Raw genomic sequence first — 54,317 nt, forward strand, 5'->3', positions numbered from 1 at the left:
GTGGATCGGTGTGCTGCGGGTCGCCGCGGTGATCGGTTCGGTGCTCGCCGTAGGAACCATCGCCATGACATTGGGCGCCGATTTCGATACCGCGTCCACGATTGCGCTGTCGATCACGCACCTCACGCTGGTCCCGGCTCTCGTCATCGCCACGGAGGGGCTGCGCCGCAAGCTGATCGATGGGTGATACGTACGAACGAGAAGGGTCTGCGTCCAGGGGAGGCGGGCCCTTCCTGCCGTCGAAGAGTCGACGGCGGCGCCGTTGCCGAGGTGCTCCTCATGTCCGAGCATCGCGGGAGCGACCACCGACGCCACCGGGTTTATCGCGTGCGGTGACGGGTCAGCTCCGGCCATCGAACTCTCACCCCGCAAATACCGTGCCGAGGCGATCCGGGAACACGGCGAATACGTGATTCAGCTGGCCGGGTGACATCATCCGGTCCAGCGTGGCGGTGACGCAGCCCGCGATGAACGGCACATCGCCCACCGAGATTCCGGCGCGTTCCGCGAACTCCTTCCGATTCTAATCACCCACCCACCGGCGGTTCCCGCAGATGGGGGGCCTGCCGGAGGGGTTGATTGCGGCTTCGGTGAGATCCGCGAGTCGCTGGGCGGTGTCGAAGTGCGGGGTGAGGCGGGTCTTGGTCATGGCGAAGGAGAGGCCGGTGACGGTGTCGGCATAGACGTAGCTGCCGCCACCACCGACCCAGCCGAACGCGGTCGGCGATTCATCCGGCCGCGTACCGAGGCGGCCGAGTGGATAGCCCAGGGCCAGTCGTGCGGGGTTGCCGAAGACCTGGTCGGTGCCCTCGAAGGCCGCGGCGGTGACCTCGGCGAGCTGGTGTGCGCCGATGAGCCGGCCGTCGAGGAGCGCGGCATTCGCGGCGGCGATTCCCCGCGCGGTGAAGGTGCCGACCGAAGGGATATCCGCTTGCAGGATGTCGTGACTGTTGCCCATGGCCGCGGTCGGTTGCATTTCCCAGGGCGCGAGAACGGCATCGCTATCGGGCGGGGCGACCGGATACGGGGCGGCGTCTTCGAGTCGTGCCAGCCGGGGCAGGTCGGTTCGGGGCACACCGAAGTACAGGTCGCCGTCGAGGCTCAGGGGTGCGGCGATCCATTCGTGGAGGAGTTGCCGCATCGGTTTGCCGGTGGCCCGGCGCGCGATCTCGCCGACGAGGAAGCCGAAGGTGAACGAGTGATACCCGGTCGCGGTGCCGGGCCGCCAGAGTGGTTCGGCGGCGGCGATGGCGGTGCAGGTCCGTGGCCAGTCGGTCAGGTCGGCGGGGCCGATATCGCGGGGCATCGCCGGTACGCCGGTGGTGTGCGTGAGCACGTGTCGCAGCGTCGCGGACTCTTTACCGTGGGCACCGAACTCCGGCCACAGATCGACCACGGGGGTGTCGTATCCGACGGCGCCCGTTCCGACGAGCAGGTGCGCGATGAGCGACGTCATGGTCTTGCCGGCGGAGAAGCTGAAGAACGGTGTCTCCGGTGTCACCCGGCGCCCGGTCGTGGTGTCGGCGATCCCGGCGACGGCGTCGACAACAAGTGCGCCGTGCCGGTACACGGCAACCTGCAGGCCGGTTTCGGCGCCCGTAGCGACGAATTCATCTATGGTGCTTTGGAGCTGGTGCTGCAATGCGGGCATTGTTGTCACCGGCTCGGCCACGTGTAGCGAGTCTGGCTGGAGGCCGGTAACTTGCCGAACGCGAATCCGACAGTCGGCGCGACTCGATACAGCCGTACGCCACCGGCGATGACCGCCTCACCCAATCGATACCAGGTGCCTTCGGGATCGGTCAGATGCGTTCCGTACTTCCGCTCGAAGTCCCGGGCGGCCCGGATACGTTCGGAGCGCTCGTCCACGACGGATGCGACACCCTCGATAGCAACATCCACACCGGTCAAAGCGTTCGTTCCGGTTGTCAGCACACAGTGCGGATTGTGCTCGAGATTGAGCGCCTTACGCTCCTGACCACCCGTGGTGAAGCACATACCGCCCAGACTCCACGCCGCCAGTAACGGCGTCACATGTGGTCGCCCGTCCGGGCGCACTGTGGAAAGCCAGAACACCTCCGCCGCCCCGAGGATCGCCGACGCCGACGCCCACGGCGTCGCCCGCGCGTCCGGAGACGAGAACGGTCCCAGCTCGACATCCGGTTCACTGTCCGGCATGTCACCTCCTCACGGCCGACAAAGTCTGCCCGGCTGGCCGGCACCGGTTCGAACGGTGGCAGCAAGCCGACCTCCACGCCCTCCAGCAAGTTGGCGCGGCTACTCAGAGATGACGTGAACTCGCCGGGAAAATCATCGGTCAGCGCGGGCACCAGCTGTCACCGGCACGCCGGCCATGCGCGGAATTCCGCGGGTGGCCACCGGACCGGAGTTGCCGGCGGAATTCGGCACGTGAGCGCTGCCGGTCGAGGAGATGGCCACGTCGGCCGGAGCGAGTACCGGACCCACCATCTCCGTCTCACCGAATGGCAGAGTTTCGCTGTCTCACGGTGCGTCGGCCTCCGGCGGCGTCACCTCGATCCCGCTGCCGCGGCGCACTGTGTTGTAGATGGGGCACGTGGCGACGAAGTTGTCCACCAGTGCCCAGCCGTCCGCGTCGCCGACAGTCTCGATCCCGATCTCCAGCAGGGTGCTGCGATAGCGTGGACAGACCGCCCAGCGGCGGTACCAGCGCCCGCGACCGCGGCGCGGAACCGGCAACCGCCGGTATCTGCCCCGGGCACCCGGCCTCAGTACAGTGACTTCGTATGACCGATACCGGGCCCGAGATCACCGCCGACCCAGTCCAGGTCACTGCTGCTCCGGGATGGTTTACCGCGGCCATCGCGGAGTTACCCGAACATCGTGAGGTCGAGGTCGCCGGGGGTGCGATTCATCTGCGTTGCTGGGGCCGGGCCGGGACTCCCGGTGTGGTTCTGGTGCACGGCGGGTCGGCACATTCGGGCTGGTGGGACCACATCGCTCCGCTGCTGGCGACGACGTATCGCGTGGTGGCGCTGGATTTATCCGGCCACGGTGACAGCGTCGTGCGATCCCGATACCCGATCGACGGCTGGGCCGACGAGGTAATGGCAGCCGCGGAGGCCGGGAGGATCGCGGGGCGGCCGTATATCGTCGGGCACAGTATGGGCGGAAGGGTGACCGCTGTAGTGGGGGCCCGGTATCGGGAATCGGTCGCGGGCCTGATTATCATCGATTCACCGTTCCGTGAGCCGTCCGGAGAATCCGTCGTCGGGCAGCTTCGCCGCAAGCCGAAGACCTACCCGGCCAAAGACGAGATCTGCGGCCGATTCCGCACGGTGCCGGAACAGGCCGTCCTGCTCCCGTATGTAGCGGAGCATGTGGCCGAGGAATCAGTGCGGAACACCGGCGATGGCTGGGTCTGGAAGTTCGATCCCCAGATGTTGCGCAAGCGTCTCGAACAAGGGCGTATTCCACCTCTCGGCGAGCTCCGGGCGGTGGCGGCCCCCGTGCTCTACATCCGATGCGAGCTCGGGTTGGTGGACCGGGAGCGGGCGCTGGAGATAGCGGGATTGTTCGGACGTCCCGCTACGGTTGTCGAATTGGCCGGCGCCGGCCATCATCCGATGATGGATCAGCCCCTTCCGCTCGTCGCGACCTTACGTACAGCCCTTGCCCAGTGGGATTCCCTGTATGGGAGTGCTGCGGGTGCTTCCGATCGCGACACTGTGCCGGCCCCGGTGGCGATTTCACCGGCTTCTCGGTTGCACCCATCTGCGAATCGCGTCGATGGCGGTTTCAGGTGAGGTGTTGAAGCAGTACTTCACCCCCGGCGAGAGTTCGTTGACCACATTCACCACGCGCTCGAACAGCAGCGTGTGCTCGACGGGCACCCGTATCCCGGCGCCGATCATCACGACCGCGAAGGGCGAATCGGCAGCGCAGCCGCGCAGAGCGGTTTCCGCCGCACCAGGATCGGCCGGTAGCAGACACGACACCACATCGAAGCCCGCATCGTGCAACGCGCGATCACCCGCGGCGATCCTTGCCGTGAGTGTCTGCTCGTCCAGACCTGGTATCCGGCTGAAGTCGAGTGCGCTGGGGTGTAACCCGATCGACAATACGGTCGTCGTCCCGCTGGTTTCGTTCATTGTGTCTGTGGCCTCCTGTTTCGAAATCCAGATGGATCCGGCGGTGACCACGGTGACCAGCAGCACAAGGCCCGTCACCAACAGCCCGGTTCGCGGACCCGGTCGCCTGCCGGAGCGACTATCGGTCACCACGGTGTGCGGCCGTTGCGGTCGAAGAAACCACCGGTGGGACCGGTGGGCTCGATCTCGGCCAGTTCGACAATGGCGTCTGTCCCCTCGGTGACTGTCTGGAATCCGGTGTGGTCTGTGAGGTCGGTGGCCGTGTAACCCGGGTCGACGGCGTTGATCCGGATGTGGGGGAGGGCGAGAGCGTACTGGCTGGTGATCATGTTGAGGGCAGCTTTCGACGCCGGGTACCCGAGTGTGGGCGGCACAAGGCCGGCCGTGGCGGGGTCGGTCATAGTCGCGATAGATCCCATTCCGCTGGACACCATGACGATCCGCGGATTCTCGCCGGCCTGCAGGAGCGGCAGAAAAGCGTTCGTCACCCGGATCGTGCCGAGGACGTTGGTTTCGAACACCACCCCGACCTCGGCGGCCGGTGTCTCGGCCGGCGGGGTAGCCGGTGCGCCGACACCCGCATTGTTGACGAGGACGTCCAGATGCCGGGTGCGACTACTCACGAGCTCGACGGCTTCCTGAACTGATTCGTCGCTGGTGATGTCCATCGGTACGAATTCCGCCTCCAGGCCCTCGGCGGCCAGTTCTCGTACCGCCGCGGTGCCACGGGCGGTGTCTCGCGCGGCCAGGAACACCCGCCGGCCCATGGTCGCGAACCGTCGAACGGCTTCGCGCCCGAGTCCTTTGTTCGCGCCGGTCACCAGAACCGTCGTCGCGATCGCTGTAGTTGTCATACCCGCAGCATCGCGGTCTTCGCACCGGGTCGCCAGGACCGCTCACCCATGGGACCGGCAGTACCATTCCCGCGGCCGGAAACCCCGGGCAGGATGGAACAATGAACAGAGCCGAACTCGCGTCCGTGCTGCGTACCGCGCGCTCCCGGATCAAGCCGGAGGATGTCGGTCTGCCGTCGGGACGGCGGCGGCAGGTTCCCGGGCTCCGGCGCGAAGAGGTCGCACAGCTGGCGGGGCTCAGTGTCGACTACATCGTCCGGCTCGAACAAGGACGAGGCCCGAAACCGTCCGCGCACGTACTCGGCGCGCTGACCCGTGCTCTGCGTGTCAACGACGAAGACCGTGATCTGGTGTTCCGGCTCAGCGGCTGCGAACCGCCGCACGAGGGATACGTTCCGATGCTGGTGAGTTCCAGCGTGCTCCGGATGATGGACCGGATCCCCGGTCGCCCGATGCTGGTGCTCTCCGCGAAATCGGATGTGCTGGTATGGAATCCACTCGCCGCCGCGCTGTTCGGCGATTTCTCCGAATTGCCGCCGGTGCGCCGCAACCTGATCTGGCAGCAATTCCTCGGGGACGGCCTCGACCGGGTTGTGCGAGCGCCGGCGGAGGAAATGGATTCTGCCGCTCACTGCGTCGGTTGCCTCCGCACGGCGCAGGCCCGGTATCCCGAAGATCCGGATCTTGAACGTCTCATCGCCGAATTACGCACCGGCAGTGCACGGTTCGATGATCTGTGGCGCGCTGGGCGGTCCGGTTCGATCCGCGCCACGACCGCGACGATCGACCACCCCGAGTTCGGGCTGCTCACCCTCGACTGCGACACCTTGCTGGTGCCGGACACCGACCAGACTTTCGTCATCTACTCGGCCCCGCCGGATACTCCCGAAGCCACCGCGATGGACCTCATGCGTATCACCGGGATCGAACGATTCAGCTACTGAGCGTCCACTGCCGGTGCGGTACCGGGTGCCGGTGCGGGAGACGCACGGTGGGGTCAGCGAAGACGCCAGGACTCGACGAGTAGTGCCCGTCTAAAGGCTCGGCTGAACGAGTAGACCGAGGTGTAGCCGACCGAGCGGGCGATGGCATCGAGTGTGTCGTCGGTGTCCCGTAAGCGAATTGCGGCCGGATCCATCCGCCATCGCGTCAGGTAGTCGGCGGGCGCGGCACCGGTCACGGCGCGGAACCGCCGCGTCAGTGTGCTGCGGGAGATCGTCAGTTGCCGCCGTGGTCGGCCCTGTTTCCACCCTGGCCGTCGGAGCCACCTGAAATCCCGTGGTAGCGAATCCAGCCTGCCCGGTATGGTGCAACACCGGCGAGACGATCCGGTGAATTGAGTGTGGAGAGGTGCACGGTGGTTCAGATCGAGGAGACACCGACCACTCTGCTGTGGCGCCCGACCGGGCCGGAAGAGTTGGAACTCGTCCGGCAGTCCGGCTGGCGTGCTTGGCCACCCCGGCTTCCCGAGCAGCCGATCTTCTACCCCGTACTCAACGAGGAGTACGCGATAAAGATTGCCCGGGACTGGAACGTCCCGCACAGCGGAGTCGGCTACGTGACCCGCTTTCGAGTCGACTCGGAATTCGTCCAGCGTTACCCGGTCCAGCAAGCCGGCGGAAGAACCATCCTGGAGTTGTGGGTTCCGGCCGAGGAACTCGACGATTTCAATGCTCACCTGGTCGGTCCGATCGAGGTCGTGCACGAATTCAGGTGACCACCCAGCCAGGTGTTGATATCCGCGAGTGCGGCCCGCGCCATCGGGGTCGGGTGGCCGGTGAAACCGTGCGGTGAGCCGGGGTAGACACGGAGGTCGACGTCCGTTCCGGATGCCGACAGCCGAGCGGCCATGGCCAGGTTGTCGTGGAGCACGATATCCGCGTCGCCGACGACCATGAGGATCGGCGGCAGGCCGCGGAGCTCGGCGTAGATCGGGGAGATATCGGGGTCCGTACGGTCGGGCGCCGATCCGGCGTAGGCCTCGAGGAAGTACTCATCGGCGATCAGGCGTCCGGCCGGTGTCTGTGCGCTCAGGTCATAGGTGCCGAATTGCAGTACGGCGCATTCGAACTCGTGGATGCCCCGGTCGCGCAGGCGCAACAGCGTCGTCGTCGCGAGTGTCGCGCCGGCCGAGAATCCACCGATGGCGAGCTTCGCGGTGTGGAAGCGGTGCGCGGCGTGTTCGACGAGCCAGCGCGCGGCTGTTTCACAGTCGTCGGGGGCGGCCGGCCACGGATGTTCGGGCGCCAGCCGGTAATCCACGCTCACCACCGCGACGCCGAGTTCGTCCGTGAGCCGGCGATTGCGCAGATCGCTGCCCGCGGCCGACCCCAGGTAGAAGCCACCGCCGTGGATTTCGAGGAATACACCGTTCGCAGGCCGGTCCACGGGGGTGTGGATGCGCAACGCGACGCTGCGTCCGTCCACGGTGACGACTTCTTCGACAGCCGGCGGATCCACCGGGGCAGGATCGGGGGTACCGGCCCGGACTGCGCCGAGCTCTGCCGGACCGTTCGGTCCACGTCCGGCCGGGCGGTTTTCGTAGAAGGTGTACGACTCGGCGACGAATTGCCACAGACGAGGGTCGATCAGGTGGGTCAGCCCGAGTTGCATGGACACCCAGGGTACGGACTCAGTTCAGCGTCGCGGTGAAACCCGGCACCGCGCACAGATCTCCGGTCCACCGGCGCTACCTCGGGACAGGTGATCGGTACAGTGACTTCGTATGACCGCCGCCGAGGCCGAGATCACCGCAGACCTGGTCCGCGACCTGCTGCAGGAGCAACAACCAGACCTCGCGGGGCTGACCATCCGCGAGGTGGCGGGCGGCTGGGGCAACCAGATGTGGCGCCTCGGGGACGAGTTGGCGGTACGCATGCAGCGTATGGACCCCACCCCGGAGCTCCAGCTGAAGGAGCGACGGTGGCTGCCTGTGCTGGCCCCGCGCCTGCCGCTACCGGTGCCGACTCCCGTGCGATTCGGGGAGCCGTCCGAGCGCTTCCCCAAGCACTGGACCGTAATGACGTGGGTGCCCGGCGAACCGCTGGACCACGGCACGATCAGCCGCGGCGCACATGCGGCCGACACTCTGGCGGGTTTCCTCCGGGCGCTTCATGTGGCGGCGCCCGCCGAAGCGCCGATCGCTACGGACCGCGGCGCCCACCCCCGGGACTGTGCGGACGGGTTCGAGAACTTCTTCCAGGCCGTCGCTCCTGACGATATCGCTGCCGACATCCGGGCCGTCTGGAACGACGCCGTCGAAGCCGACGCGTGGGAGGGCCCACCGGTGTGGGTGCACGGCGACCTCCATCCCGCGAACGTCGTCGTCTCGGACGGGACGCTTTCGGGCATCGTCGACTTCGGTGACCTGTTCGCCGGCGATCCGGCGTGGGACCTCGCCGCCGCATGGGTGCTGCTGCCCGCGGGCACGGCCGCACGGTTCTTCGACATGTACGCGCGAGCAGACGAGGCGGCGATCCGGCGCGCCCGCGGGCTGGCCGCTATGAAGAGCCTGTTCCTGATGCTCATGGGACAGAACGGAGATCGGCGCCTCCCCGGCGGGAAACCACACTGGGGACCTGCGGGCCGGGCAGCACTCGAGCGTGTTCTGAAGGGCATGTGACGCACGAAGAGTTCGTAGCCGACACATCTTGCACCTCACGCTACGTCAGGGTTTACCGTCGGGCCGATGACGATCACTGTTCTCGACTCCTACTCGACTATGAAGCAAATCCTGCAGGTGCCGGTGACCGATCGGGAAGGCATGCTGCGGGCGATGCTCGAACCGACGACCGGGATGTACCGGTACTTCCCGGGAGAGGTCGACCTGGTGGCGTTCCACCGGCAGTCGGCCGGGTTCCCGCTCGACCGCGACGAACAGCGTTGCCTCGACGCCCTCGAAACGCTCGCGGCGGCCGATGCCTGGACGCGCATGCAGCGGGCGTTCGACGACGCGGCGGACGTATTGCTCGGCGCGACACCGGGATTCCGGGCGCCGGACATCACCGTGCTCCTTGTACTCGGCGATCCGGGCGATGCCAACTTCAGGGGCCCGAGCCTGGGCGTCACCGGCTTCGGCGGTATCTCCGGCTACATCACGATCACCTTGTGGCCCTACCCGGAGAACGTGGAGCGTCTGGAATGCACCGCGGTGCACGAACTCCACCACAACCTGCGCTACAGCCCCGGCGGTGTGGTGTGGGATCCGATGACGGTCACCGTCGGTGAGCATGTGGTGGGCGAGGGTTTGGCCGACGCCTTCGCCCGCGAACTCTATGGTGACGACCTCGGCTACGCCCGCCTCGGCGTGCCGACCCTGCACGACGACGAGTCGTTCATGAAAGTTGTTTCCGGGCTGGGTATCACCGGAATGCAGAACTTCACGGCCTGGGTACTCGGCGACTCCATCGCCGAGCACCTGGGCGTGACCCCGGTGGGATTGCCGACGGGAGCAGGGTATTCCGCCGGCAACAGATTGGTCGACGCCTACCTCGCGGCGACGGGTAAGTCCGCGGCCCAGGCTCTGCACACCGACAGCGCGGAAGTAATCGCCACCGCGCTCGCAGCGAGGTCTGGTCAGAAGTCGCCCGAGTAGTCCTGGCTGATCCAGCGGTCGGGGCGGATGGTGAACAGAACCGATTGGCTGCCGTCCATCTGATCGGCGAACGCGCGTCCGGCTTCGGGACCGAGATAGCGGACGGCGATGGCTTCCCGCGCTTCACGAGGAGACGGGGTCTGGGCATCGACGACGGTGCCTTCGACGATGACGTATTGATACGGCAGCTCTTCGCGCTGAACGACCAAGGTCACCGCGCCGGCTTCCTGGATGAGCCTGGCCTTGCGCCGGTTCGCGCCGGTGTTGATCCTGATATCGCCGCCCGGGGTGTAGTCGTACCAGATCGGGACCGAGGCAGGCGGCCGTCCATCGGTCGCCGCGACCGACAGCACCGCAATATGCTTGCCCGCGAGGAATTCATGGCGGCCGGCTTCGGTGAAGGGTTTCGGCATACAGCATGTAACCGGCCGGTCGGTGGTTCTCTTCCCACTGGACAACGACTGTCAGTGGGTGGGGGAGCCCGGTGGACCATCGACCAGTGAGGGCGCCCCGGTCGCGATTATCGGGCGATATCTCGTGTGGCGTCGCGATGAGTTTCGCCCTCCGGTGCAGTCTGATCTGTATGGGCAGACTCATCTATGGCTTCAACGTATCGGTGGACGGGTACATCGCCGACGCGCAAGGCAATATCGACTGGAGCGATCCGAGCGAAGAACTGCACCAGTACTGGAACGACTTCGAGCGGGAGACGGCCCTGTCGTTCTACGGGCGGCGGCTCTACGAACTGATGTCCACATACTGGCCGACCGCTGACAAAGCCCCGGACGCCACCCCCATGATCGTCGACTACGCCCGCGTCTGGCGCGATATGCCCAAGGTGGTGTTCTCACGGACCTTGGAATCGGTCGACTGGAACTCCCGCCTGGAACGTGGCGACCCGGTCGAGGTGGTGCGGAAGCTGAAAGCCGAAACCGACGGCAGGCTGGAGGTGGCCGGCGCGACGCTGGCCGCGCCGATCGTGCGGGCCGGGCTGGTGGACGAGTTCCGGCTCGTGGTCGCGCCCACTGCCGTGGGCGGCGGCACCCCGTTCTTCCCGGCGCTGCCGTCATGGATCTCGCTGCGACTGTTGGAGAACCGCACCTTCCCGGGCGGTACGGTCCTGCTGCGCTACGAGGCGAAACGCGACTGATACCGATGAGTTTGTGGTTCCCGGCCGGTCGAAGCTCGTGACACCCTAGGAAAGGACACCGCAATGTCGGAGCTTCTCGTCGACTTCATCACCTCTCTCGACGGCTACGCATCGGGTGAGGGATGGCCCGGGTTCTGGGGCCTCGAGGGTCCGGAGTACCTCGCGTGGCTCGGCGAGCAGCCCGAGGTCACCCACCTGATGGGAGCGAACACCTACCGCTTGATGTCGGGCTTCGCCGCCGGCGAGGTCCCGGGTGGCCAAGACGAGTTCAGGCCCGAAGAAGAGGCGTCCGTCGATGAACTCACGCAAGCGTCCAAGGTGGTGTTCTCCTCCTCGCTCGAGGAGCCACTGGGGTGGGCCAACTCCACGCTGGTCCGCGATGACGCCGTCGGGGCGGTTCGCGCCATGAAGTCGAGTGGCTCGGGGCTCCTCAGCACGATCGGCAGCCTCAGCCTGAGCCGGTCCCTGCTACGAGCCGGACTCGTCGACCGCTTCCGGGTCGTGATGTTCCCGGTGATCACCGGGGCCACGGGCGCGGAACGCATCTACGACGGCTACCCGGACGTCGCCCTAGAGATGATCGAACACCGCACCTTCGACGGCCGCATCCAGCTGGTCGAGTACAAGCCCCGCGTGCTCGAGCACCCGCCGCTCGGCACCCCTGAGTGACGTCGCCCCGTCTGCCGGTCGGTCGCCTGTTGCCCCGGCGCAAGCGCAAGTCGAAGGCCGTCGAGACCGGACCGTTGTGCCAGTGCGCCACGGTCGGCATCGGCTCGCCATCGAAACCGATGCGGGCCAGGTAGGCGTCCGGGTCCGGTTCGTCGCCGCCCCAGCAGTACGACGGATCCGTCGCAGTATTCATGGATTTGTCGATTTCTTATCGCTTCTGCCGCGGGATTACCGGCCGGGCCAGATGTGGTCCGGCATTCGGCGTAACAGGCTGCGCTGGGTGCTGCTGATTCGGCGGGTTCAGGAATCGCCGGTAGGTTTGCTGGTGGCCCGGTCCCGGTCCAGTCGGTCGCCGAAGTGCTCGAGCAGGCGACGGAGTTCGCCGATGAAGCGCTGATAGTCGGCGTCGTCGTAGTCCGGAAGAAGCCGGGCCTCGTTTGCCAGGTGGAGTTGGAAGACTCGGTCGATCACGTCTATGCCGTGTGTCGTCAGGCGTACCCGGACGGAGCGTCGATCGTGGGGGTTGCGAACGCGTTCGACAAGGCCTTTGGCTTCCATCCGGTCGATGCGATTGGTGACTGTGCCGGAGGTGATCATGGCGGATTCGTGCAGGGCTCCGGGGGTCAGTTCGTAGGGTGCGCCGGAGCGGCGCAGGGTGGTGAGCACATCGAATTCCCACGTCTCCAGGCCGTGTTCGGCGTAGAAGTCCTTCAGTGCACGGCTGAGGATGTGTGACAGTCGCTGCACTCGCCCCACAATCGCCACCGGCCACAGCTCCTCGGCGAGCTCTGGTGCTTCCCGGCGCCAAAGATCCATGATCACGTCAACGGTGTCGGCCACGTCGCCCCTTTGCCTTGATATCAAAATACTTGACATCAACAATATTGCTCTGCTTGTATCTCGATGTCAAGATTTTTGGATGAAGGTGGCCGGCGGCTCGGCCGCACGTCCGAACCTGTCCTTCGGCATTTCGTGCCATACCGAGACGAAGGCGTCCCCCGAAAGGAACTCGACTATGACGACGACATCCGCTGGCGAACTGCCGACCCCGGTCACTGTGCTCGGCCTCGGCAATATGGGATCCGCGATCGCGCAGGTCTTCCTGGATCGCGGTCACCCCACCACAGTGTGGAACCGCAGTTCCGCCAAGACAGGACCCTTGGCCGAGGCGGGAGCGGTGGCGGCACCGACGGCTGCCGCGGCAGTCGAGGCGAGTCCCTTGATTGTGCTATGTGTCCTCGACTACGAAGCGGTGGAGGACGTGCTGGCGGAGGTCGGGTCTGCGATCTCGGGCCGAGTGCTGGTGAATGTCACCAGCGGCTCCCCGAGCCGGGCCCGCGCCGTGCAGCGATGGGCGGATGAGCGCGGCGCGCAATACCTGGACGGAGGAGTGATGGGGGATCCGCCCGACCTGGGTTCGGAACATGTGATGTTTCCCTTCAGCGGCTCCCGTGCGGCATTCGATGCACACGAGCAAACACTTCGGGAGTTGGGAACTCCCACCTATTACGGTGCCGATGCCGGGCTGGCGTCGGTCGAATTCATGGCCCAGGTGGCGGTCGCCTATGAACTGCTCATCGGCTTCCTGCACACGCTCCGGCTGGTGCAGAAGGAAGGAGTCGACCCAGCAGAGTTCGCCGCGCGCATGGCCGGATCCCTCGCGGCCTACCCGCCCCTGCTGACAGCCATCGGTGCGGCCGTCCGTGACGGTGCGTACCCGCCGGACCTCGGACCGTTGTCAGTGCAGTCCGCGCTGATGGGCGACCTCGTCGAGCACCGGATATCCCACGGAGTGGACACGGTGCGGATGCGTGAGGTGAAGGAGCTGATGGAGCAGCGCGTCGCCGATGGCCACGGTGACGAGGGCTTCTCCAGTCTGTTCGAACTACTGGGCAAGCGACGGTGAGCGGCGCCTGCTCGCGGTTGGCCGGGTGAGGTCGGCCGGCACGAAACCCGGGCATACCGAGGTCACCTTGATATCGGAGGCGCTCAGTTTCTTCGACAGGGGCGATCGTGACGGCGTCGAGTCCGCTTTCGAGCTCTGGTAAGCAGGTGAACGACAAGGTCACCATTCAGCCGATTGGGATAGTGGACTCGCGAATCGGAAAGGCGGCGTCGGATCATGGCAGAAGACCTGACCGTGTCTCGGACGCTGGTGATACCCGCATCCGAGTTACGCGAGCGGTTCTCACGCTCGTCCGGCCCGGGCGGGCAGCACGTCAACACCACAGACAGCCGGGTCGAGCTGTCGTTCGACCTCGCCAACTCGCCCTCCGTGCCGGAGTGGCTGCGCACCCGGATGCTCGATCGCCTGGCCACCCGCCTGGTCGACGGGGTGCTCACGATCGCCGCTTCGGAGCACCGCGCACAGCTGCAGAACCGCGCAGCCGCCCGCGAACGCCTGGCCTCTTTACTGCGTGACGCCGCTGCCGCCCCTCCACCCGTTCGCCGCGCCACCAAGCCCTCGCGCGGCGCGAAGGAACGTCGTATCGCCGCGAAGAAGCGGCGCGGCATCACCAAGCGAAACCGCCGCGCCTCTCCCGACGACTAGGTGTGTTTTCCAGTGCTACGGCAAAGGCCGCATGTGCTCGCTCGTCGAACAGCACGAACCGCACGTATTCGACGGCCGTTTCGGTGGCACCCACCGTCTCGACGGCAATTCGGGCACCGTCGTCCATCGGCCAGCCGAAGATGCCGGTGGAGATCGCGGGGAAGGCGACAGTCTCGGCGCCCAGTTCGGCTGCCACGCGCAGGGATTCGCTGTAGCAGGAGGCGAGCAACGCCGAGCGGTCCTCGGTGGCCGACCATACCGGGCCCACGGTGTGGATCACCCAGCGCGCGGGCAGTCGTCCCGCGGTCGTCGCTACCGCCTGTCCGGTCGGCAGCCCCTTGCCGAGGTGTGCGGCGCGCAGGTCTCGGCACTCCGACAGGATCTCGGGCCCGCCCTTGCGGTGAATGGCGCCGTCGACGCCACCGCCACCGAGCAATGAGGAATTCGCGGCGTTGACCACCGCGTCGACCTGCTGTTCGGTGATGTCCCCGCGCACTGCCTCGATTCGCGTCATCGGCCCATTGTGCTGGCGTGACCCGATCGCGACGCCATCGGATATGCGACATACCGATCAGCATCCAGGTCGGTGCGGCACACCAGCGGCAGCTAGGAGATGAGCTGCCGGCGAAACCACCGCGTCAGGATGTCGTCGACCGCCTTCGCTTCAGTGCGCTGTGGCGCCGGTTCGAGACCCGGTTCGTCGGCCAGCGGGTGCGCGAGATTCGGCACGGAGACCAATTCGGCGTTGTCCGGCTGTGCACAGCGGTGCTTCAGAGTATCGACCAGTGCGGCCGCGTCGGCGCGAAGGTCCGGGTGATCCTCTTCCCCGCTCACGACCAGCAGCGGCGGCGCAACGGTGAGTTCGGCGGCCCGGGCCACGAAGTCCAGTCTGTCTGCGACACGCTCGGCTTCGGCCGTCCATTCGTACGGATGACCGGCGATGCCCTCGGTCAGCGGGACCACCGAGCGGATACGGACGGCCGGGTTCACGAGCGCGACGTGCCGGATCGGGATCGACTCTGCGCACAGCACTCGAAGCGCGACGGTGCCGCCGAGCGAGGCGCCGAGAATGCTGACCGGCCCCTCGGCGACCGGAAGCTGATCGCGGAGTGCTGCCAGGGCTGCCGGGAACTCGTCGGCGGCCTGCTGCGCGAACGGTGCGAGGTACGCGAGTAAGGAGTCCTGGCGGATGAGTTCGAGCACGGCGTCGACGCGGCCGTCGACCATCCGGGCGCCACACATCGGCATGCCCAAGTGGACCCGCCAGGCCGGCACCCCGGCCATCGGCAGGGCCGCGGCGAACGCTGAATCGGTGCGCGGCGCATCCAGCATGTGCCAGGTCACGATCAGTGGCGCCGGAGCGTCCACCCTGCCGGCGGGTGGCAGTGCCGTGTAGGGGACGCCGGCAGCGGTCCCAGTGATCGTCTCCATCACGCTCCTTGTTTCGCGTAGCGATCACAATGCACCTCGATCGGCCGGTGTGGCCGGATCCTTTCGCAATCTGAACGCCCACCCTCGGCCACGGTATCGGACTACTGGGGGATCGCCGCGCCGGAGCGGCTCTGAGCGCAAAGATTTGACTCTGCTGCGGTTGGCGGGACTCAGTAGTCGGTGGACGCCCCTGGTGCAGTCGCAGAGTATCGGGCGGCGATGGTGCGGACGGCCTCGTCGACTACCTGAGCGACGCGTTCGGCGCTCACCTCCCAGCCCGGCACCAAGAGTGTCGGCCAGAAGACGTAGTTGGAGATCATGCCCAGGAACTGGGTGGCCGCGAGGTCCACGTCCTCGATCCGCACCGTTCCTGCCTCGTGCTCGGCCAGGAGGTAGTTGCGCACGGACTCGAAGTAGGGCATCTTCCCCTGCGAGAACTGCGCATGGGCCAGCTCGGGGAAGCGCGGGAGCTCGGCGATGACGATCCGGAACAGGTCGGTCATCTGGGGACGGCCCAGCAGCTCGGCGTAACGGCGGCCGATGATGCCGAGCCCGTCGACGATGTTGCCTGCCGGTGGAGGATCCTCCTCGTCGGCGGTCGACCAGGACTCGGTGACGATGGCGTCGAACAGGGCAGCTTTGCTCGGAAACTGTTTGAACAAGGTGGCCCGCGAAACGCCCGAGCTCTCTGCGATCCGCGCCAGCGACGTCCTGTCGTAGCCCAATTCGAGAAACAGTGCGGTCGCGGCCGTCACGATCAGCGCGCGCTTCTCCTGGGCGACACGCTGGTGATACGTCGTCACGACCCTGTCCATGGGCCAAGCATACGAGGTGAGTGGCTTGACTCACCACTGCCGCCGACCTAGTGTCAGGAGGATGGTGAGTCGATCGACTCACCACTGGCCGCCGTTCATCACTGGTGATCCCGGTCATCCACCCCCGCACCGAAGGAACACCTGATGCCCCGCTTCGACAACCAGACCGTGCTCGTGACCGGTGGGACCGGCGGCCAGGGCTCGAGCCATGTGCGCGCCTTTCACGCGGAGGGGGCGAACGTGGTGATCGGAGGCACCGACGCCGAACGTGGCGCCGCCCTCGCCGACGAACTCGGAACCCGTGCTCGCTTCACCCGCCTCGACGTCAGGGACGAAAGCTCGTGGTCCGCCGCTGTGCAAGCCGCCGAAAGCGTCTTCGGTGCCCTGAACGTGCTCGTCAACAACGCGGGCGTGCAAAACCCGCCCGCGACAATCGAAAACACCGACCACGCCACGTGGTCGCGCATCCTCGACGTCAACCTCACCGGGACTTTCCTCGGCATCAAGGTCGCCGCCCCCGCTCTGCGCCGCGCGGCAGGGGGAACCATCATCAACATCGCCTCGACCATGGGCCTGGGCGGCACGGCTCAGTACGCGCCGTACGTCGCCAGCAAGTGGGCCGTACGGGGCCTCACTCGAACGGCAGCCCTCGAACTCGGCCGCGACAACATCCGGGTGAACACCATCCACCCCGGCGTAATAGCGACCCCCTTCATCCACGAACCGGCAGCGGGCGCCACCGCGGCAATCGCGGACTTCTACTCACCCGCGCCGTTCGCCATCCCCCGGCTCGGGGAGCCGACCGACGTCACCCGGCTTCTCCTGTTCCTCACCTCCTCGGAGGCGTCTTTCATCACGGGGTCGGAGTACGTCATCGACGGCGGACTCCTTCTCGGCCCCGCCCTTCAAGCCGAGGCCGCATGAGCACCGTCGACGCTACGACTAGGGCATGTCTCCCAAAAGCTGCAGCCACTTGACCAGCCTTCGAGCCAGCCATGACCACCGGCGCAGGACGCCGCGTCTCGAAATGAGGTTGACCATGAACCAACTCGCCGATCGTGCCGCCATCCACGATCTCAACGCCCGTTACGCGATCGCCTTCGACGGCTTCCAGTTGGACGAGTCGTCCGGTTGCTGGGCCGAGGACGGCGTCCTCGATGAACGTGAGACCGGCCTCGGCCTGTTCCGAGGGCGCGAAACAATCCGCGAATTCTTCCGCGACGAACTCTTCGCTCATGCCCGCCACGTCATCCACGTCATGTTCAATCACCTGATAACCGACATCGAGGACGACCGCGCGGCGGGGAGCGTCTTCTGCGTCGTGGAAGTAGTGACCACGGATGGCGACTACATCCGCTCCCACGTCGCGTACGAGGACGAGTACGTTCGCGTAGACGGACAGTGGAAGTTCGGAAGCCGCGTCATCAAGCCGTCCTTCCCGGGCGTGCCCTCACGACCCTAGGTTCTGTCTCCAATGATCTGAGCCATTCGACGATCAGCGCCATGACCACTCCGGCGCGGTAGCAGCAGGCGAGTTTGTCGTAGCGGGTAGCGACCGCGCGCCAATGTTTGACCTTGTTGAAGGCGCGTTCGATGACATTGCGCCGCTTGTAGGCGTCCCGGTCGGAGTTCGGCGAGGACAGGCCCACGGCCGAGGTAGCGAGCCGGGGACCGGTCGAGATCGGACTGGGTGGCTCGGCCGATCGCGGTGTCGTGTTGGTCGAGCCAGTCTCGTAGCCGGATGGCCTCCTCACTCGAATCAGCTCAATCGGCGGATATCGCCCCGTACCCGGTAGAACCCACCGCGAGCGGATTCAGCTACCCCGTCCACCACATAGCGGGTCCCGGCCTGCCGGATATCGCGGGGGAACTGCACGTTCCATCCCCGTTGAAATCCGGGAGAGACGACGTGCACGCGCAGCCGTCCGTCCACGTCGATGCATTCGACGACTACTCCGCCGGAACTGTCGGTGGCGACCTCCAAGGTGCTGCTGGGTGCCACCGCGGCCATCTGGGGTGCCTTCACGGAAACGGTCTGTGGCAGTACGCCCTGTTCGGCGTCGTGGACGGCGGTCTCGCTCACATCGAGGCAGGCCAGGGTGCCGCTGGTGGTGACGAGGTACAGCCGGGCGTCGTGGTACTGCATCGAATAGGCCGAACCGCAGCCGGTGCCGAGTTTCCAGAGGCGCCGCCCGTCGGCATCGAAGCAGTAGACCGACGAGAAGTTGTCACCGGCGAAGACGTATCGCCCGTCCGGGGAGGCCGCGCACGAGTACACCGCCGCATCACATTGGAACGACCGGTCCGACCGGCCGGCTTTGTCCACCATCCTGACCTGATTACGCGCGGTGCCCGCGTACACGGCTTCGGCTTCCTGCCAGCCGAATAGCACCTGTCCGCCGGTGTCCCGGTTCCAACGGTGGTCACCGCTGGCCAGGTCGTATTTCGTGACCCCGGCCGAGTGGCCGTGGTAGACGCCGTCGTCGTCGATTCGTACCATCCAACCGGAATCGCCGTGGCTGCGGCGGTTCCACAGCGACTCTTCCTCGTGATCGATGACGGTCAGCCCGCCCTCCACATCGGAGACACCGAGGATGCCGTCGTGGATATCGAGCCAGTAGATGTCGACATTTGCGGCGATATCGTAGGCCGCCCGGGGCACCTTGCCCGACAGGTCGTAGACGCGACCGTCGTCGCAGCCGGCATAGATCCAGAAGTCGTCGGCGACTATGCATTTCACGGAGTCCGGCAACCGGAATCGGCCGACCACTTCGCCGCCGGGTGTCAGCGTGAACACATCCCCGTTCTCGTTGCCGACCCAGCAGCGTTCGCTGTCGACGAATATCCCGAATGCCGCGGCACCGGAATCGAAGCTCCACAGCACGGGCGCGGTACGGGCGGTGGAGCGGCGGCTGGTTATGGCGCGTCGCGCCACCGGGCGGGCCGACCGTGCACCCGGTACGGCCGGTGCGTACCCTTTCCGCTTCTTCTCGTTGATTTTCTTCTGCGCCGCCGCGTGCGCTTTCTGTACGTCGGCGAAAGAGCTGGCCTTGCTCTGGCCTTGCTCCCCGATGCGTCCGTACCGGATGGTGACCCGGGTGTCGTCCACTACGACCTCGTAGAATTTGTGCGCCGACCCTCCCTCTTCCGACAGCTCGAGATAGGTCGTGGTTGCCGCAGTCATGCCGTTCCCGCTCTTCGTTGGTGCGTTTCGAACGAAAGTTAGCAACGGGCACCGACATACGAGCGTGCGCCTGCGGGGTGACGGCTACGCCACCCGCGCAGGCAAGCGGTTCCCACGTGCGCGGCCAGGGACCTCGATCCTGCGCCGACCCCTTCTCCGGCCATCAGGTATCACTACGGCCGCATCGCTGAGTCTCCCGAGCGACCACGCTGCGGGACAATTGTGTTGGCGAGCACCCGCCGGCCTTCAGAGCCGGAGATGGGATGCTCCGTTCATATCGAGGATGGCTCCGGCGGCCCAGGTGGCTTCGGGCGATGCCAGATACACCACCGCGGACGCGATTTCCTCCGGCTGTGCGACCCTTCCGAACGGGCTCTGCGCGCGGATACCGGCACCTTCGGGACCGTGCAGTCGTTCCGCCACCCGTTCGGTCTCCACGAATCCGGGGGCTACGGCCCCGACCACGATGCCATGGGGTGCCAGCGCGACGGCCAGGGACTGACTCATCGCCAGCAGGGCCGCTTTACTGGCCCCATAGGCAGGGTGGTCCGGTTCGCCGCGGAAAGCGCCTCGCGAACCTATGTTCACGATATGCCCGCCCCGGCCTGCCGCCATCATCGCCTGGGCGGCGCAGTAGCAGACGTTCGACGCGGCGACGAGGTTGACGTTCACGGTCTCGGTCCAGGCCCGTTGCCATTCGGCGTAGGTCACCGTTGCCGGGGGATGCGGTGTCATCACCGCCGCATTGTTGACCACGACGTCGAGCCCGTTGTGGAGTCCGGCGGCCCGGTCGACCACGTCTCGTACCGTCTCGGGGTCGGTTAGCGAACCGTGCACGAGTAAGTGGCCGCTGCCGTCGAGTGCCTCGAGTGTGGCCTCCGCGTCATCTCTGCGGTTCGCGTAGTGGACCACGACGTTGTCTCCGCGGGCGGCGAAGGCTCGGCATACAGCACGCCCGATTCCCCGCGATGCGCCCGTGACGAGGACGGTTCGGCTCATAGGCGACCTTTCGTCTCACCGGATCGGCTCTTGCGGTGGACCAGACTAGCCGGTGCGAGGATACGGCCGATCTCGTCCGGGGTGAGCAGACCCGCGCCGACGGCGAGCTCGGGGATCGTCGAAAGGGCATTCTGAACAGACTCGACCCGGCCCCACGCGGTGCTGGCGGCCGGTTCGAGAGTCGGACGGCAACTTCTTCGAGCCGACGTGATAGGGAGGACGGAAATCGGGGTCTACCTGCGCAGGATGGGCAGCGGGGTAGGCCGGATCATCAGCGAGCACGGTCTCTGGCTCGCTCCGACCGAGATACGAAAGCGAGCATTACACCGGCCGATACGACATTATGGTCGCAGATCTGACTACTCAGGTCGCACACTTGTTTCAACTGATCAGGGAACTGCGCGCATATGTTAGTTACATCGACCCGCACCGTGCTCGGCAGCGTCATTGCCGGGCTGCTCATCGCCGGATCAGGGGGCGTCGCGGCGGCCGAGCCCGCCTCGGCACCCGCGCCGGCGCAAGCACCCGATGTTCCGGGGTCCGGGGCGGCGGCGCCCATCGCCGCGTGCATGGCGCCCGGCGACACCATCGAACTCCGCACCGGCCTGGGCGCCCTGCTCGGGACCGGGAGCGGCGCGATCGCGGGTCTGCCCGTCTTCTTTGTCGGGGCCATCCCGTTCGGGATCATCGGCGGCGTGATCGGTGCCATGGTCGGCTCGACCACCTACGCGCAGGATGCCTGGCGGGCTCCACAGGGCTGCTGATCGGACGGGGCCGCGGGGTCAGCCCTCGACCGGGTAGGTGGCGTCGAGCCGTTCGGTGAACGAAGGTCCGCCGATTCGGGCGTGCGGCCGGCCACCGACCCGCGGTCCTCCAGCAGCGCCCGATACACACCGTCAGGAGCGCCTCGCGGTCGTCGTTGAGCACCAACGTCATCGCGCACATGGAATCCGGGCTGCGTACTGGGAGAAGCCGACCGCGACGGCACAGCTACACGGGTCAGACCGCACGCACGGCGATCCCTGGATACTCCACGACGAGGCCCGCCGCGTCGTAGACAAGGCGGCACGAGAAATCGAAGACGGGCGCCGAGTAGTCGAAGCACCGGAACAGTCCACGGTCGGATGTGCGCGAATACTCCTGCTCCAGCCTTTCGACCGCGAGATCGCCGGCGCGCACATAGGCCGCCGGGGCGGGCGTCCGTGCGCCGATCGGCAACGCCGCGCGGTGCACGGGAAAGGTGTTGGTCATCGCCGAGGACTCCAGGTCCACGTCGAGGCAGCCATCCAGGTGGGGTGCCGGTTCGTTGTTCACCAGCCAGTGTCCGGCGCCGTCGGCCTCGAGCAACACGGTGCGCCGGCCGGTTGTGGAACGACAGGTCACGCGAGCGGTGCGGGTCTGCCAGCCGGAATCCACGGCGATGTCGTAGGCGACGGACCAGGTGCGGCCGTCCTCGCTGGCGGTTGTGCACCCCTCGATCCGGTGCCCGCGATCGATGGGTTCGAAGTAGGTGACCTCGAACCCCGCCCGCGTACCACGGTGCGTCCATGCGGCGGTTGCGGGCAGGGCGGCGAACATTCCGCCATCGTAAGGCTCCAGACGGTCCTCGAAACGAGGAAGACCCACGGCACCCGACCGAGCGCGGTCGGTGCCGCAGCCCGGGGGTCGCGGACCTGGCCATCGCGGCGACTGCCGAAGCGAACAACCTGGCGATTCTGCATTACGCCCGTGACTTCGAAACCGTGCGAAAGTGACCGGCCAACCGGCACAGGGGATAGCGCCCCCCGGAACGATCAGCTGAGCGATCGAGATGGTCCTCGACCGTATCGGCTTCAGTCGCCTCCCACTGTTCACAAGTCGACGGTGATCTCAAAGAGCCAGTGCATCAACGCTGTTCAGGTGTCCAGCGTCAACCTAGGAAGCGCTGCGGTATCCGTGGATCCTGCGGGGACCTTGGGCTCACGCGGTCGTCGCAACGCCGTACGTTGGGAAAATCCCAACGCGTAGGTGGCATGGATGTATGGACGAGACGCTTGTAGCAGTGGGGGACCGCATTCGTTCACTGATGCCGTCCGGAATGAGTCAGCGACAACTTGCAGGTCAGGCCGGTATGAAGCCTGATGCATTGTCTCGTGCATTGAACGGGCAGCGAGGGTTTTCCTCGACCGAGCTGGCCAGGATCGCGGAGGAACTCGGTGCTGACCTCTACTGGCTTGCTACGGGAAACGAGGACCCGCGCCGAGTCCAGATCGCTGCCCGGCACAGTTGGGATCCGGAACGACGTGTGTCCAGCAACCCGGGCCGCTCCTACGACGACGCGATCCTCGCAAAGGTAATCGAGGTCTACAACGCGGCCTTTCCCGAGGGGCCTCCTGCAAGCGAACCGTTACCGGGTGAACCGGCCCGAATGCGTGGCGCGCTGGGCGATGATTTTGTGCAAACGTTCGGTGCGGTTGTCGAGGCGCGGTTGGGCGTCGACGTGGTGCGTCTTCCGGGACTCACCACCGATTACTCCCTCAGTATCGGCTCTCGAGCGGTTGTACTGCTTGCTACCACGCCGAGTTGGTTCCGGAGCAACTGGTCGCTGGCCCACGAGCTGGCGCATCTCGCGCTCGGGCACCACAGTGGAATCGCGGAACCGGCTGAGCAAGACGAGGCGCCCGCCAACAGTTTCGCGGCTGAACTGCTCCTACCGAGGGACCTGGTCGAACGAGAAGACTGGCAGGGGATGGATGAGCGTCGATTGGCCGGATTTCTGTGGCGAACCGGTGTCTCGGCCCTCGCCCTGAAGACTCGTCTCGACTGGTTCCGCATCACGCCGGCGCCGAGTATCACTGCTGCCATGAAGGAGACGACACCGAAGCTGATCCGTGCCCACGCCGAGGTAGCCGGAGGAACGGAGAAGGTCGCTATGCGACAGCAGGGCTCTTCGGCTCGAGTCTTTCCTTCCGCCGTGCTCGATGCACTGCAACGTCGCGTCGACGCAGGCAGGGTGTCTCCTGAGTATCTCGCTTGGGCGCTCGATGTTCCTGTCGACGAGATAGATTTTCCTGCCCCGGATGATGAGCAGGTCGCTGATGCGTACGCCCGCAGGTTGGAGGACCGGCCGAGCGCCGCCGATCTGGAGAAGTGGGTCGCGGCGAATAACAGGTTGGCCGGGTGACGGCTCCGATACTGCGCTGGGAAAAGATCACAAACGCCGGGATGCAATACCGCTGCAGACATTTTCGTGCACGTCGCCACTGCTTCGAAGCCCCGGGGGTCGGAAGCTCCCACACGAGAAGCCATGGGAATACGAGGTCCAAAGCCACTTCCGCGAATGCTCGAAGCGCTTGAAGGACGGCAATTTGCTCCTCGTCGGCCGCGACGTACCCGGTGCGGAGATCGTTGCCGCTGTGCACCTGATGCTCGACTGCTCTGTACCTGGACTATTCGTCGCCCATATCGCAGCAATCGGCGTCAGCAATGCCGTTCGCGGCCGGGGCGGCGACGTGGCCGACACGACTCTCGGCGAAGTGCGCCGTCGCATCGTTGAGCGCGCGGTATCCCTCGGCCGCGGCGTCGCCGTAGCGAGTGCGTCAATTCACCGACAGAACCGCCCGAGCGAGTTGCTCTTCGAAAGAGCAGGCTTCGAGCCGCGCTCCGCTCCCGTCGGCGACTACCAGGAGTGGGCCTGTCGCATCCTGTAATCGGTTGCACCCGAACAGGGCTCGAAGGTGTTACGGCCGAGGCAGACGATGATCCGTGTGCTGTTCGCGTTCGATCCGTGGCGGTCGGCGATCCTGCGCACCGGCGGTGACAAGAGCGGGCAGTGGGAGATCTGGTACCCGGGTGTCCAGTTCGGCTACGGGCATGATGCGCGAGTTCTGGCGGGCGACGACCTCGTCAGGATGTCCGTAGCCGACGTCATGTAGGTAGGCAGCCATAACCGCATCCCCATAAAGGTCGGCTGGCAGTAGCTCCGCCACGGACTCCGTCCGACGCCCCACCGCGACCGAGTGAGCCCGACGCGATTCAGTCAGCGGAGCCAACAGATCAGCCACAGCCAAATTTACGGCCGCTATCGTACGCCCCGCACCCTTTCCGAATCGTCGGCTGGATTACGACGATCGCACTCGATGGCTGGTTGCCGAATTCCGCCAAAAACGCTCAAGAGGCGGTTGGCGCTGCACACCGCCGCCATACTGCGGCGCGCAGCGGCTGTCTCGGACCTCAACGCCCGGCGCGCAGGTGCGTCGGGCGGCGGTCTCGGCATGACCGTGAACCAGGGCGGCGTCGGTAAATGCCCCGGCAGCCATCCATTTGCGCGCCAGCCCGGCTACGTACTGTTCCACCGGCAACACCGGAAGCCGGCTCCGAACTCCATGGTGTGCTCACCCGCGCCACCTTGATCTCAGCGGGCCTTCGCACGGTATCCGCTGCACATAGTTCGATCGGGTCCTCCTTCGAGATAGAAATTGCTGGTAGACGGATCTAAAGCTGTTGTTCAGCAACAGTATTCGGTGCGTGTTCTGTTTAGGGTCCTGTGGCCCGGGTAGGGCGTGGGGAGTTCGGTCCTGAAGCCGGTGTGACTGGCGGGGCTGTAGTGAGGAACCGGCTGCCGGGATGAGGAGGGCGCATGTGGGTCGATTCAACCGCTCGGTTATGGCGTGGAAGGAGGGCTCGCGCGGGCGTGGCCGCGATCGTGGTGTCGGCGGTGCTGGTGGTGACTGGGGGCGGTGTCGTTGCCGCGCAACCGGGCACGGGTGAACCGAGCGACTCCCCGACACCCACCCCGGAATCGCCGGAGACCCCGCCACCATCGCCCTCGACTTCACCCCCACCCGCACCGCAGGCGCCCTCGCCGACGCCACCACCCGCGTCACCGTCGACGCCCGCGCCCGATACGGCTCCACCGTCAACACCGGTGCCGGCGCCTGACTCGTGTGCGCCGGACGGCTCCGGAGACAAGGTCGATCCGGGGCAGTGGACACCGACTCAGAATCCGAATCCCACGATCGTGCCCGGACAGATGCGTTCGGACTGCGAAGAACTGCCGGAGGGTTTCACCAAGGCCGACGCCGACAAGGCCGAGACCATGGAGGCCGGCTTGGCGGCCCGGCAGCGGCCCGGCGCGCGGGCTGCCGCGGCGTGCCAGGTGTATTGGCCGGCCCCGTATCAGGTGTGTGGCGCGATCCGCGACAAATACAACGAGCTCGGTGGTCCGAACAGTTTCCTGCTGTGGCCCACCAGCGATGAGCTGACCAACCCCGACGGGGCCGGGAAGCGCACGACATTTCAGAATGGGCCGATCTACTGGTCGGCCGGCGGTGGCGCGCACCCAGTAGTGAACCACTTCTTCGCAGCCTGGCAGCGCAACGGCTGGGAATCCGGGGTGCTGGGTTACCCGACGTCGGATGAAATCGTGAACCCTGATGGTGTCGGGCGGCGGCAGCTGTTCACCGGAGGCACCATCTACTGGAGGCTCAACGAGGCATACTTCGTTGCCGGCGCGATCCGGGACAAATGGGGAGAAACCGGCTGGGAAGGCGGATATCTGGGGTATCCGACCAGCGATGAGAAACTCGCTCCGGACGGAGTCGGCCGCTTCAATACCTTCGAGCATGGCTCGATCTACTGGACACCGGCCAACGGAGCGCACCCCGTCTCGGGCGGAATCCTCACGAAATGGGCATTGACCAACTTCGAGGCCGGCCCCTACGGCTACCCCATTTCCGATCAACGCCAGCGTGGACAAGCGTTCGACCAGGACTTCCAGTTCGGCACGATCGGCTGGCCCACCACCGCGGTCCAAGAGCAGGACATCGATTGGCAGGAAGACTACATCGATGACACCAACTGCCCCGGCTGCGGCGACGACAACCGCGTAGCCGTAACCGGCCCCGGCTACACCAACGCGCCCCAGCCGAGAGCCGCCCCCACGACGGAGAACGCTCAACCGGCAACCGGCGAGCTGTTCGACGAGCTTCCACCGTGCGCAGACCTGCCACCCGCCGAGAACGCCGATCCCTCGCAACCGCAGTACGGATGGTGCCGACCGGAACAGCCGCAGCGCCGCGCACCATTCGCCGCGCCCAACAGCTTGCTCGACAAGCCCTACTGCAACTCGCTACCACGCCGGCAATGGGCCGGTGACCGCTCGTATCAATGCATGTGGCGCGACGGGGAGATCGGCATCGTCGACCGCCGCCAGCCCGAGGTTGTCCTGGGCACGGTGGCGGTCGTCCAGGAAAACCAGATCCAGACCGCCTGGAACTCCACCACCTGGAAAGCACGCACCGCCCTGCACGTCACCGGTACCACCGGCATCGGCAACGAAGCCCAGTACGCCATGTCGGTGTACTGCACCGGCAGCGGCTCCTGCAATCACAACTTCAGCAACAGCGAGGCGCCGCGCCCCGTGACCGAAACCCTCTACCGGCGCGACTACACCCTGTCGTCCCCGGTAGGCGTCGGTGCGGTGTCACAGTCGACCGGGTTCGCCGAGTTCACCTTCACCCATCCGGTCGCTACCCCGCTCACCACCGCCGCGGCGGCCGCACCCAGTGTGCGGTGCGACCAGCTCCCGGGGTTCCGGAACTCGGCCGGATGTGTTGTGCCGGGAGCTGAACCGATCCTGGACATGAGCACCCGCAATGTTCCCGCTCATGCCGGGCACATCGCCTACGCCCAGGCCAGCGGGCTGCCCGGTGCACCGAATGGGACCCCGTTGCAGCGCACCACCAACCAGACGACCGCTCAGAACAACCGCAACATCTCCTGCAACCGGGTCCCGGGCCCACGCCCGGCCGGGCAGCAATGCGATGAGTATCCCTTCGCCTCGACCTACCAGGGCGGCGGCGCGAACGGGCCCGCCCGCACCTACCAGGGCACTTGTCAACTGGGAATGCCTTTGTGGGTCGACGTGCGGCCGCATCCGGTCGCGCCCTACAACAATGCAGGGATCAGCATGTGCATGATGCCCGCCAAGCAGAACTCGCGCGGAGGAGGGATCCTGTCCTGGTTCTATACCAAGAACCGAGTCCACGACGGTGACTCCTTCTACGTCAAGGGCTGATGAGCAGAGTTAAGGAGTGAAACCGATGACCGAAACCGGGATCGTGCAGGTCGATCATCAACAGTTCCTGTTCGCCGCAGCTGATACGGACACCACAGATATCACTGCGGAAGGAAGCCTGATCTGGACCGGTCCCGGCTGCGTGTCGGTACTCACCGGCATCGCCTACGGCCCGGTCGCCCTCACCCTCGACACCACCGCAGGCAGCAGCACCTTCGACGGCTGGGAGGCGGTGGAGGAGACGGTGATCGAATCTCCCGCCGAACTACGAGTGATGACGCTGGACGGGGATATGCCCCCGGAATTCGCGCCGGTATCGGCGGGCCGATACCGGGTCCGGGTCCACGCCCGCGGCCGCGATACCCACACTGGTCTGGAAGTCGGCGAACCCACCGAAACCTACCTGCTGACCGTCACCACCTCCACCGATGCGGTCGGGACGGTGACCACCCTGGTCGACAACGACACCGCGCACAACCAGACCAGCCGGATGCCGGTCATCGACTACGACCGGGTCTGGGTTCCGGGACCCGACGGTGGGTATATCGAGGTCGCTCGCGATAGTCCCGAAGCCCAAGCCGTCTATGCCGCACGTGACCGTTGGGGCGGCCGCCCGCCCACCGGCCGCCCGTCGGTCGACGTCGGGCCGGGAAGCGCGGCGTCTATCGTCGCTGATCTCGACCGTGACCTGGTCGACGAAATTCTTGCGTTGCCCGCCCCACGGCAACGCGAACTGGCCGGTCGATGCACACGCTGGGCCTTCGAACAGGCCGGGCTGGCAGAAGTTCCCGATTTCCGTGAAGCTCTCGACGCCTTGGACCACGATCGGAAACGCCCACGCGCGCTTGCCAACAGCTCGCTCGCTTACCACCGCCTGGAAACCGATCCGACCATCACGCTGACCGTGATCCCCGGATTCGGCGGGAACTCCTCGGTCATACCGCAGGTGCAGGCCCTCTACACCTACGAATTCGCCCACCATCCAGACCCGGCCAGGGCCGCGTTCGAGGCCATCCGGTTCGCCGCCGAAACCTACGGCCAACGCTACCCGGAACTGATCTCCCGCATCCGCACCGAATTCGGGGCACGAACCTGATGCTTGGACCGGGCGATCCAACGAGATGTGATGGACGGGAACTACTCGAAGCCGCGGGGGTAGAAGACAACAGGGCTCAGGTAACCCTATGAGTGGACATCTGCCGAAGATGCCGACCGACCCCGCGGCGTGAGGGGCTGCCGCCGTCAGCGTGCTGCACTGTCGCATTGCGGCGTCCGAGCCAGGACTGGAATGGTCCTTGTTCCGGGTTTCCTTCGAAAGCCGGAATAGTACGTACCCAAATCCCGCTTTCCGGAGTTCCCAGGGTCGTCGCGGAGCATCGTGGCGGCGGGGTGTGCCGGCAACCTGGGTGCTGCTGCCGGTGGCCCGTTCACGACGCGACGATCAGGGCCACCAGATCGTCGCCGCGATCACCAGCAGTGGCAGTCCGATCGCGATCGCGAAACCGGCGATTATCAGTGCGCTCATGGTGTCATCTGCTGGGGTGTCCAGCGGGCGAAGGTGTGGCGGGGTAGTACGGTCTCGACGTCGGCGATGTCCAGGACCTCGTCGAGTTCGAGGGGGCTCAGGTGGCCGGGTGCAGGCAGGATCAGCAGGTCGGCTTCAGCGTTGCGTATCTGGTCGACCACCCGAAGTACCGATCGTTCGCAGGGCCAAGCGAGTTGGTAGCCGAGTTGGTCGGCGAGGCGGCGTATCCGGTCGCGGTCGGATTCTGGGGTGCGGCTGATGTCGTAGTTGATCCAGCCGAACGCGATCGAGTGGCTCATCGCGCGATATCGGCGTCGGCCGCGGTTTCCGGGATATCGAGTGTGGCCCGGAGTGCTGTCGCCACTCGTTCCAGCACGGCTGTCTCGACGGTGTATTGATCGCCCCACATCCGGATGGCCGCTTCGATTGCCTGGTTTCGTGCGGGTCGCTTGGGCAAAGGTGGTCGTTCGCGCACGGTTCCTCCTCATCGGGTTCGATGGCAGGCACCCGGCGCCGGGGAGTGTGACGCGGTCGGCGACTCGTAATGTGCTGTCCAACCGGGTGGTTCGACCCTGCGCCGGGGCCGAATCAAGCCTTATCGACCGAGGCGGGCCGTCCCAGGTACAGCAGTGATAGGAAACTGGTACCTTTCCGCTAGGGCCTGTTTCACATGTGCAACGACCAGCGCCTATGGTTGCCTGCCTTGCCACCCGAGCTGGCATGATCTCTGGGTGTATGTGCGTAAGGTGCGGTCGCGTGATGAGCGGATGCGTGGAGATCGCCGCGTCTTGGAGGCCTGGGATCCGGCCACCAGCCCAGAACGACTCCGCGAACTTGCTGTGGACTCTATTCGGCCAGTTCGTCTGTGGACAGCCAGCAATCCGAACACGCCAGCCGACGTATTAACGCTCCTGGTGTTCGATGAGGATAGCTCGGTCCAGCGGACCGCTCTCTGCAATCCCAGTGTGCCGGTGGAGGCCCTGCGACGTGTTGCGGCATTGGAAGCGGAGCGCTTCGGGGCCAGGGACTTTTTGCGGCGCGAACAAGTGGTGCATCATCCAAACGCCACCGACGAGTTGCGTGCTGAGTTGATCGAGGCTGGAACTTGCCGATCTTCCTTGTGTCCGAAGCCGTGGTTCGATGGCCGCGGTTACTTCACATTCCCTCGGTAGATGACCGAGACCTACGAGCGCCCTGTCGGGCTCGCGCGGCGAACCATGCGGCGGCGCAGATGATCGCGGTCACCGATACTCCGACCACACCTAGGGTGACGTCTCGGTCGCGGTGTGCGGCCTCGCAGACTTCCCCGGCGTCGACTACCTCCTCGACGGTAGCGGAACCGGTCCGGAGGCGGACGTGGACGGACACCGTCAGAATAATTGCAGATCGAGGGCGGCCGGCTCCACGACCAGCGGAGGGCGAAGTAGCAGCTGTCGCGGTCGCCGGACAACGCGACCGGATGCGCCGGCTACTCACCATATATAGGAGGTGGCGATGCGGGTCGCCGTGACCGGGCACATGAACATCACCGAGAAGACCGCGGTGCTGGTGGGTGAGGAGATCGCTCGGTACCTTGCCGAGGTCCCGGATCTGGTAGGAGTGAGCTGTATCGCCCGGGGCGCGGATTCGGTGTTCGCGCAAGCGGTGCTCGACGCCGGTGGCTGGCTCGAGGTGGTGTTGCCCTCCCGAAATTACCGTGAAGCCAAAGTGAAGCCCGATCACGCACCAGTGTTCGACGAGCTGGTGGCGCGTGCATCCGGGGTTCGGGTGATGGACTTCGAGGAGGCCGGCCGGGATGCCTACGAGGCAGCGAACGACGCGCTCCTCGGGTCAGCTGACCGGCTGGTCGCGGTATGGGACGGGGAGGGCGGCGAGGCCGGAGGTACGGGGAGCGTGGTGAAGCTGGCGCGAGAGCGTGGGGTGGCTGTGGACGTGGTCTGGCCCGAAGGTGCCGCCCGAGCTTGACCGGGCTCGGATACCTCTCGACAATTCATCGAAGAGCCACCGGATTTCTTCTGGTGCTCGTGTTCGCGGTTTCTATTCGGACATCTGAAGCAGTGCGGGGTAGCCGTCCGCGGTGAGCCGGACACTGCTGGAGTATTCACCGGGCTGGAGTAGGTCGGGGGGTGATGTAGGTTGCCCGCGAGATCTGACCGTCTTTCAGGAAGACGAGGATGTTCCCACGTTGCATGAACGTCTCGTCCATGTCGATCTTCCCCCCGACTTCGCTCTCGAGGTAGTCGCGGGAGACCGGCTGGTGCGACACATAAACCGAGTCCCAGTTGCCGCCGGTCAGCTCATGCAGGCTGACTGATCCGCCGTTCTGACGCAGTTCGGCCAGTTCGGCCGAAAGTGCCTGGTCTTCCTCCAAAGCAACCCCTCCATCTTCTGAACATGCGGTCAGCGCAACAGCGGCGCACACCAGCAACGCGAGCAGGACCTTCTCAGCTGTAATAGGTGCCGTAACTTTCGCCGTCGCTTCCCGGGTTGTATCCGCCCGAGGTGAACTCCGTATCGGTCCGTGGAGGTTTGCTGCCGCCCATCGCCGCTTGCGCATCCGTCATACTGCTGTTTGTGCGCGCATAACCAGGTCCCGGTAAGGGAGGCGCACGATCGGGTTAGCGGAAATGCCGATCGCCTGTTCGATGTCCTCGAGATGTGCGGCTGCGCCGTCGCTGTCGGGATCGAGAATCTCCGTTTCGACGAAGGCGCCGACACCGGCGACGAGGTCAATGCTCACGGCTGTGCTGTCACGGTCTGGATGGCGGTAGGTGGTGCGTGCCTTCTCGACTCGTACAAGTTCGACCATTCCGACCGCCGCGAGCAGTGCGTTCGCCGCGCCCGCTTGGTCGGTGCCGGCGAGCTGAACGTTGGTCTCCTGCTTCGCGATGACGCCACGATCCGAATGGGTTGCTGTGCTGGATGGTGGCTTGTAGGTGATCTCGGCCGAGTCGCCACGCTGCCGTACTCGCAGGCATTCGACGGTTTCCATGTAGTCGACGTCGGGGGGGGCGGCTGTAGTAGGTGTCGACTTCGGTCAGCGAGCTTACTTCGCGATAGCCGAGTTCGGCGAGGCGGCGGCGCAGGGTTTCGCTGTCGGAGAGTTCGCGCTTGCGTTCGACCTCGATCAGGTCCATGCGGGGTCATCCTTTCCAGTGAATTGCCGTGTGTAGTCGAGCAAGTGTCGGTTTCGAGCAGATCGTTTGCAGGGTGCCGAGCGCGCGTTGCAGGGTTTCGGTGTCGCTCAGCGGGATGTTCTGGAACAGCACCATCTGCTTCGCGTCGACGAGCGGGTTCGATAGGCGGTGGGTGAGAAAGCGGTTGTAGTAGCGCCGGTCGCGGGTGAACACATCATCGGCTGAGACCGGCATCAGGACCAGGTCTCGGCCGGTATGGGCGTTGATCGAGTGCACCGCGAACGCGGAAAGCAGCTCGTCGACGGTGAGGTAGGCGTAGGTCTCGCGGCCTTCCCGGGTCAGCCACGAATCCCAGGTCCGGACACAGTCGTCGGCGCCCTGTTCGGCCTCGGACATGAACGCCATCAGGGCGACGTCGCTGACGGCGTCGAAGATATCTCCGTCGATCACGTGATGATGATCGAACGGTTCACTCACCGCGAGGACGTTCGCCCGGTGCATTGTCGGCATGCGATCCGATTCCGTCAGGGTGTAGTGCACTCGTTTATGGCCGGTCCGGAAGTCGATCCAGTCTCCGGAGAGTGGTCCGTCGAGGAGCGGCCGAAACCCGAGGATCCCGGTGCGCCAGACATGGTCGCGGCAGGTGATGTCGTGCCGTTGCACCTCGCGGAACAGCCCGACCGGCGCTTCGATCACCGCGCACACCCGGGTATCCAGTTCGGCTACGGGCACAATGCGCGAGTTCTGGCGGGCAACGACCTCGTCGTCGTGATGGTGATAGGGATGGGTTCCTTCACGCAGATAGTGCGGGACGAACATGCGCCAGAACTGCAACCAGGATTGTGAGCTGTAGGACTGCACGACCCGCTCGTGCAGGCTCGGTGCGGCGACGGCGTAGACGTCGCGGTAGACGAAGTAACCGTAGGGGTGGAGCACGGTCGGCAGTGTCCGCATCAAGGTGTGCAGTCCGGAGTAGGCGCCACCGTAGGAGTAGACCTCGTGCATCAGGGCGGACGCGCTGATCACGTCGACCGGTTCGCGCAACAGTCGCCCGATGTCCTGAGCCCATCCGTGCAGCAGCACGCACGACCCCACCGCGTTGAACCGTGCGATCGCATCCGTGAGCGAGGCCGAGGAGACGCCGGGTGCCTCCAACAGGGTGAGTCGTACAGGGCGTGGCTCCTCGGCGGCGCGTCGCGAGGTAGTCGACAGCAGCGCCGCCGCCCGGGCCGATCTCGACAAGGTGCGGTTCAGGCGATTCGACGCGTTGCAACGCCCGGTATACGAGTAGTCCCTTCTCGTCGCCGTGGTCGTTGGCGGCGACGTCGAGATAGGTCGCGGCCGATTTGTGCACATGCGCGAAGCGGTTCGGCGTTCCGATCATCACGGCCACCAGATCGATGCCGCGATCACCAGCAGCGGTAGTCCCATCGCGATGGCGAAACCGATCGCCACCGTGGCGCTCATGGACTCACCTCTGCGAATGCCCAGCGGGCGAAGCTGAGGCGCGGTACCACGGTCTCCACATCGGCCACGTCCATGACCGCGTTGAGCTCGAGCGGGCTCAGGTGGTCGGGCGCGGGCAAGATCACCAGGTCGGCTCGGGTGTTGCGCGCCTGGTCGGCCACCCGGAGTACCGATCGTTCGTCCGGCCACACGAGACGGTATCCGAGGTGGCGGGCGAGGCGGTGTACCTGGGCGCGATCCCATTCGGGTGCACGGCTGATGTCATAGTCGATCCAGCCGAACGCGATCGAGTAGCTCATGGCGCCGCCTGTTCAGGCTGCGCGCAGTTGCGGATTGGAAGGTCGGTCTGGAAAGGATCTAGTGGGTCGGTTTCGTGTAGCGCGCGGAGCCCTACAACTATCCGTTCCAGAAGGACGCGGTGATTGTGACAGCTGGTCTGGCGATTCTGGAGTGTCGTGGACTGGCTGTCCTCGGCGGGTCCGCAGGCCGCAGCAACTGATGACACTTCATCCGGAGAAAATCCGGTCACTGCCCGGGCATCGGTGGTTCTCATTGCTGTTCCCCTCGAGATCGATTCGGTGGGCCGTCAGTCCAAGAACAGCGGTGGAACCGCATGGCAAGAAAGGTGGCAAAACTGGTGAAAGAGACTTGCCGTTGCGGACTTTCCACCAGAATCGAGTCATGCAGGAGGGGAAGGTCGAACGGGTTGTGGTGCCCGACCACAATCGTCAGCGCGCCCAGGTGGCCGATGAACTTGCGCGCGAAATAAAACGTCGGCGACTTGCGGCGGGGTTGAGTCAGCGCGAACTCGCAACGCGAATCGGGTATACGCGTCAGTACGTGTCCATGACCGAATGGGAGGACGCGAATCTACCTTCCCGAGATCTTGTTGCGGCTATAGATGCAGGGCTCGACGCTGATGGTGAGCTCATGGCGCTACACGACCGGATCAAGCAAGAGCGGAAAGCCGCCCGTCGCGACGTTAGCCGAGTAGACACAGCGGGTTCCGCGGATAAACGAAGTGAGTGTGTGCCCATCGGCGTCTTCGGCCCATGCACTCATCCAGGGGCGCTATCGGAGGCCATAGATTTCGACATTCCATTGGATCGCGAACAGATCGGTGCACACCTTCGGTCGCAGCGGATGTCCGAACATGCGATCACGAGTCTCTTCGAGGTGACCCGCCTGCTGGCTGGTCAGCGCCAAAGCGTGGCGCCGGGTGCACTCCTCGGTCCCATCGAAGCACACCGGGACACTGTTTCAGCCCTGTTCCGGAGTACGAGCGACAGCCGGCTGAAAGAACGACTCGGATCACTGCTGGGTGAGACCTCCATTGTCGCAAGTCGAGTATGGAGTGCTGTCGGCGATCGTGCGATGGCGCTCTCGCACTGCGCATTTGCTCGCAAGCTGGCAGACAGCATGCGTGATCCGGTCATCGGAGGGGTGGCTCGGATATTCGAAAGCAACTTGCGGTCGGATGCGGCAACGCTGATCGGCTCGGACGGCGACGTAATCATTGGTCTGCGGATACTCAGAGACGCTGCGACGATGGCGGATAGCTTGCCGCCTGCGGCCAGGGCAAGGATAGGCGCCGAGCTTGCCCAGGCATACGCGGTGCTCGAGCTCGATCGGGAGTGTCAGGACGCTCTGTCTCGCGCACAGCGCGCAGTTGACGACATTGATGAAGTTGACCGTACTGGGCTTTTCAGTGACTGGGATGCGAGTCGGCTTCTTGTCTACGAAGGCACTTGCTGGCTCTTCCTGAACAAGCCCCGGAAAGCCATCGCTGCTCTCGACGCGGCACTGAGCACAACTGGAGACGGGAACCGGAATGTGGGGCTTGCCGCACAGGTCGACCTGGCGAGCGCATACAACCAGATCGGCGAACTCGAAGAGGGCTGTCGGATTCTCGGAGAAACCCACAGCAGTCTCGTTGCCATGGGCAACCAACGTGGTATCGAACGTGCACGTCGGGCAATCGAGAGAACTACACCGTGGCGCAACGAGCAGCCTGTCCGGGCACTCCGGGAACGGATCCGAAGTACCGAGATTCAATGAGCGGCACCGGTCAGTGATTGCACCGCGGAAACAACCGAGTCCGGATCCAAGGCATCGAGGATCTCATCGGGAGAGTGTTCCAGTAATTCGCTGTGCTTCATCCGGTGCGTTACGACGATAACCCGAAAGCCGGCATGCCGAGCACAATAGATATCGTTCGGAGCGTCACCTACAACCACAGTCTGCGAAATGGAAAGCGGGCTTCCGAACTGGCTGAGATATCGGTCGGCGACAACAGCAGGCAGTTCCAGCCTGTCCTGGGAGTCCGAGCCGTAAGCACCGAGGTCGAGTCGCAGGAGCGAATCCAGGCCGGCTACCCTCAGCTTGGTTTCTGCTGCAGATCGCAAGTTACCGGTCAAGACGGTTTGAACGAACCCAAGTTTGTCCAGTTCGGCGATCGACTCAGCCGCGCCAGCGTAGGCTGGTTGGTCTCGCGCCATCTCTGCTTCGCCTTCGGACATCACCCTCGCCAGTTCGTTATGGAAGCGAGCGACGCCGGCCTGCGCCAGGTCTTGCGAGATACCCGACGTAACAGCTGTTTCGACCACGATCGACTCGTCGGTGAACCCATGCACTCGTGCTGCTGGGAAAACCACATCGGGCTCCGCTAAAGCGTAAGTACGTGCGATAGCCCTTCGGAGCCATCTCAGGTCGGCAGGGATCAGGGTGCCGTCGATATCCCAGATGACGAGTCCCGGGCGCGCCGCAGTCATGAGAGGATTCTGACAGACCAGACCAGAACCTACGAGGCTGCGCTGACCGAACCAGAGGGGGCGGGTCACAGGGCTGTATGTGCTGCGGCGACATCTTCGGCGTGGCTGACGAATCCTCCCCGCAGCTCCGAATTGTGGTCGCCGGTTGCGCAGCCGACGCCGCAGATGTTCAACCGGTTTCGGGTTCGGCCGACGGTTCCAGCTCACCGCCGATGATCAGGGGCACAGATCGCTGTCAGTGCGTCGATAGATACTGTCTGATATGACGGGTAGAGCGGATTGGGTTCTCGAACGGGCGCTGGAACGTGCCCAGCACGAGGCCGAGTCATCAGAGGTTACGAGTGCCATCGGCGAAGCTCTACAGTACATACACAGCGGAAACGGGCGCCATCGTCGGGGTGGGAAAGAGTTGGTCCGCCGGTTGGAGATGGCTCGGCTGAGAGCCTCCGAGGAGTCCGAGTGGCGGGCACTCCACCTTCTACAGGATTGTCTCGACTACTGTATGGGGCGAGCTTTGAAGCCAGAGTTCGAGGAGCGATTTCGACTGCTCGAGGACGGCGCTCGCAGTGAAGTGAACCGCAAATTCGTATCGTCGATTTTCTACGTTGTCGCTCAGTCTGTGCGAGATGCTGGGCAACGCCTGCTGGCCAGCGGTGAAAGCCGCACAGCGGAAGAGTTCTTAACTGGCCTTGTCTCAGCGCTCGAAGACGGTCAATTCGTCGAGGCTCCCGTCGATCGTCCTGGTCGCTATAGAATCGTGCGTGGTCGCGCCGAAACGGCCCTCTGGCTGGAGCGTATCTTCCGCAACCGTATAGATATCGAAGATCCCGTCGAGGCTGCCTGCCGAATCGTAATGTCTCCCGAAGCGATGACTGTGCTGGCGAATGAGGACGTGGGCATTCACCTGCTAAAGGCTGTTGAACTGAAACGAAAATCGGAGGCGCTAGGAGATATTCGCAGAGTCATAGAAGACGTCAACGCGACAGAGTACGGCCTGCAGCGTGTTTTGCAGGCGCATCCTTGGATTTTCGGAGGGAACTTTCTCGGTGCCGAAGTCCGGCGTCGTTTGGTTCCTGGGGACGAGATCGACATTCCCCTGATTCGGTCGGACGGCAGCCTTCATGTGGTTGAACTGAAGAAGGCAATGGGAGCTCATGCGATCGTGAAACGGCATCGCGGCGCCTGGGTTCCGACTGCCGCAGTCCATGACGCGGCCGCACAGGCAATCAACTACCTGGTTGGACTCGACGAAGACCGCTTGCGTATCCGAAGCGAGTTGGGTATTGAGGTTCGTCGCTCCAGCGCCCTGGTATTGATCGGTCACCCGGCAATCCACCCGGAGATTCCCGAGGAGACCATCTGCGAGGTACTCAGGACTTTCAATTCGCATATGAGTCGCGTTGAGGTACTGACCTATAAGGAGCTCATCGACAGCGCGGAACGGGTCCTGGGGTATGACGTCGATCCAGCCAATCTGTGACCAGAGGACAGATTGATGTGGAGGTCGCCTGCCGGGTAGGCGATGATGCGTTGGACGTCGTTGAGCAGACCCGGTCGGATCGGGCTCGGATCAAGGTCGGCAAGCTCTATGAACGAACCGAGCGGGTGAAAGGCAACGTCGCGATCGTTGAGGCGCGCGACCGGATGCCGCCGTTGGTGAACGCACAGGAGTGAAATATGCGGGTCGCTGTGAGCGGGCACATGAACATCACCGAGGAAACCACGGTGCTGGTGCGTGAAGAGATCGCTCGGCGCCTTGCCGAGGTTCCCGATCTGGTGGGCGTGAGCTGTATCGCCCGGGGAGCCGATTCGGTGTTCGCGCAAGCAGTGCTTGAGGCCGGTGGTCGGCTGGAGATAGTGCTGCCCTCGCGGAATTACCGCGAAGCCAAGGTGAAGCCTGATCACGCAGCGGTGTTCGACGAACTGGTGGCGCGTGCGGCCGAAGTTCGGGTGATGGATTTCGAGGAGGCCGGGCGGGAGGCATATGAGGCTGCAAACGAGGCGCTGCTCGGGGCGGCTGATCGACTGATCGCGGTATGGGATGGAGAGGGTGGCGAATCCGGCGGCACCGGCAGCGTGGTGAAGCTGGCGCGGGAGCAGGGGGTGGCTGTGGATGTGGTGTGGCCTGTCGGTGCCGCCCGCGCTTGACCACGCTGAAACAGGCGCGTTGAGCACCGACATCTTCGCGCACCGTGGCCTACATCAGGGCCACCAGATTGTCGCTGCGATCACCAGCAGCGGTAATCCGATCGCGATAGCGAAACCGAGCACTACCAGGGTGCTCATGGTGTGTCTTGTGTGGAGGTCCAGCGTGGGAAGTTGAGACGCGGTGGCACGGTTTCCACGTCGCAGATGTCCAGTACGGCGTCGAGTTCGTGCGGGCCGAGGTGGTCGGGTGCGGGCAGGATCACCAGGTCGGCGCCGGCGTTGCGTGCCTGGTCGGCCACGCGTAGCACCGAGTGTTCGCCGGGCCATACGAGGTGGTAGCCGAGTCGGTCGGCGAGGCGGTGTACGCGGTCGCGGTCGGTCTCGGGTGCTCGGCTGATGTCGTGGTTGATCCACCCGAACGCGATCGATTGGCTCATGGCGCGATATCGGCGTCGGTGGCGGGTTCCGGGACATCGCGACTGGCGCGGAGACCGGCCGCGACTCGTTCCAACGTTGCTGTATCGAGGAAGTATTGGTCGCGCAACAGCCGGACGGTCGATTCCATTGCCCGGTTTCGTGCCGATCGCTCAGGCAGAGGTGGTCGTTCGCGCACAGTGCCTCCTGGGTGGGGTGTCATGGCGTACACCCGGCGCCGAGGAATTCCGTGGTCGGCGGCCTCGTAAGGTGCTGGCCGGCCGGGTGGTTCGACCCGGCGCCGGGGCTGGATCAAGCCTCATCGACCGGTGTTCGCGGTCCCAGGGACAGCAGTCATAGAGAACCGCTACGCTTCCGCTAAGTTTGCAGCGACAGGGGGTTTCGCGTGATCGTGGAGGTTTGGACAAGGGTCGAGGTGCGGGCACTGCGTGACGCGGCGTTGCGGATGACGCAGGAGCAGTTCGCCGAACAGATCGGGTGGTCTGTTGCGACCGTGCGAAAATGGGAACGTGCCACCGAATCGCGGCCGGTGCGCGGGCAACGTGCCGCCGACCTTGATAGTTGGCTCGCCAAGCTGAGCCCGGAGCAGATGCGTCGATTCGCTCTCGCCGTATCCGCCCCGCGGGGCGCAGCACAGCGACACTCGCCGTCTGGAGGCGTAGAGGATGAAGCAGACGTGAACCGCCGCGAATTCAGCAAGGCTGCCGCGCTCACCGTCGCGACGTTGCCGCAGTGGAATCCGACCCGCATCGGTATGGCTGATGTAGACCGCCTTAACGCATTTACGGCCGAATTGGGGAGGATGGACCAAGCGGTCGGCGGTGCCAACCTTCTACCGACTGCCGTCGACGCGTTGGCGCAGGCCCAAGGCCTACTGCACCGCGGAGCCTACGACGAGAAAACTGGTCGGGCGTGGATGTCGGCGGTAGGGGAGCTGGCGGTTAAAACGGGTTGGCTTGCGCATGACGCAGACCGGACTGACCTTGCACGTCGTTGTTACGCCGATGCGCTGTCGCTGGCGTCCGCGGCAGATGACGATGATCTGACTGTCCATGGGGCACTGAATGCCGCACTGCAAACTATCCACTTGGCCCGGTCCGGTGCTGCTTCTCCCTCATATGCTCGCATGCTCGTCCGGCGCGCCGGTTATCTCGTGCGGCGGCGACCTCCGGGGCGGATTCACGCACTGATCGCCGCGCGAGAGGCTGCCGTATGTGGTGTGGCCGGCGACCCTCACGGTGTTGCACGCGCAATGTCCACAGCCTGGCGTGAGATGGACTCCGCAGCCGAGTACGAACCCGCCGATCAATGTGCGCCCTGGCTGCGGTTTGTCACCCACACGGAAGTACGCGGCCATGAAGCACGGGCATACTCTGACTCCGGAAATCACAGGCGCGCGTTGGCCCTGTACGAGGTCGTGGCAGCAGAACCGGCAAGCGCCCGAAATGCCACCCACACCGCCGCCTGGTTCGCGGTTGCCCTGGCATCCACTGGTGATGCGGCGGCTGCGATCTGCGCGGCGCGGTCAGTGCTGGATGCCCTGGAGGGGCCGGTTGCATCGCCTCGCACTCTGCAGGTGTTGAAGCCCGTCCGGCTCGCCGCCGACACTGGTCCCGAAAGCGAAGAGTTCCGGGCGCGGTTCGATGCTCTCACCACGACGAAAGGGACATTAGTTGTCTGAATTCCGCCGGTTCGGCCACTTGGATGCTCGCGAGATCCGCGACACCGTTCAGGATGTGTATGCACGGGCCTATGCGGAATCCATCGCTAGCGGAGACCCGTTCGAATCGCTGGAGGCGGCCATGCGTCGATTCGACGCGTACACGAGCGGTTCCGGATTCGATCTGGTGGTGCTCTACTTCGATGGTGAGGCAGTCGGGCAGGCGTGGGGTTGGCCGCTCAACGAAAATTCCCGATGGTGGAACGGTCTGCGACTCGACGAAGAGGAGCCAGAGTTCACTACGGAGGACGGGGCGCGGACATTTGCGCTGTCGGAGATCATGGTGGCGCGCGAGCATACTGGCCGAGGGCATGCTCGGGCGCTGCACGACGAGTTGCTGGGCGGTCGGGGAGAGCGGCGAGCGACGCTGCTGGTAGACCCGACGAACGAGCACGCATACTCGCGGTATCGGAAATGGGGCTGGTCGCGAGTAGGGGCGCTACGACCGGGCTGGGAAGCAGCTCCGACGTTTGACGTACTGATTCATGCTTTGCCGCTGCAGCTGGAAGCATCCGCCGTTTGACGTGAGGAGGGATTATTGGTGCTAGCGGCACCCCGCACCAGAACTGCTCAAGTGTAGCCATTTACGGCGAGTACCGCATGTGCTGACGTTGAATTGGACCGCGCGAACCGACTACAGGAACCGGGCAGGGCGGACCCCCGATAATTCATGCCGCCAGGCAGTTGACCGGGTCCCGCCCTTGCACCCAAATTACTTGCAGGAGCAAGGACTATCAGTTAAGGTCTGCAAGTGGCGCTGCGTCCAAGTGAGACAAGTCATGGGATCCGATGGCTTGAAAACTTTCATCGTGACGAAGTTCGGACCGCGACTCTACTGATCGACAGTCTCCGGATCATCTCCTCTTCGGCCTTTAGAGCTACTATGGCGGATGCACTCCAGACAGTCATCGGCGAGTGCCGGGCGCCGGTAGGGGTATTCCCTGCAAGGGAAGTGCTGACAAAGGGCATCGATGACTTTGCGCCACTGGATCACCCCTTCGCGGGTACCCCGGGCAGTGAAGGTCTGATAGGCAACATCATTCGAGACGTAGTTGGCCGAAAACCGAGATATGACCGGGCGGCTTCGTACACTTCGCTGGACTGGTTGCGACGGCACAGCGTCAGGACACTGCTTCTGGTCGATGACTACAGTGGGACGGGTAACCAGCTCGTTAACTACATTGACGCCTGGGCTGGAAATCCTACGATAAGAAGCTGGCACTCTTATGGCCTGCTACGCATTCGAATTTTAGTACTCGCTGCCTCAGCGCTTGCGATTAAGCGGCTGCAGGGACATCGTTTTGTTGACAAAATCGTGTGCCTCGAACAGGGTGTCGGATTTGATACTGCACCATGGATGGATGACGAACGGGCGGCCATCGTAGATCTGTGTAAAAAGTACGCTCATGCGCCGAAATATGCTCTTGGTTACGGCAATTCAAAAGGACTGCTCGTCTTACATCACACAGTGCCGAACAACCTGCCGAACATTCTGTGGCAGTTAAAGTGCCCCAAGGTGTCGAATTGGGCTCCACTGTTTGGCAAACGAACGATGGTGCCTAAGCTGCAGCGGGAGCTCGACGACTATCGGTTGGAGACGGACCCCAAGAGAATTGCTGCGATAATCCAACATGAACGCCTTGGTGATGCGCTCGATGCCCAGAACGACCCGACTGTGCGAATCTTGTTGCTAGTCTTGGGCGCCATTCAACGCGGCTACCGGGACCCGATAAAGCTAGCCAATCTCCTTAGTATCAGCCATGTTGCCGTGCGGGTCACGATAGAAGCTTGCCATGAACTCCGGTTGCTAGATTCGGAAAACCGGCTGACGGACGAAGGTCGGCGGGAGTTGCGTCATGCGCTTCATCGGCCTGTCGCTCCAACGTGGAGCCCACGGCGTGACGATTACGACGAGTTGTACTATCCTGCGACACTGAGGGGAGCCAGGTGACATCTAGTGTCCGTCGATCCGTCGGGTCGACCGGCCGCGGATTCCATCCGTGGTGCGTAAGCGGGCCGTGGGTTAGCCACACGCTCCGATCAATCCCACGTTCGCGTCACGACCGCGCCGCCGCTGGCATCCTCGGGGCCTCGGCGCGTCGGCGCGGTCTTGAGCGGTAGAGGGGAAACCAAAGGTAGATGATCGCCGGCTCGCCTCACCACTACCGACAACTGGGCCGTGAGCAATCCAAGAGTGATTCTCTGATCGATGCGGCGCTGGACCAGGCGAGCAGAGTTGAGTCTCAAGGCCTCGCTGCAATTCTCACGCTTAATCACCTCGCGAAACGCACCGGAGTGTCGTACTACTATCTGCGAACGATCGTTTCCCGCCAACGAGATCCGTACAAAGATTTGGTTCTTCGGCGTCGAAATGGTCGTAAGATGCGCGCAATTTCCATGCCAGACCCGCCGCTTATGGAGGTGCAACGTTGGATGTTGCGCAGGGTTGTCGGCAAGATTCCAACTCACCCTGCTAGTTATGCGTACGAAACGGGTTCTTCGATCCGCAGTTGCGCGATTAGGCATGCTGGCGCGAGGTGGTTAGTCAAGCTGGATTTGGAGAATTTCTTCGAATCAATCGATGAACGACGAGTGTTTCGTATATTCAACGATTTGGGGTACGTGCCACTCGTGGCCTTCGAGCTTGCACGGCTGTGCACAAGGTCCGCAATACATGCAGGGCATATCGATTCTGGCCGTTTTGCCGGAAATGCGCGTAAGCGTGTTATCGCTGAATATAGTAAACCCGTACTTGGATTCCTTCCTCAAGGTGCGCCTACTAGTGGTGCACTCGCTAATTTGGTTGCGCACGACCTGGACATTGTATTTTCTGATCTGGCTAGACGTGAACGGATGGTTTATACGCGGTACGCGGATGATCTGACATTCTCATCGATCGAAGAATTTGATAGAAGTCGATCGGTCCGGCTGATCGATAGCGTCCGTAAGTGTGTGCAAGGCGCGGGTTTTTCGCTTCACGAGAAGAAAACACGGATTATCCCGCCAGGTGGCCGAAAGCTTGTGCTCGGACTGCTGGTGGATCGCGATCCAGTGCGGCTGAGTCGGGCTACGCGATCCCGAATTGTAGAGAATGTTCGTGGCGTCGAAAAGTTCGGCCTGGCTGACCACGTTTCGCACCGGGGTTTTTCATCAATCGACGGGTTCGTCCGGCATTTATCTGGGCTGATTGCGTTCGCAATGGATGTGGAACCAGAGTGGGCGGGGGTAATGGGGGGACGATGGCGTGACGCACTGCGGGTGAATCACTGGTTAGACCTGTCGGATCTCACGTGAATCGTCGACTTGCGTTTCACCACTGTGTAATTCACACTCCCCAATTAGTTACCGAATTTCGCGATACAAGCGCAAGAGGTGCCGGCGCTTCGCGCGGCCGTACTGCGGCGCGGAGCTGCCTTGCTCGTGCCTCACCTCCTGGCGCGCCGGTGCGTCGGGCGCACGCTACGCCCACCCCCCACCTGACCCGCTCCCCGTGAATGCGACCAGCCGGAATTAGAGTCTCGTTGGCCCTGGTGAGGGCCAGAAGGGACGATGGGAACCATGGCTGGACGGAAACGGCATTCCGCGGAGGGCATCGTGCGCATGCTGCGGCGCGCCGATGAACTGGCCGCGGAAGGCTTGACCGGCGAGCAGATCGCCGCCGACCGGGGAGTCTCGGCGGCGACACTCTATAACTGGCGCCGCCAGTACGGCGGCATGGACACCGACGCCGCCAAAGAACTCAAGGAGCTGCGGGAACAGAACGCCCGATTGAAGCGGCTGCTGGCCGATGCGGAACTGGAGAAAGACGCGCTGCGCGAGATTTCGAAGGGAAAATTCTAGTCCCAGCGGCCAAGCGACGCGCCGTGGACATGCTCAGCGAGGTCTTGGGCATGTCGGAACGTTTCGCGTGCAAGGTCGTTGGGCTCGCCCGATCGACATACCGCCGGTGCCCGGCCACGCAAACACCGGCAGACCCCGACGCCGGAACGCGGGCCTGGCTGCGGAATTACGCGGCCAAGAACCCGTGTCACGGGTTCCGCCGGGACTGGTCACTCCCAGTCCACAGCCAGTTCGTTTGGGTTCACCTCCTCCACGTCTGACTCAGTACAGCTGGGTAAAGGACGCTACGCGATTTCCCAGGCCGCCCTTGACTAGCCCTTCCCATGGTGCAGGATTGCCAATACGAGAAAGCATGGGAAGAAGTTTCCGAACTTCCGATCATCCTCATAGGCCGCGAATCTCGTCAAACTCTCGATTTCGATCAACGAATCTCATAAATTCATCAAGCGATTCCCATTCATTAACCGCCTTGCCTTTGCTGTCCACCAGCCCAACTATGGCACCGGCAGAAAACGCATTCAGCACCTTGCTATAGGCATTTACTGCCGCCCCGGGTATGGAATCTATTTCCAAACCTGTCTCGGCCGACAGTATTAGCAGTTTTTCCAGCCCCTTGCCGAATGCTGTCATCTCGCTCCGGCCATCCGGCCAAGTGAGAAAGAGGAGCCCCGCCTGTGGGTGGTAGTCGATCTCGAAGTCCACCAACTCAGAGAGGCGGCCGATCAGAGCGGTTGCACCAGTCTGTTCATTCTCGAACCGCTCGTGCCTTTTCCGAGTTCGGACCGCGATTCTAGCTATCCCCGTCTTATCGATTCTGTTATCGATCGGAATATAAATCGTCCTGGACTTCTTACCTCTGGAAGAAGGTGCAATTTCTGGGGACTGTGCGATTTCCCAGTAAAATTCGTTCAGCTCCGAGTCCCACAAGACTAGAACCACAGGCTCCCATAGGTCGTTCCACTGCGCCACATGTCGGACATCAAAAGAATATTTGAGATACTTTCCGTCTTTGGATAAATGACGAGATCGATTGCTGAAATGCTTCAATTGAACAAAAAAGGCGTAGGGTGTTGTCCGGTTTGACTCAAATATACGGACAAGCAAATCTTCACCGTAATCCTTTTTGAGCTCTTCTGCCGTCCAGCCTCCGTATTCGGAAAACAGATCTATGAGCTTTGCAACCGATCGGTCCGATTTAATGTGGGCAGGCGGACGCTCCGGTGACACTTGACTCCTTCGTTCTGCAATTTATGAAATCGGGCGATTTAATTCCCCGTTGTAACGCAACTCTGCCCCGTCCTCCAGGTCACTCTCGTCCCAGGAGGGGATTATAGGACGCCGGAACCGCCTCGCGCGGCCCGGTCATTGCGTGCTACTCCTATGGCGCCGAGTTCCTGATCTCGGGGCGGTGGGAGCTGCCCGCACCCGCGCGACTTCGGGCGTGACACCACCAAGTCCGAGCCCGGCGACTCGACCATCGCCTTGCTGACTCGCACACTCTCCGCGCCGTCGGTGATGTCGGCAGGAACAAGGTCAGAAGAATCACCACCCGATGCCGCTCCGGCACCGCACGGGCGAGCGCGAACACCTGGGCCACGGGCAACACCGGAGGTTCTGGGCTGTCCTCCTTGTTGTCGCCGATGGCGTCAGCTGCTCTGATGGACTTCGTTCACCCTTGACCCCGGAGCCTTTACGCGAGAAGGGCAGGCCCCGTGGGGCAGGCGGTGATGCCTACCCCGATGTGTGCACGCCACCACCGAGCAGGCCCCGTGGGGCACTAGACCGCCTATTTCCGGCTACGACGAAAACAGATACTTCAAATCGCCGCCCCGCCTGAGGTTATCGATCCTCCGTCGGTATTGGTCTCGCTGACGTGTCGCGTACATGCTCACTGTTTCGCCGGTGACAATCGCCCGGATGACAGTGTTCAGCGCGCTCCGGCCCATTGCCAGGGCGAAATCAGCGATGCTTTCGCACGCCGCGGTAGACAGTGTGCCTCCGTGGATCGCTGCGTTACGGGATCGCGTCAACCGCCCCACCCGGGCATTGAGCAGGCGGAACTCGGCATCGAAGGAACTTCCAAGTGCGGTCGTCGAGCGGAGGATGTCGTCGGTTTCGCTGAGTTGACGCACCAGCCAGTGCTTCGAGTAGCTCCGTCTCAACGTGCCCATATGTGGCAGGGCTTTCCGTACATCAATACGCGAGCCCCACCCGGACTCTTCAATGTCGTCTTGTATCGCCCTCAGGGCTGGATCGTCCGATGCGCCAGGTGTGCGGTCTGGCCTGTGCTGGACCACGGCGGCAAAGACATCGTGTCCGATACGATTCGCCAACGCTATGACGGCGAACTCGTCGAACAGGTACTCCTCGGCAAACGCGTACCAGCTGTACTTCTCGTGGGGCGCAACCCAGGTATTGCAATGTTCGATGGCCCTGACCGCGGCTGTGACAATTGCTTGCGGGTCTTCCCGGGGCACACTAGTGAGCGCATTAAGGAGCGCGAGCACTGGCTGCAGTTGTTGTGCACGTTCACTGGTGATCAGAAAGCCGTCAGCGGTCATCTCACTAAGATTGGTAGAGAAGTAATCGTTCTGAAAAAATACAGGATTGGGCATTGGATGCTTCGGCCCCCACTCTGTGGGACGCGGGTTGTAAGAACCGTCGCCGAAAAGCAATGTGCCGCTGAGAACCTGCCACATCTCCTCCGGAGCTCCTGCCACCGCGAGTACCGTGTCTAAGTAAAGTCGAGCCATCTCTACGGCGCGATGGCGCTCGACTCGGTCAACGGCCACCCTGGCGTAGGCAAGCTGCGGAAGGTACTCGAATCCGGAAAACTCGTCCATATCGTTGGACAGTTGAAGTTCGCGAATCTTTTCGGTCAGCAGCTCCTCCGGCACCACGGAGAAAGTCTCCCTTGCTCGCTCATGGTCGCAGAGTGCACTGGCGAGCTGCTGTGCGTCGTAGAATGTGACATTGCCATGTGTCATGCACTCGTAGCCCTTGACAAATGCTGGGTGAATGCGAAACCACACAACATAATCCCCCGTTGCGGGCGTCTGCACAATGCAGCGCTCGGCCAGAGTGGCAAGTTCGCTATCGGTCAAATTCGTCGGTGCATTGAAGTTCTCGGGTGTAATTGGGTCGACCGGGTCGCCAACCATAACTTGCGCGTCTCTGACGCTGCTGGCATATCCAAACAGAACCTTCACAGCGGTTGACATCGGGCTCCAAAACCAACGCCCTTGCCGGCGCAAGTCGCTTAGGCCGACCAGCGTGTCTCGAAGGTAAGCAACTCGCTCGTGCGGGTATTTGGCATAGTCAGTATCGCGGCACGCTTCCACCAAGTCACTCCAAGCCGCAACGAGGGCGTCATCCGGTTCAAGAGCCTTAGCCAGCGTGTCAACCTGCCCAGCGATTACGGGCCGTACGCTGTCCTCAAGGTTGTACCCTCTTCCATTCGTCTTGGGAACGAGCAGTCGATTCATGATCGTTTGGTAAACGACTGTCGCCTTGGGGCCGACCAAAGTTTGCAGTTGTGGCCCTATCCAAGTGGCGGCCTCGTCGAGGTCGGAGGCAATCGAACGCCAGTCACGTACCTGCTGCCCAGTATGTTGGCGTGCATCCGCACAGGCGTTAGAGATTTCATCAACGATCGCGGTCAACGGCATACGACCTGCCCTCCAGGTGATCGTTTCCTTCCGCCCGGTGTACTCGTCGAGTTCCTCAAGCCACCGATCGCGCTGTTCGAACATCCAACCTCCTGTGCTGGTCAATTGTTTGCAGCCGCGCGGCATGACAGGTCGTTCGTTGTCAGTTTGACGTCTGCAAGTGTGTTTCGCCAGGTAATCGGCCGGGATGCATCGGGACTAGAACGGACCACACGCTACGCACGATGCCGAACAACCGCCATGTCCGCGCCGATCGACGCACCACCGAATCATGCTTCTGACCAGGTAATTTTGCTCAGCGGCTGGACTGGGGGTCAAGAGGCGCCGGCGCTGTCGCCGCCGCCGCACACGAATCCGCCGGTACCCGCTCGTGGGGCCTGGCCGTGGTCACCACGACGAAGCGCCCGATACCGGCAGCGACGATCTGCGATCATCTCAGCATGATCGACCAGCCCGAACGAGGCTTCAGAGCAAACCGGTCCCGCCGATGATCCGCTACAAGGTGACTAACCGCGAAGAACGTGAACGATCCTGGCAGGTGGAACCATACGGGGACTTCATCAGCCTCAAGCCGGGCGACACAATGACCGTTGAGTATGAACACCCGGCGGAGCTGACCATCGAGGTTCGTCTGAATCCGGGGTGCGATCAAACGTGGATCGACGCACCGCCCACCACTCTCTTCCCTGAAGACCTCAAACACAACGATGTCTCCGTGTGGGGATAGGTCAACGAATAGCGACCTCCGGCGGCTGGCCCGGGGCTGCTGCACGGATAGGGGCCACTGTCACCCGACCGTGCAGCAGCCCCTTATGCGGTTCGGGCGTCGGTGTGTTGATCACGTAACGCTCGTCGGCGAATCTTGCCGGTCTGTGTCTTCGGCAGGTCCGAGAGGATCTCAACCACCCTGGGGCGCTTGTAGGGTGCGAGGCGTTCTCGAGCGAACGAGATCAGGTCGTCGGCTTGCGCATCGTGCCCACCCTTGAGAGATACGTACGCGGTGACCGACTCACCCTGATACTCGTCGGGAATTCCCACAACCGCTGCTTCGAGCACCGCCGGATGTTCGTAGAGGACGTCCTCGACCTCGCGCGGCCAGACCTTGTACCCGGAGACGTTGATCTGGTCCTTGATCCGGTCGACCAGGTAGACCCAGCCCTGTTCGTCCACGATCGCGCTATCTCCGGTGCGGAGGCGACCTCCCGGCACGGCGGCCTTGGATTCTTCTGGATTGCGCCAGTATCCGCGGATGACCTGTGGGCCGGTGATTAAAAGTTCGCCTTGGCCGCCGGGCGGGACGGAGTTGCCATCGGGGTCAACGACGTCGACGTCTACTCCCGGGAGCGGTAGTCCGATAGACAGGGTGCCGCTGTCCGGGTCGACCGGTGCGTTCGATCCGGGCGGGACCGCGGTGACTGCCGAGGAGGTTTCGGTCATGCCGAAGGCGTTGTGGATGTAGTGGCCGAAACGTTCCTGGAAGCGGGTGACCGTGCTCGGTGGGACCGGCGCACCCCCGCTGAACAGCGTTTTGATGGTGGAGAAGTGTTCGGCCGTGGCGTATTCCGAGTTCATCATCGCGTTGAAGGCGGTGATGGAGCCGATGGTGTAGGTGGCGCCGTGTTCGCGGAGGGCGTCGACGGCGACGTCGGTGTGGAAGCGGCCGGTGAAGACCAGGGAGGTTCGTTCGGTGAGGGCGAGGGCGCCGATGACGACCGCTCCGGTGATGTGGAACAGCGGGGCCAGGGCGAAGACGACGTCGCCGGGGGTGATGCCGGCGAGTTCGGTGAAGCTGGTGGTTACCGCGCGGACGTTGGCGTGCGAGTTCATCGCGCCCTTGGGTGGGCCGGTGGTGCCGGAGGTGTAGGCGAGGAAAGCGAGGTCGTCGCCGTGTACCTGGACCGATGGGGGTTTCCGATCGGCGTACTCGTGGGCCAACGTGAGTAGGTCGGGTGAGTCTGCGGACCCCTCGGTGGCAGGGGCGGTTTCGGGTTTGAAGACGCGGGGGTCGTTGCGGGACTGGAGGTCCGACTCCGCGGTGCCGAGCACCCACCCGACTGTGGTGCCCTCGACGTCCTCCCGGACCTGCCGCACATCGCGGTCGGTGGTGATGATCCCGACCGGTTCCGCATCGCTGACCAGCTGGCGGAGTTCCCGCCCGCGATACATCGGGTTGAGCAGCAGGGCGATCGCGCCGAGTTTCCACAGGGCGAGCAGGACGAGCGCGTATTGCGGGATGTTCTGGAGGTGGATACCCACCCGCTCACCGTGGCCCACGCCGCGGTCGGCGAAAGCGGCCGCGAGTGCGTTGGCGAGGTCGTCGGTCTCGCGCACGGTGAGTGTGGTGTCGAAGTACACGAGGGCCGGGGCGTCGGGTTGGTGCTGGACCCGGTCGTTCCATGCCGCCACGAGTGTGGCGAACTGCTGCCGGGGCACCCCGCCCGCCGCACCCTCATCAAATGCGGCGGACGGGGCTTTCCCGGTATCACCGGTGGTCATGCCGGGAGTTCCTTTCGACCGGTTTCGCGGACGGTGGCGACCGTGAGGAGGCCGATGGCGCAGACGCCCATCACCCAGTAGGCGGGGGACATCGCGTTACCGGTCGATTCGACCAGCTGGGCGGCTACATAGGGGGCGGTTCCGCCGGCGGCGATGGTGCCGATATTGAAGCCGAGGGAGACGCCGGTGTAGCGGACCGTGCGGGGGAAGAGCTCGGTGAACAGCGGGAACGCGGGGACCTGGACGACGCCGTTGAGGGTCATGTAGACGAAGTAGACGAGGCCGATGACCACGATGCTCGAGGTCGCGCCCATGATCATGAACGCGGGGAGGGCGATCACGACATAGGCGAGGTAGCCGGCGATGAGGACCGGTTTGCGGCCCCACCTGTCGGTGGCCATACCGCTGAGCGGGAAGGTGGCGCAGGCCAGGGCGATGGCGATGGCGGAGGTCCAGTAGACGGAGTCTTTGGAGAAGCCGAGGTCGTTGATCAGGTAGACGCTGAAGTACGTCAGGCCGATATAGCCGGAGCCGTTGGCCGCGATCGCGATACCGACGGTGCGCAGCACGGGTAGCGGGTTCTTGGTGATGACCTCCCGCAGCGGGCTCTTGGTGACCTCGTGCTTCTCGGCCATCTCCTCGAATTCGGGAGTGTCCTCGAGCTTCATCCGGACGCGGAGGCAGACGTAGGCGAGGGGGAGGGCGAGCAGGAACGGGATGCGCCAGCCCCACGATTCCATCTGCTCGTCCGTGGTGATGAGGGCTACCACGCCCACGATCGCGGCGGCCACGGCGAAGCCGAGGGTGGAGCCGACGGGGGTGAAGGAGCCGAAGAAGCCGCGCCGCTTGGGTGGGGCGGACTCGGCGATATAGGTCGCGGCGCCGCCGACTTCGCCGCCGGCGGAGAAGCCTTGGGCGAGCCGGACGAGCACCAGCAGAACGGGCGCGATGAACCCGACGGCCGAATGGGTGGGGAGTAGGCCGAGGATGCCGCAGGCCACGCCCATGCTGACGACGGTGATGACGAGGGAGTGGCGGCGGCCGCGGCGGTCGCCGAGGCGGCCGAAGAAGATACCGCCGAGGGGGCGGGCTACGTAGGCGACACCGAAAACGGCGAGGGTCGACAGGACCGAGACCGCGGAATTATCGGAGGGGAAGAACAGGGGTGCGATGGTGACGGCGAGGAAGCCGTAGACCGCGAAGTCGTAGTACTCGATCAGGGTGCCGACGCCGCCGGCGATGGCGGCGCGGCGGGCCACGGAGTTCGACTTCTTCGCTGCTGTCGCCGGTAACGGTCCGGAGGGGTGGAGGTCACTGGACCCGACGCGAGGTTCTGTGTTCGTCATCGATCTTGTCTTTCGCGTGCGTGCTCGGCGAGCAGGAGTTCATAGGAACCACCGGCTTCGATGACCTGGACGGTCCGCGGGCTGGGTGGGTTACCGACCAGTCGAGTCCCGTCGGGCAGGCGCATGGCCGCGGAACGCCAGTCGAGTGCCACGGCATCGTCGACTGCCACAGCGGTCGAGATGCCGGGGATCGTGATCAACGGCATGCCGTTGAAGGTTTCGCCTCGCCAGAAACCGGGCGAGAACGATTCCGCGACGATCGCCGATATGCCCGCGTTGCGGAGGGCGACCATCGGCGGATAGTGCGGATGTCCGTAACCGAAGTTCCGGCCGCCAACGATGATATCGCCGGGGCGGACGCGGTCGGTGAAGGAGGGGTCGTAGGCCTGCATACACACCGACCGCAGGTGGTCGGGGTCGTAGGACTTGATATTGGAGACGCCGACGACGAGGTCGATATCGAAATCGTCGCCGAAGATCCAGGCGACCTTGCCTTCGATGAGGTCGGGCGGGGGTGGGTAGGCGCTCACTGATTCGACTCCTGGATCGTGCCGGTGAGGGCGCTGGCGGCGACGGTGTAGGGGGAGCCCATGTAGATATTGGCGTCGGGGCTGCCCATGCGACCCGAGATGTTCAGGACTCCGGTGGAGATGCAGTTCTCGCCGGGTTGCAGGGGTTTCTGGTAGCCGAAGCAGAAATCGCAGCTGGACACGTTGATATGCGCGCCGGCGGCCCGGAGGACGTCGAGGATGCCCTCGTTCTCGGCCTGCTCGTACACCTTCTGCGAGGTCGGGACGACGTTCAACTCCACCCCGGGCGCTACCTGCCGGCCGTCGAGGACCAGGGCGGCGGCGCGCAGATCCTCGATCCGGCCGCTGGCACACGAGCCGATGAAGGCCTTGGTGATCGGGGTGCCCGCGAGTTCCTGGGCGGTCTTCGTGTTGACGGCCCGGGCCGAACCGGGCAATACGACCCGAGGGGTCAGGGTCGAGAGGTCGATCTCGTAGCGAGCCGCGTAGGTGGCGTCCGCGTCGGGATATACCGGGTCGAAGCTGCGACGTGCGACTTTGTTCGCATACGCCAGCGACATCTCGTCGGGTTCGAAGACTGCCGAGACGGCGCCGGTGAACATCGCCATTCCGCACAGGCCCTGGCGGTGGTCGATCGCCATCGAGCGCGCGCCGGGGCCGCCGAACTCCATCACCTGATGCGCGCAGCCGTCGGCGCCGACCATATCGATGATGGTGTGGACGAGGTCGCGGCTGTCGACGCCGGGCGGGAACTCGCCGACCAGGTCGAAGCGGGTGGTGGCGGGGATATCGACGAAGACCTGGCCGGTGACCCAGGCTTCGATGAGGTCACGCCGGATGCCCCAGCCGAGGGCGCCGAACGCGCCGATACCGCTGATATGGCCGTCGAAGTGGACGAGGAATTCGCCGGGGATGGCCAGGCCGAGCTCGGCGGTGAGCTGGTGGCCGATACCGCGACCCTCGTGCAGTTCGATCTTGTAGAAATCGCACCAGTCGCGGGTGACCTGGTGAACTTCGGATTCCTTCTCGTTGCGCTTCGTCAGCATGTGATCGATGAAGACGATGTAGCGACTCGGATCCTTCAGTTCGGTGATCCCGAAGTCCTCGCGCATCTGCCGGAACATCACGTCGGTGTAGCCGGGGAAGTCGTAGGCGATCATGCGAGCCGGCTGCACCGGGTGGTTCTCACCGGCGCGGACCGTTTTCTGATCCGAGGCGCGGCCCAGGATCTTTTCCGTCATCGTGTAGCCCACGGCGGTCACTGCTCCTTCGCGGGTAGGTACTTGTTCTGCATGGCTTCGACCTCGGGGAAGCCGATCAGTTCCACGAATTCGTGGTGCTGGAGCGCGTCGGCGCTCACCTTGGCGGGGGCTTCGCCCGCGGCCAGCCGCTTCAAGGTCGCTTGGGCGGCCCCGGCTACCGCCATGAGGATCTGGGTGGGCAGCAGGGCGAGCCGGACGCCGATCTGGTCGAGGATTTCGGGGGTGAAATCGCGTTCGGTCCAGGTCGAGGCGGTGAGGGTGGCCATCAGCGGGACCCCGACCTCCTCGTGGCAGCGCTGCCACTCTTCGACGGTTTCGAAGGTTTTGGTGACCGGCATGATCATGTCGGCGCCGGCCTCGACATAGGCCTGGGCGCGGCGGATGGCGTCGTCGCCGCGGGCGTCGGTGCGGGCGATCAGCAGGACGTCGTCGGGGATGGAGTCGCGGACGGCGCGGATCTTGCCGGTGGCTTCGTCGACGCTGATCAGGTCGACGGGGTCGCCCACGCAGATGGGGCAGGACTTGGGGGAGACCTGGT

The 54,317-nt window shown here is 64.1% G+C and carries 60 protein-coding genes and 2 pseudogenes (2 of these 62 cut by a window edge); 29 read left to right on the forward strand and 33 right to left on the reverse strand.

Annotation, left to right across the window (positions count from 1 at the left end):
- Nucleotides 1-187: the 3' end of a DUF6069 family protein gene (locus ABZ827_RS09150; RefSeq protein WP_357234878.1), read on the forward strand. Its footprint begins 245 nt before the window's first position; only the last 187 of its 432 coding nucleotides appear in the window; its start codon lies off the left edge, out of view; the stop codon is at nt 185-187.
- A gap of 174 nt (nt 188-361) precedes the next feature.
- On the opposite strand, the gene ABZ827_RS09155 is transcribed toward ABZ827_RS09150, so the two are convergent.
- The 4 genes from ABZ827_RS09155 to ABZ827_RS09170 all read right to left on the reverse strand — a co-directional run bounded on the left by ABZ827_RS09155 (nt 362) and on the right by ABZ827_RS09170 (nt 2,718).
- Entirely contained in the window at nt 362-487 is a 126-nt protein-coding gene (locus tag ABZ827_RS09155) for a hypothetical protein (protein ID WP_357234880.1), read from the reverse strand.
- A 36-nt stretch (nt 488-523) separates the two neighbouring features.
- On the reverse strand, nt 524-1,651 hold the full coding sequence (locus ABZ827_RS09160) for a serine hydrolase domain-containing protein (protein WP_357234883.1): 1,128 nt from the start codon (nt 1,649-1,651) through the stop codon (nt 524-526).
- A 5-nt stretch (nt 1,652-1,656) separates the two neighbouring features.
- The gene (locus ABZ827_RS09165) at nt 1,657-2,178 is read right to left on the reverse strand and encodes a pyridoxamine 5'-phosphate oxidase family protein (RefSeq protein ID WP_357234886.1); all 522 of its coding nucleotides are present in this window, start codon (nt 2,176-2,178) and stop codon (nt 1,657-1,659) included.
- Nucleotides 2,179-2,502: 324 nt separating this feature from the next.
- Nucleotides 2,503-2,718: a hypothetical protein gene (locus ABZ827_RS09170; protein ID WP_357234889.1), complete on the reverse strand. Its 216-nt coding sequence runs from the start codon at nt 2,716-2,718 to the stop codon at nt 2,503-2,505.
- 47 nt (nt 2,719-2,765) lie between these two features.
- Here ABZ827_RS09170 and ABZ827_RS09175 point away from each other — a divergent pair, with 47 nt between their 5' ends.
- Nucleotides 2,766-3,785, forward strand: a complete 1,020-nt coding sequence (locus ABZ827_RS09175) for an alpha/beta hydrolase (protein WP_357234892.1) — start codon at nt 2,766-2,768, stop codon at nt 3,783-3,785.
- Here ABZ827_RS09175 and ABZ827_RS09180 read toward each other — a convergent pair.
- Nucleotides 3,729-4,130: a hypothetical protein gene (locus tag ABZ827_RS09180; RefSeq protein WP_357234895.1), complete on the reverse strand. Its 402-nt coding sequence runs from the start codon at nt 4,128-4,130 to the stop codon at nt 3,729-3,731. The two genes, ABZ827_RS09175 and ABZ827_RS09180, sit on opposite strands and share 57 nt — an antisense overlap.
- A gap of 125 nt (nt 4,131-4,255) precedes the next feature.
- The gene (locus tag ABZ827_RS09185; protein WP_357234898.1) at nt 4,256-4,984 is read right to left on the reverse strand and encodes an SDR family NAD(P)-dependent oxidoreductase; all 729 of its coding nucleotides are present in this window, start codon (nt 4,982-4,984) and stop codon (nt 4,256-4,258) included.
- A gap of 101 nt (nt 4,985-5,085) precedes the next feature.
- Between ABZ827_RS09185 and ABZ827_RS09190 the strand changes: the two genes are divergently transcribed.
- Nucleotides 5,086-5,928 carry a helix-turn-helix transcriptional regulator gene (locus ABZ827_RS09190; RefSeq protein WP_357234901.1) on the forward strand — a complete coding sequence of 281 codons (843 nt, stop codon included), beginning with the start codon at nt 5,086-5,088 and terminating at the stop codon, nt 5,926-5,928.
- Between the two features lie 53 nt (nt 5,929-5,981).
- Here ABZ827_RS09190 and ABZ827_RS09195 read toward each other — a convergent pair whose 3' ends face one another.
- Nucleotides 5,982-6,458, reverse strand: coding sequence for a helix-turn-helix transcriptional regulator (locus ABZ827_RS09195; RefSeq protein ID WP_357235893.1), 477 nt, complete (start codon nt 6,456-6,458; stop codon nt 5,982-5,984).
- Between ABZ827_RS09195 and ABZ827_RS09200 the strand changes: the two genes are divergently transcribed.
- The gene (locus ABZ827_RS09200) at nt 6,342-6,701 is read left to right on the forward strand and encodes an ADP-ribosylation/crystallin J1 (RefSeq protein ID WP_357234904.1); all 360 of its coding nucleotides are present in this window, start codon (nt 6,342-6,344) and stop codon (nt 6,699-6,701) included. The genes ABZ827_RS09195 and ABZ827_RS09200 overlap by 117 nt on opposite strands.
- Here ABZ827_RS09200 and ABZ827_RS09205 read toward each other — a convergent pair.
- Nucleotides 6,659-7,597 (reverse strand): alpha/beta hydrolase, encoded by a 939-nt coding sequence (locus tag ABZ827_RS09205; protein WP_357234907.1) that lies wholly within the window; start codon nt 7,595-7,597, stop codon nt 6,659-6,661. The two genes, ABZ827_RS09200 and ABZ827_RS09205, sit on opposite strands and share 43 nt — an antisense overlap.
- Nucleotides 7,598-7,709: 112 nt before the next feature.
- Between ABZ827_RS09205 and ABZ827_RS09210 the strand changes: the two genes are divergently transcribed.
- Both ABZ827_RS09210 and ABZ827_RS09215 read left to right on the forward strand, forming a co-directional pair.
- Entirely contained in the window at nt 7,710-8,606 is an 897-nt protein-coding gene (locus ABZ827_RS09210; protein ID WP_357234910.1) for an aminoglycoside phosphotransferase family protein, read from the forward strand.
- A gap of 66 nt (nt 8,607-8,672) precedes the next feature.
- Nucleotides 8,673-9,578, forward strand: a complete 906-nt coding sequence (locus ABZ827_RS09215; RefSeq protein ID WP_357234913.1) for a DUF2268 domain-containing putative Zn-dependent protease — start codon at nt 8,673-8,675, stop codon at nt 9,576-9,578.
- On the opposite strand, the gene ABZ827_RS09220 is transcribed toward ABZ827_RS09215, so the two are convergent.
- The gene (locus ABZ827_RS09220) at nt 9,560-9,991 is read right to left on the reverse strand and encodes a pyridoxamine 5'-phosphate oxidase family protein (protein ID WP_357234915.1); all 432 of its coding nucleotides are present in this window, start codon (nt 9,989-9,991) and stop codon (nt 9,560-9,562) included. The two genes, ABZ827_RS09215 and ABZ827_RS09220, sit on opposite strands and share 19 nt — an antisense overlap.
- Nucleotides 9,992-10,161: 170 nt before the next feature.
- Between ABZ827_RS09220 and ABZ827_RS09225 the strand changes: the two genes are divergently transcribed.
- Complete coding sequence (locus ABZ827_RS09225; protein WP_357234917.1) at nt 10,162-10,728, forward strand: dihydrofolate reductase family protein; 567 nt, start codon at nt 10,162-10,164, stop codon at nt 10,726-10,728.
- A 63-nt stretch (nt 10,729-10,791) separates the two neighbouring features.
- The gene (locus ABZ827_RS09230; RefSeq protein ID WP_357234920.1) at nt 10,792-11,397 is read left to right on the forward strand and encodes a dihydrofolate reductase family protein; all 606 of its coding nucleotides are present in this window, start codon (nt 10,792-10,794) and stop codon (nt 11,395-11,397) included.
- A 300-nt stretch (nt 11,398-11,697) separates the two neighbouring features.
- On the opposite strand, the gene ABZ827_RS09235 is transcribed toward ABZ827_RS09230, so the two are convergent.
- The gene (locus ABZ827_RS09235; RefSeq protein ID WP_357234922.1) at nt 11,698-12,237 is read right to left on the reverse strand and encodes a MarR family transcriptional regulator; all 540 of its coding nucleotides are present in this window, start codon (nt 12,235-12,237) and stop codon (nt 11,698-11,700) included.
- Between the two features lie 175 nt (nt 12,238-12,412).
- Between ABZ827_RS09235 and ABZ827_RS09240 the strand changes: the two genes are divergently transcribed.
- Both ABZ827_RS09240 and arfB read left to right on the forward strand, forming a co-directional pair.
- Nucleotides 12,413-13,303: an NAD(P)-binding domain-containing protein gene (locus tag ABZ827_RS09240; protein WP_357234924.1), complete on the forward strand. Its 891-nt coding sequence runs from the start codon at nt 12,413-12,415 to the stop codon at nt 13,301-13,303.
- Nucleotides 13,304-13,519: 216 nt separating this feature from the next.
- A complete protein-coding gene (gene arfB, locus ABZ827_RS09245) occupies nt 13,520-13,948 on the forward strand; it encodes an alternative ribosome rescue aminoacyl-tRNA hydrolase ArfB (RefSeq protein ID WP_357234927.1) in 429 nt (142 codons plus the stop codon).
- On the opposite strand, the gene ABZ827_RS09250 is transcribed toward arfB, so the two are convergent.
- From ABZ827_RS09250 to ABZ827_RS09260, 3 genes are all read right to left on the reverse strand, one after another.
- Complete coding sequence (locus tag ABZ827_RS09250; protein WP_357234930.1) at nt 13,911-14,462, reverse strand: O-acetyl-ADP-ribose deacetylase; 552 nt, start codon at nt 14,460-14,462, stop codon at nt 13,911-13,913. The genes arfB and ABZ827_RS09250 overlap by 38 nt on opposite strands.
- A 92-nt stretch (nt 14,463-14,554) precedes the next feature.
- Nucleotides 14,555-15,379: a prolyl oligopeptidase family serine peptidase gene (locus tag ABZ827_RS09255; RefSeq protein WP_357234933.1), complete on the reverse strand. Its 825-nt coding sequence runs from the start codon at nt 15,377-15,379 to the stop codon at nt 14,555-14,557.
- A gap of 170 nt (nt 15,380-15,549) precedes the next feature.
- Entirely contained in the window at nt 15,550-16,194 is a 645-nt protein-coding gene (locus ABZ827_RS09260) for a TetR/AcrR family transcriptional regulator (RefSeq protein ID WP_357234936.1), read from the reverse strand.
- Between the two features lie 144 nt (nt 16,195-16,338).
- On the opposite strand from ABZ827_RS09260, the gene ABZ827_RS09265 reads away from it, so the two are divergent.
- On the forward strand, nt 16,339-17,118 hold the full coding sequence (locus ABZ827_RS09265; protein ID WP_357234939.1) for a glucose 1-dehydrogenase: 780 nt from the start codon (nt 16,339-16,341) through the stop codon (nt 17,116-17,118).
- A gap of 115 nt (nt 17,119-17,233) precedes the next feature.
- Entirely contained in the window at nt 17,234-17,656 is a 423-nt protein-coding gene (locus ABZ827_RS09270; protein WP_357234942.1) for a nuclear transport factor 2 family protein, read from the forward strand.
- Here the strand turns inward: ABZ827_RS09270 and ABZ827_RS09275 are convergent.
- The 3 genes and pseudogenes from ABZ827_RS09275 to ABZ827_RS09285 all read right to left on the reverse strand — a co-directional run.
- A pseudogene (locus tag ABZ827_RS09275) lies at nt 17,619-17,825 on the reverse strand (transposase); the annotation flags it as partial. The gene ABZ827_RS09270 and the pseudogene ABZ827_RS09275 sit on opposite strands and share 38 nt — an antisense overlap.
- Nucleotides 17,826-17,953: 128 nt before the next feature.
- The gene (locus ABZ827_RS09280) at nt 17,954-19,378 is read right to left on the reverse strand and encodes a WGR domain-containing protein (RefSeq protein WP_357234945.1); all 1,425 of its coding nucleotides are present in this window, start codon (nt 19,376-19,378) and stop codon (nt 17,954-17,956) included.
- A gap of 246 nt (nt 19,379-19,624) precedes the next feature.
- On the reverse strand, nt 19,625-20,377 hold the full coding sequence (locus ABZ827_RS09285) for an SDR family oxidoreductase (RefSeq protein WP_357234948.1): 753 nt from the start codon (nt 20,375-20,377) through the stop codon (nt 19,625-19,627).
- A 407-nt stretch (nt 20,378-20,784) separates the two neighbouring features.
- Between ABZ827_RS09285 and ABZ827_RS09290 the strand changes: the two genes are divergently transcribed.
- Nucleotides 20,785-21,141, forward strand: coding sequence for a hypothetical protein (locus tag ABZ827_RS09290; RefSeq protein WP_357234950.1), 357 nt, complete (start codon nt 20,785-20,787; stop codon nt 21,139-21,141).
- A 235-nt stretch (nt 21,142-21,376) separates the two neighbouring features.
- On the opposite strand, the gene ABZ827_RS09295 is transcribed toward ABZ827_RS09290, so the two are convergent.
- Nucleotides 21,377-21,955, reverse strand: a complete 579-nt coding sequence (locus tag ABZ827_RS09295) for a putative glycolipid-binding domain-containing protein (protein ID WP_357234952.1) — start codon at nt 21,953-21,955, stop codon at nt 21,377-21,379.
- A 442-nt stretch (nt 21,956-22,397) separates the two neighbouring features.
- On the opposite strand from ABZ827_RS09295, the gene ABZ827_RS09300 reads away from it, so the two are divergent.
- The 5 genes and pseudogenes from ABZ827_RS09300 (at nt 22,398) to ABZ827_RS09320 (ending at nt 28,530) form a co-directional block, all read left to right on the forward strand.
- A complete protein-coding gene (locus ABZ827_RS09300) occupies nt 22,398-23,540 on the forward strand; it encodes an XRE family transcriptional regulator (protein ID WP_357234955.1) in 1,143 nt (380 codons plus the stop codon).
- A gap of 169 nt (nt 23,541-23,709) precedes the next feature.
- Entirely contained in the window at nt 23,710-24,066 is a 357-nt protein-coding gene (locus tag ABZ827_RS09305) for a hypothetical protein (protein WP_357234957.1), read from the forward strand.
- Nucleotides 24,067-24,090: 24 nt separating this feature from the next.
- Nucleotides 24,091-24,291: pseudogene (locus ABZ827_RS09310) on the forward strand (hypothetical protein); the annotation flags it as partial.
- Between the two features lie 992 nt (nt 24,292-25,283).
- Nucleotides 25,284-27,434 carry a hypothetical protein gene (locus ABZ827_RS09315; protein WP_357234959.1) on the forward strand — a complete coding sequence of 717 codons (2,151 nt, stop codon included), beginning with the start codon at nt 25,284-25,286 and terminating at the stop codon, nt 27,432-27,434.
- Between the two features lie 25 nt (nt 27,435-27,459).
- A complete protein-coding gene (locus ABZ827_RS09320; RefSeq protein WP_357234962.1) occupies nt 27,460-28,530 on the forward strand; it encodes a hypothetical protein in 1,071 nt (356 codons plus the stop codon).
- A 425-nt stretch (nt 28,531-28,955) separates the two neighbouring features.
- On the opposite strand, the gene ABZ827_RS09325 is transcribed toward ABZ827_RS09320, so the two are convergent.
- Both ABZ827_RS09325 and ABZ827_RS09330 read right to left on the reverse strand, forming a co-directional pair.
- On the reverse strand, nt 28,956-29,258 hold the full coding sequence (locus ABZ827_RS09325; RefSeq protein ID WP_357234964.1) for a hypothetical protein: 303 nt from the start codon (nt 29,256-29,258) through the stop codon (nt 28,956-28,958).
- Nucleotides 29,255-29,434 (reverse strand): hypothetical protein, encoded by a 180-nt coding sequence (locus ABZ827_RS09330; protein ID WP_357234967.1) that lies wholly within the window; start codon nt 29,432-29,434, stop codon nt 29,255-29,257. Before ABZ827_RS09330 ends, ABZ827_RS09325 begins: the two co-directional genes overlap by 4 nt.
- Before the next feature lie 1,019 nt (nt 29,435-30,453).
- Here ABZ827_RS09330 and ABZ827_RS09335 point away from each other — a divergent pair.
- Nucleotides 30,454-30,924 carry a hypothetical protein gene (locus tag ABZ827_RS09335; RefSeq protein ID WP_357234969.1) on the forward strand — a complete coding sequence of 157 codons (471 nt, stop codon included), beginning with the start codon at nt 30,454-30,456 and terminating at the stop codon, nt 30,922-30,924.
- A 136-nt stretch (nt 30,925-31,060) separates the two neighbouring features.
- Here the strand turns inward: ABZ827_RS09335 and ABZ827_RS09340 are convergent, their stop codons facing one another.
- The 4 genes from ABZ827_RS09340 to ABZ827_RS09355 all read right to left on the reverse strand — a co-directional run bounded on the left by ABZ827_RS09340 (nt 31,061) and on the right by ABZ827_RS09355 (nt 33,862).
- A complete protein-coding gene (locus tag ABZ827_RS09340; protein WP_357234972.1) occupies nt 31,061-31,330 on the reverse strand; it encodes a hypothetical protein in 270 nt (89 codons plus the stop codon).
- 189 nt (nt 31,331-31,519) lie between these two features.
- Nucleotides 31,520-31,951 (reverse strand): CYTH domain-containing protein, encoded by a 432-nt coding sequence (locus ABZ827_RS09345; protein ID WP_357234974.1) that lies wholly within the window; start codon nt 31,949-31,951, stop codon nt 31,520-31,522.
- A gap of 151 nt (nt 31,952-32,102) precedes the next feature.
- Nucleotides 32,103-33,251, reverse strand: a complete 1,149-nt coding sequence (locus ABZ827_RS09350; RefSeq protein WP_357234977.1) for a hypothetical protein — start codon at nt 33,249-33,251, stop codon at nt 32,103-32,105.
- Between the two features lie 308 nt (nt 33,252-33,559).
- The gene (locus ABZ827_RS09355; protein WP_357234979.1) at nt 33,560-33,862 is read right to left on the reverse strand and encodes a hypothetical protein; all 303 of its coding nucleotides are present in this window, start codon (nt 33,860-33,862) and stop codon (nt 33,560-33,562) included.
- Between the two features lie 382 nt (nt 33,863-34,244).
- Here ABZ827_RS09355 and ABZ827_RS09360 point away from each other — a divergent pair, with 382 nt between their 5' ends.
- Nucleotides 34,245-35,621: a helix-turn-helix transcriptional regulator gene (locus ABZ827_RS09360; RefSeq protein ID WP_357234982.1), complete on the forward strand. Its 1,377-nt coding sequence runs from the start codon at nt 34,245-34,247 to the stop codon at nt 35,619-35,621.
- On the opposite strand, the gene ABZ827_RS09365 is transcribed toward ABZ827_RS09360, so the two are convergent.
- The gene (locus tag ABZ827_RS09365) at nt 35,615-36,334 is read right to left on the reverse strand and encodes a haloacid dehalogenase-like hydrolase (protein WP_357234985.1); all 720 of its coding nucleotides are present in this window, start codon (nt 36,332-36,334) and stop codon (nt 35,615-35,617) included. The genes ABZ827_RS09360 and ABZ827_RS09365 overlap by 7 nt on opposite strands.
- A 514-nt stretch (nt 36,335-36,848) precedes the next feature.
- Between ABZ827_RS09365 and ABZ827_RS09370 the strand changes: the two genes are divergently transcribed.
- From ABZ827_RS09370 to ABZ827_RS09380, 3 genes are read left to right on the forward strand one after another with little or no spacing between them, the layout of a single operon-like run.
- Complete coding sequence (locus ABZ827_RS09370; RefSeq protein WP_357234988.1) at nt 36,849-37,814, forward strand: Shedu anti-phage system protein SduA domain-containing protein; 966 nt, start codon at nt 36,849-36,851, stop codon at nt 37,812-37,814.
- Complete coding sequence (locus ABZ827_RS09375) at nt 37,811-38,008, forward strand: hypothetical protein (RefSeq protein WP_357234990.1); 198 nt, start codon at nt 37,811-37,813, stop codon at nt 38,006-38,008. The genes ABZ827_RS09370 and ABZ827_RS09375 overlap by 4 nt, the downstream gene beginning before the upstream one ends.
- 27 nt (nt 38,009-38,035) lie before the next feature.
- Entirely contained in the window at nt 38,036-38,482 is a 447-nt protein-coding gene (locus tag ABZ827_RS09380) for a hypothetical protein (RefSeq protein WP_357234993.1), read from the forward strand.
- Nucleotides 38,483-38,616: 134 nt separating this feature from the next.
- Here the strand turns inward: ABZ827_RS09380 and ABZ827_RS09385 are convergent, their stop codons facing one another.
- Both ABZ827_RS09385 and ABZ827_RS09390 read right to left on the reverse strand, forming a co-directional pair.
- Entirely contained in the window at nt 38,617-38,919 is a 303-nt protein-coding gene (locus ABZ827_RS09385) for a hypothetical protein (RefSeq protein WP_357234996.1), read from the reverse strand.
- Nucleotides 38,916-39,047: a hypothetical protein gene (locus ABZ827_RS09390; RefSeq protein WP_357234998.1), complete on the reverse strand. Its 132-nt coding sequence runs from the start codon at nt 39,045-39,047 to the stop codon at nt 38,916-38,918. Before ABZ827_RS09390 ends, ABZ827_RS09385 begins: the two co-directional genes overlap by 4 nt.
- A gap of 255 nt (nt 39,048-39,302) precedes the next feature.
- On the opposite strand from ABZ827_RS09390, the gene ABZ827_RS09395 reads away from it, so the two are divergent.
- The 5 genes from ABZ827_RS09395 (at nt 39,303) to ABZ827_RS09415 (ending at nt 44,477) form a co-directional block, all read left to right on the forward strand.
- A complete protein-coding gene (locus tag ABZ827_RS09395) occupies nt 39,303-40,598 on the forward strand; it encodes a helix-turn-helix domain-containing protein (protein WP_357235001.1) in 1,296 nt (431 codons plus the stop codon).
- Nucleotides 40,591-41,160, forward strand: a complete 570-nt coding sequence (locus ABZ827_RS09400; protein WP_357235004.1) for a GNAT family N-acetyltransferase — start codon at nt 40,591-40,593, stop codon at nt 41,158-41,160. The genes ABZ827_RS09395 and ABZ827_RS09400 overlap by 8 nt, the downstream gene beginning before the upstream one ends.
- Nucleotides 41,161-41,520: 360 nt before the next feature.
- The gene (locus ABZ827_RS09405; RefSeq protein WP_357235006.1) at nt 41,521-42,588 is read left to right on the forward strand and encodes a hypothetical protein; all 1,068 of its coding nucleotides are present in this window, start codon (nt 41,521-41,523) and stop codon (nt 42,586-42,588) included.
- Nucleotides 42,589-42,776: 188 nt separating this feature from the next.
- Entirely contained in the window at nt 42,777-43,931 is a 1,155-nt protein-coding gene (locus ABZ827_RS09410) for a reverse transcriptase family protein (protein WP_357235009.1), read from the forward strand.
- A gap of 255 nt (nt 43,932-44,186) precedes the next feature.
- Nucleotides 44,187-44,477 (forward strand): transposase, encoded by a 291-nt coding sequence (locus ABZ827_RS09415; RefSeq protein WP_357235012.1) that lies wholly within the window; start codon nt 44,187-44,189, stop codon nt 44,475-44,477.
- Between the two features lie 384 nt (nt 44,478-44,861).
- Here ABZ827_RS09415 and ABZ827_RS09420 read toward each other — a convergent pair whose 3' ends face one another.
- Nucleotides 44,862-45,704: a DUF4365 domain-containing protein gene (locus tag ABZ827_RS09420; protein WP_357235015.1), complete on the reverse strand. Its 843-nt coding sequence runs from the start codon at nt 45,702-45,704 to the stop codon at nt 44,862-44,864.
- Nucleotides 45,705-46,273: 569 nt separating this feature from the next.
- Nucleotides 46,274-48,229, reverse strand: a complete 1,956-nt coding sequence (locus tag ABZ827_RS09425) for a hypothetical protein (RefSeq protein WP_357235018.1) — start codon at nt 48,227-48,229, stop codon at nt 46,274-46,276.
- Between the two features lie 403 nt (nt 48,230-48,632).
- Between ABZ827_RS09425 and ABZ827_RS09430 the strand changes: the two genes are divergently transcribed.
- Nucleotides 48,633-48,872, forward strand: a complete 240-nt coding sequence (locus ABZ827_RS09430; protein ID WP_357235021.1) for a hypothetical protein — start codon at nt 48,633-48,635, stop codon at nt 48,870-48,872.
- Between the two features lie 83 nt (nt 48,873-48,955).
- Here ABZ827_RS09430 and ABZ827_RS09435 read toward each other — a convergent pair whose 3' ends face one another.
- The 5 genes in view from ABZ827_RS09435 to ABZ827_RS09455 are tightly spaced (at most 17 nt apart) and all read right to left on the reverse strand, a layout consistent with a single transcriptional unit that may run on beyond the window.
- Complete coding sequence (locus ABZ827_RS09435) at nt 48,956-50,641, reverse strand: AMP-binding protein (RefSeq protein WP_357235023.1); 1,686 nt, start codon at nt 50,639-50,641, stop codon at nt 48,956-48,958.
- Nucleotides 50,638-51,987: an MFS transporter gene (locus ABZ827_RS09440; protein WP_357235026.1), complete on the reverse strand. Its 1,350-nt coding sequence runs from the start codon at nt 51,985-51,987 to the stop codon at nt 50,638-50,640. The genes ABZ827_RS09435 and ABZ827_RS09440 overlap by 4 nt, the downstream gene beginning before the upstream one ends.
- Nucleotides 51,984-52,517 carry a 3-isopropylmalate dehydratase gene (locus ABZ827_RS09445; protein WP_357235029.1) on the reverse strand — a complete coding sequence of 178 codons (534 nt, stop codon included), beginning with the start codon at nt 52,515-52,517 and terminating at the stop codon, nt 51,984-51,986. The genes ABZ827_RS09440 and ABZ827_RS09445 overlap by 4 nt, the downstream gene beginning before the upstream one ends.
- Nucleotides 52,514-53,758: an aconitase family protein gene (locus ABZ827_RS09450; RefSeq protein WP_357235895.1), complete on the reverse strand. Its 1,245-nt coding sequence runs from the start codon at nt 53,756-53,758 to the stop codon at nt 52,514-52,516. The genes ABZ827_RS09445 and ABZ827_RS09450 overlap by 4 nt, the downstream gene beginning before the upstream one ends.
- 17 nt (nt 53,759-53,775) lie before the next feature.
- Nucleotides 53,776-54,317 carry the 3' portion of an isocitrate lyase/PEP mutase family protein gene (locus ABZ827_RS09455; protein ID WP_357235032.1) on the reverse strand. The gene runs 325 nt beyond the window's last position, so the window shows 542 of its 867 coding nt (coding positions 326-867); the start codon falls outside the window, past its right edge — the gene reads right to left on this strand; the stop codon is at nt 53,776-53,778.

The sequence above is a fragment of the Nocardia sp. NPDC019395 genome, assembly GCF_040632335.1.
Lineage (GTDB): Bacteria > Actinomycetota > Actinomycetes > Mycobacteriales > Mycobacteriaceae > Nocardia.

What these genes read in the sequence shown, in the direction of transcription:
- ABZ827_RS09210 (WP_357234910.1), top strand. Translation starts at nt 7,710, where the DNA reads ATGACCGCCGCCGAGGCCGAGATCACCGCAGACCTGGTCCGCGACCTG.
- ABZ827_RS09425 (WP_357235018.1), bottom strand. Translation starts at nt 48,229, where the DNA reads ATGTTCGAACAGCGCGATCGGTGGCTTGAGGAACTCGACGAGTACACC.
- ABZ827_RS09450 (WP_357235895.1), bottom strand. Translation starts at nt 53,758, where the DNA reads ATGACGGAAAAGATCCTGGGCCGCGCCTCGGATCAGAAAACGGTCCGC.
- ABZ827_RS09410 (WP_357235009.1), top strand. Translation starts at nt 42,777, where the DNA reads ATGATCGCCGGCTCGCCTCACCACTACCGACAACTGGGCCGTGAGCAA.
- ABZ827_RS09230 (WP_357234920.1), top strand. Translation starts at nt 10,792, where the DNA reads ATGTCGGAGCTTCTCGTCGACTTCATCACCTCTCTCGACGGCTACGCA.
- arfB (WP_357234927.1), top strand. Translation starts at nt 13,520, where the DNA reads ATGGCAGAAGACCTGACCGTGTCTCGGACGCTGGTGATACCCGCATCC.
- ABZ827_RS09220 (WP_357234915.1), bottom strand. Translation starts at nt 9,991, where the DNA reads ATGCCGAAACCCTTCACCGAAGCCGGCCGCCATGAATTCCTCGCGGGC.
- ABZ827_RS09250 (WP_357234930.1), bottom strand. Translation starts at nt 14,462, where the DNA reads ATGACGCGAATCGAGGCAGTGCGCGGGGACATCACCGAACAGCAGGTC.
- ABZ827_RS09385 (WP_357234996.1), bottom strand. Translation starts at nt 38,919, where the DNA reads ATGAGCCAATCGATCGCGTTCGGGTGGATCAACCACGACATCAGCCGA.
- ABZ827_RS09380 (WP_357234993.1), top strand. Translation starts at nt 38,036, where the DNA reads ATGAACATCACCGAGGAAACCACGGTGCTGGTGCGTGAAGAGATCGCT.
- ABZ827_RS09215 (WP_357234913.1), top strand. Translation starts at nt 8,673, where the DNA reads ATGACGATCACTGTTCTCGACTCCTACTCGACTATGAAGCAAATCCTG.
- ABZ827_RS09430 (WP_357235021.1), top strand. Translation starts at nt 48,633, where the DNA reads ATGATCCGCTACAAGGTGACTAACCGCGAAGAACGTGAACGATCCTGG.
- ABZ827_RS09435 (WP_357235023.1), bottom strand. Translation starts at nt 50,641, where the DNA reads ATGACCACCGGTGATACCGGGAAAGCCCCGTCCGCCGCATTTGATGAG.
- ABZ827_RS09265 (WP_357234939.1), top strand. Translation starts at nt 16,339, where the DNA reads ATGCCCCGCTTCGACAACCAGACCGTGCTCGTGACCGGTGGGACCGGC.
- ABZ827_RS09165 (WP_357234886.1), bottom strand. Translation starts at nt 2,178, where the DNA reads ATGCCGGACAGTGAACCGGATGTCGAGCTGGGACCGTTCTCGTCTCCG.
- ABZ827_RS09415 (WP_357235012.1), top strand. Translation starts at nt 44,187, where the DNA reads ATGGGAACCATGGCTGGACGGAAACGGCATTCCGCGGAGGGCATCGTG.
- ABZ827_RS09300 (WP_357234955.1), top strand. Translation starts at nt 22,398, where the DNA reads ATGGACGAGACGCTTGTAGCAGTGGGGGACCGCATTCGTTCACTGATG.
- ABZ827_RS09280 (WP_357234945.1), bottom strand. Translation starts at nt 19,378, where the DNA reads ATGACTGCGGCAACCACGACCTATCTCGAGCTGTCGGAAGAGGGAGGG.
- ABZ827_RS09260 (WP_357234936.1), bottom strand. Translation starts at nt 16,194, where the DNA reads ATGGACAGGGTCGTGACGACGTATCACCAGCGTGTCGCCCAGGAGAAG.
- ABZ827_RS09225 (WP_357234917.1), top strand. Translation starts at nt 10,162, where the DNA reads ATGGGCAGACTCATCTATGGCTTCAACGTATCGGTGGACGGGTACATC.
- ABZ827_RS09185 (WP_357234898.1), bottom strand. Translation starts at nt 4,984, where the DNA reads ATGACAACTACAGCGATCGCGACGACGGTTCTGGTGACCGGCGCGAAC.
- ABZ827_RS09270 (WP_357234942.1), top strand. Translation starts at nt 17,234, where the DNA reads ATGAACCAACTCGCCGATCGTGCCGCCATCCACGATCTCAACGCCCGT.
- ABZ827_RS09295 (WP_357234952.1), bottom strand. Translation starts at nt 21,955, where the DNA reads ATGTTCGCCGCCCTGCCCGCAACCGCCGCATGGACGCACCGTGGTACG.
- ABZ827_RS09365 (WP_357234985.1), bottom strand. Translation starts at nt 36,334, where the DNA reads ATGACTGCGGCGCGCCCGGGACTCGTCATCTGGGATATCGACGGCACC.
- ABZ827_RS09175 (WP_357234892.1), top strand. Translation starts at nt 2,766, where the DNA reads ATGACCGATACCGGGCCCGAGATCACCGCCGACCCAGTCCAGGTCACT.
- ABZ827_RS09360 (WP_357234982.1), top strand. Translation starts at nt 34,245, where the DNA reads ATGCAGGAGGGGAAGGTCGAACGGGTTGTGGTGCCCGACCACAATCGT.
- ABZ827_RS09325 (WP_357234964.1), bottom strand. Translation starts at nt 29,258, where the DNA reads ATGAGCCACTCGATCGCGTTCGGCTGGATCAACTACGACATCAGCCGC.
- ABZ827_RS09355 (WP_357234979.1), bottom strand. Translation starts at nt 33,862, where the DNA reads ATGAGCTACTCGATCGCGTTCGGCTGGATCGACTATGACATCAGCCGT.
- ABZ827_RS09440 (WP_357235026.1), bottom strand. Translation starts at nt 51,987, where the DNA reads ATGACGAACACAGAACCTCGCGTCGGGTCCAGTGACCTCCACCCCTCC.
- ABZ827_RS09180 (WP_357234895.1), bottom strand. Translation starts at nt 4,130, where the DNA reads ATGAACGAAACCAGCGGGACGACGACCGTATTGTCGATCGGGTTACAC.
- ABZ827_RS09320 (WP_357234962.1), top strand. Translation starts at nt 27,460, where the DNA reads ATGACCGAAACCGGGATCGTGCAGGTCGATCATCAACAGTTCCTGTTC.
- ABZ827_RS09205 (WP_357234907.1), bottom strand. Translation starts at nt 7,597, where the DNA reads ATGCAACTCGGGCTGACCCACCTGATCGACCCTCGTCTGTGGCAATTC.
- ABZ827_RS09255 (WP_357234933.1), bottom strand. Translation starts at nt 15,379, where the DNA reads ATGGAGACGATCACTGGGACCGCTGCCGGCGTCCCCTACACGGCACTG.
- ABZ827_RS09290 (WP_357234950.1), top strand. Translation starts at nt 20,785, where the DNA reads ATGTTAGTTACATCGACCCGCACCGTGCTCGGCAGCGTCATTGCCGGG.
- ABZ827_RS09160 (WP_357234883.1), bottom strand. Translation starts at nt 1,651, where the DNA reads ATGCCCGCATTGCAGCACCAGCTCCAAAGCACCATAGATGAATTCGTC.
- ABZ827_RS09390 (WP_357234998.1), bottom strand. Translation starts at nt 39,047, where the DNA reads ATGGAATCGACCGTCCGGCTGTTGCGCGACCAATACTTCCTCGATACA.
- ABZ827_RS09335 (WP_357234969.1), top strand. Translation starts at nt 30,454, where the DNA reads ATGCGGGTCGCCGTGACCGGGCACATGAACATCACCGAGAAGACCGCG.
- ABZ827_RS09190 (WP_357234901.1), top strand. Translation starts at nt 5,086, where the DNA reads ATGAACAGAGCCGAACTCGCGTCCGTGCTGCGTACCGCGCGCTCCCGG.
- ABZ827_RS09345 (WP_357234974.1), bottom strand. Translation starts at nt 31,951, where the DNA reads ATGGAAACCGTCGAATGCCTGCGAGTACGGCAGCGTGGCGACTCGGCC.
- ABZ827_RS09285 (WP_357234948.1), bottom strand. Translation starts at nt 20,377, where the DNA reads ATGAGCCGAACCGTCCTCGTCACGGGCGCATCGCGGGGAATCGGGCGT.
- ABZ827_RS09405 (WP_357235006.1), top strand. Translation starts at nt 41,521, where the DNA reads ATGGCGGATGCACTCCAGACAGTCATCGGCGAGTGCCGGGCGCCGGTA.
- ABZ827_RS09240 (WP_357234924.1), top strand. Translation starts at nt 12,413, where the DNA reads ATGACGACGACATCCGCTGGCGAACTGCCGACCCCGGTCACTGTGCTC.